At 33.9% G+C, this 57671-nt stretch carries 55 protein-coding genes (2 of these 55 running past the window's edge); 32 read left to right on the top strand and 23 right to left on the bottom strand.

Features of this window, described 5'->3' with window-relative positions:
* Positions 1-195: the 5' portion of an exodeoxyribonuclease III gene (locus V1468_RS02915; RefSeq protein WP_331808754.1), read on the bottom strand. The gene continues 567 nt to the left of window position 1, outside the view; 195 of the gene's 762 nt are visible here — the first part of the coding sequence; it begins with the start codon at positions 193-195; its stop codon lies beyond the left edge, outside the window.
* 134 nt (positions 196-329) lie between these two features.
* On the opposite strand from V1468_RS02915, the gene V1468_RS02910 reads away from it, so the two are divergent.
* On the top strand, positions 330-3758 hold the full coding sequence (locus V1468_RS02910) for a hypothetical protein (RefSeq protein ID WP_331808753.1): 3429 nt from the start codon (positions 330-332) through the stop codon (positions 3756-3758).
* Between the two features lie 60 nt (positions 3759-3818).
* Positions 3819-4853, top strand: a complete 1035-nt coding sequence (locus V1468_RS02905) for a flavin-containing monooxygenase (protein ID WP_331808752.1) — start codon at positions 3819-3821, stop codon at positions 4851-4853.
* Between the two features lie 55 nt (positions 4854-4908).
* On the opposite strand, the gene V1468_RS02900 is transcribed toward V1468_RS02905, so the two are convergent.
* Both V1468_RS02900 and V1468_RS02895 read right to left on the bottom strand, forming a co-directional pair.
* Complete coding sequence (locus V1468_RS02900; RefSeq protein ID WP_331808751.1) at positions 4909-6453, bottom strand: glycine--tRNA ligase; 1545 nt, start codon at positions 6451-6453, stop codon at positions 4909-4911.
* Between the two features lie 62 nt (positions 6454-6515).
* Positions 6516-7403: a hypothetical protein gene (locus V1468_RS02895; RefSeq protein ID WP_331808750.1), complete on the bottom strand. Its 888-nt coding sequence runs from the start codon at positions 7401-7403 to the stop codon at positions 6516-6518.
* Positions 7404-7480: 77 nt separating this feature from the next.
* Here V1468_RS02895 and V1468_RS02890 point away from each other — a divergent pair, with 77 nt between their 5' ends.
* Entirely contained in the window at positions 7481-8146 is a 666-nt protein-coding gene (locus tag V1468_RS02890; protein ID WP_331808749.1) for a ComF family protein, read from the top strand.
* Between the two features lie 56 nt (positions 8147-8202).
* Complete coding sequence (locus V1468_RS02885) at positions 8203-9819, top strand: Ig-like domain-containing protein (protein ID WP_331808748.1); 1617 nt, start codon at positions 8203-8205, stop codon at positions 9817-9819.
* Here the strand turns inward: V1468_RS02885 and V1468_RS02880 are convergent.
* The 3 genes from V1468_RS02880 to V1468_RS02870 are packed head-to-tail and all read right to left on the bottom strand — an operon-like array spanning position 9803 to position 12266.
* Positions 9803-10582 carry an amidohydrolase gene (locus V1468_RS02880; RefSeq protein WP_331808747.1) on the bottom strand — a complete coding sequence of 260 codons (780 nt, stop codon included), beginning with the start codon at positions 10580-10582 and terminating at the stop codon, positions 9803-9805. The genes V1468_RS02885 and V1468_RS02880 overlap by 17 nt on opposite strands.
* Positions 10583-11071 (bottom strand): hypothetical protein, encoded by a 489-nt coding sequence (locus tag V1468_RS02875; protein WP_331808746.1) that lies wholly within the window; start codon positions 11069-11071, stop codon positions 10583-10585.
* A 52-nt stretch (positions 11072-11123) separates the two neighbouring features.
* Positions 11124-12266 (bottom strand): methionine aminotransferase, encoded by a 1143-nt coding sequence (locus V1468_RS02870; protein ID WP_331809341.1) that lies wholly within the window; start codon positions 12264-12266, stop codon positions 11124-11126.
* An 82-nt stretch (positions 12267-12348) separates the two neighbouring features.
* Between V1468_RS02870 and V1468_RS02865 the strand changes: the two genes are divergently transcribed.
* On the top strand, positions 12349-14478 hold the full coding sequence (locus tag V1468_RS02865; RefSeq protein ID WP_331808745.1) for a S46 family peptidase: 2130 nt from the start codon (positions 12349-12351) through the stop codon (positions 14476-14478).
* A 220-nt stretch (positions 14479-14698) separates the two neighbouring features.
* Complete coding sequence (locus V1468_RS02860; protein WP_331808744.1) at positions 14699-15469, top strand: hypothetical protein; 771 nt, start codon at positions 14699-14701, stop codon at positions 15467-15469.
* 121 nt (positions 15470-15590) lie between these two features.
* Here V1468_RS02860 and ahcY read toward each other — a convergent pair whose 3' ends face one another.
* Entirely contained in the window at positions 15591-16907 is a 1317-nt protein-coding gene (gene ahcY, locus V1468_RS02855; protein ID WP_331808743.1) for an adenosylhomocysteinase, read from the bottom strand.
* A gap of 133 nt (positions 16908-17040) precedes the next feature.
* Between ahcY and V1468_RS02850 the strand changes: the two genes are divergently transcribed.
* The 9 genes from V1468_RS02850 to V1468_RS02810 all read left to right on the top strand — a co-directional run bounded on the left by V1468_RS02850 (position 17041) and on the right by V1468_RS02810 (position 25222).
* A complete protein-coding gene (locus V1468_RS02850) occupies positions 17041-17667 on the top strand; it encodes a 4'-phosphopantetheinyl transferase family protein (RefSeq protein WP_331808742.1) in 627 nt (208 codons plus the stop codon).
* A 3-nt stretch (positions 17668-17670) separates the two neighbouring features.
* Positions 17671-18393 (top strand): phosphoglycerol geranylgeranyltransferase, encoded by a 723-nt coding sequence (locus V1468_RS02845; protein WP_331808741.1) that lies wholly within the window; start codon positions 17671-17673, stop codon positions 18391-18393.
* A 2-nt stretch (positions 18394-18395) separates the two neighbouring features.
* A complete protein-coding gene (locus V1468_RS02840) occupies positions 18396-18656 on the top strand; it encodes a hypothetical protein (protein WP_299097235.1) in 261 nt (86 codons plus the stop codon).
* Between the two features lie 12 nt (positions 18657-18668).
* Positions 18669-19301, top strand: a complete 633-nt coding sequence (gene pnuC, locus V1468_RS02835) for a nicotinamide riboside transporter PnuC (RefSeq protein ID WP_331808740.1) — start codon at positions 18669-18671, stop codon at positions 19299-19301.
* Positions 19262-19831: an ATP-binding protein gene (locus V1468_RS02830; RefSeq protein ID WP_331808739.1), complete on the top strand. Its 570-nt coding sequence runs from the start codon at positions 19262-19264 to the stop codon at positions 19829-19831. Before pnuC ends, V1468_RS02830 begins: the two co-directional genes overlap by 40 nt.
* Entirely contained in the window at positions 19828-21384 is a 1557-nt protein-coding gene (locus V1468_RS02825; protein ID WP_331808738.1) for a DUF4301 family protein, read from the top strand. The genes V1468_RS02830 and V1468_RS02825 overlap by 4 nt, the downstream gene beginning before the upstream one ends.
* A gap of 2 nt (positions 21385-21386) precedes the next feature.
* On the top strand, positions 21387-21791 hold the full coding sequence (arfB, locus tag V1468_RS02820; RefSeq protein ID WP_331808737.1) for an alternative ribosome rescue aminoacyl-tRNA hydrolase ArfB: 405 nt from the start codon (positions 21387-21389) through the stop codon (positions 21789-21791).
* A 492-nt stretch (positions 21792-22283) separates the two neighbouring features.
* The gene (locus V1468_RS02815) at positions 22284-24518 is read left to right on the top strand and encodes a TonB-dependent receptor (RefSeq protein WP_331808736.1); all 2235 of its coding nucleotides are present in this window, start codon (positions 22284-22286) and stop codon (positions 24516-24518) included.
* A 173-nt stretch (positions 24519-24691) separates the two neighbouring features.
* Positions 24692-25222 (top strand): hypothetical protein, encoded by a 531-nt coding sequence (locus tag V1468_RS02810; RefSeq protein WP_331808735.1) that lies wholly within the window; start codon positions 24692-24694, stop codon positions 25220-25222.
* A 4-nt stretch (positions 25223-25226) separates the two neighbouring features.
* On the opposite strand, the gene V1468_RS02805 is transcribed toward V1468_RS02810, so the two are convergent.
* On the bottom strand, positions 25227-25664 hold the full coding sequence (locus V1468_RS02805) for a hypothetical protein (protein WP_331808734.1): 438 nt from the start codon (positions 25662-25664) through the stop codon (positions 25227-25229).
* A gap of 166 nt (positions 25665-25830) precedes the next feature.
* On the opposite strand from V1468_RS02805, the gene greA reads away from it, so the two are divergent.
* On the top strand, positions 25831-26304 hold the full coding sequence (greA, locus tag V1468_RS02800; RefSeq protein WP_331808733.1) for a transcription elongation factor GreA: 474 nt from the start codon (positions 25831-25833) through the stop codon (positions 26302-26304).
* Positions 26305-26407: 103 nt separating this feature from the next.
* A complete protein-coding gene (locus tag V1468_RS02795) occupies positions 26408-26800 on the top strand; it encodes an HIT family protein (RefSeq protein WP_331808732.1) in 393 nt (130 codons plus the stop codon).
* Here V1468_RS02795 and V1468_RS02790 read toward each other — a convergent pair.
* On the bottom strand, positions 26793-27152 hold the full coding sequence (locus V1468_RS02790; protein ID WP_331808731.1) for a hypothetical protein: 360 nt from the start codon (positions 27150-27152) through the stop codon (positions 26793-26795). The two genes, V1468_RS02795 and V1468_RS02790, sit on opposite strands and share 8 nt — an antisense overlap.
* An 81-nt stretch (positions 27153-27233) precedes the next feature.
* Entirely contained in the window at positions 27234-28394 is a 1161-nt protein-coding gene (locus V1468_RS02785; RefSeq protein WP_331808730.1) for a sensor histidine kinase, read from the bottom strand.
* A 123-nt stretch (positions 28395-28517) separates the two neighbouring features.
* Here V1468_RS02785 and V1468_RS02780 point away from each other — a divergent pair, with 123 nt between their 5' ends.
* The 3 genes from V1468_RS02780 (at position 28518) to aat (ending at position 30742) form a co-directional block, all read left to right on the top strand.
* Positions 28518-29387 (top strand): flavin reductase family protein, encoded by an 870-nt coding sequence (locus tag V1468_RS02780; protein ID WP_331808729.1) that lies wholly within the window; start codon positions 28518-28520, stop codon positions 29385-29387.
* Between the two features lie 43 nt (positions 29388-29430).
* A complete protein-coding gene (locus V1468_RS02775) occupies positions 29431-29808 on the top strand; it encodes a DUF3127 domain-containing protein (RefSeq protein ID WP_331808728.1) in 378 nt (125 codons plus the stop codon).
* Between the two features lie 310 nt (positions 29809-30118).
* Positions 30119-30742 (top strand): leucyl/phenylalanyl-tRNA--protein transferase, encoded by a 624-nt coding sequence (gene aat, locus V1468_RS02770; protein ID WP_331808727.1) that lies wholly within the window; start codon positions 30119-30121, stop codon positions 30740-30742.
* Here the strand turns inward: aat and V1468_RS02765 are convergent.
* From V1468_RS02765 to V1468_RS02755, 3 genes are read right to left on the bottom strand one after another with little or no spacing between them, the layout of a single operon-like run.
* Positions 30739-31422: a DUF2490 domain-containing protein gene (locus V1468_RS02765; protein WP_331808726.1), complete on the bottom strand. Its 684-nt coding sequence runs from the start codon at positions 31420-31422 to the stop codon at positions 30739-30741. The two genes, aat and V1468_RS02765, sit on opposite strands and share 4 nt — an antisense overlap.
* Positions 31409-31987, bottom strand: coding sequence for a hypothetical protein (locus tag V1468_RS02760; RefSeq protein ID WP_331808725.1), 579 nt, complete (start codon positions 31985-31987; stop codon positions 31409-31411). The genes V1468_RS02765 and V1468_RS02760 overlap by 14 nt, the downstream gene beginning before the upstream one ends.
* Before the next feature lies 1 nt (position 31988).
* Positions 31989-32552 (bottom strand): DNA-3-methyladenine glycosylase I, encoded by a 564-nt coding sequence (locus V1468_RS02755; RefSeq protein WP_331808724.1) that lies wholly within the window; start codon positions 32550-32552, stop codon positions 31989-31991.
* Positions 32553-32696: 144 nt separating this feature from the next.
* On the opposite strand from V1468_RS02755, the gene V1468_RS02750 reads away from it, so the two are divergent.
* Entirely contained in the window at positions 32697-33314 is a 618-nt protein-coding gene (locus tag V1468_RS02750; RefSeq protein ID WP_331808723.1) for a thioredoxin family protein, read from the top strand.
* Positions 33315-33363: 49 nt separating this feature from the next.
* Here V1468_RS02750 and V1468_RS02745 read toward each other — a convergent pair whose 3' ends face one another.
* The 4 genes from V1468_RS02745 to V1468_RS02730 form a co-directional block, all read right to left on the bottom strand.
* A complete protein-coding gene (locus V1468_RS02745) occupies positions 33364-34098 on the bottom strand; it encodes an energy transducer TonB (RefSeq protein WP_331808722.1) in 735 nt (244 codons plus the stop codon).
* 247 nt (positions 34099-34345) lie between these two features.
* Positions 34346-35056 (bottom strand): tRNA pseudouridine(55) synthase TruB, encoded by a 711-nt coding sequence (gene truB / locus V1468_RS02740; RefSeq protein WP_331808721.1) that lies wholly within the window; start codon positions 35054-35056, stop codon positions 34346-34348.
* Positions 35053-35847: an undecaprenyl-diphosphate phosphatase gene (locus tag V1468_RS02735; protein ID WP_331808720.1), complete on the bottom strand. Its 795-nt coding sequence runs from the start codon at positions 35845-35847 to the stop codon at positions 35053-35055. Before V1468_RS02735 ends, truB begins: the two co-directional genes overlap by 4 nt.
* Before the next feature lie 47 nt (positions 35848-35894).
* Entirely contained in the window at positions 35895-36920 is a 1026-nt protein-coding gene (locus V1468_RS02730; RefSeq protein ID WP_278005429.1) for a LacI family DNA-binding transcriptional regulator, read from the bottom strand.
* 120 nt (positions 36921-37040) lie between these two features.
* Between V1468_RS02730 and V1468_RS02725 the strand changes: the two genes are divergently transcribed.
* From V1468_RS02725 to V1468_RS02710, 4 genes are all read left to right on the top strand, one after another.
* Entirely contained in the window at positions 37041-39707 is a 2667-nt protein-coding gene (locus tag V1468_RS02725) for a TonB-dependent receptor (RefSeq protein WP_331808719.1), read from the top strand.
* Between the two features lie 83 nt (positions 39708-39790).
* Complete coding sequence (locus tag V1468_RS02720) at positions 39791-41101, top strand: MGH1-like glycoside hydrolase domain-containing protein (protein WP_331808718.1); 1311 nt, start codon at positions 39791-39793, stop codon at positions 41099-41101.
* A gap of 11 nt (positions 41102-41112) precedes the next feature.
* On the top strand, positions 41113-42819 hold the full coding sequence (locus tag V1468_RS02715; RefSeq protein ID WP_331808717.1) for a sodium:solute symporter family transporter: 1707 nt from the start codon (positions 41113-41115) through the stop codon (positions 42817-42819).
* Positions 42820-42822: 3 nt separating this feature from the next.
* On the top strand, positions 42823-43947 hold the full coding sequence (locus V1468_RS02710) for a glycerate kinase (protein WP_331808716.1): 1125 nt from the start codon (positions 42823-42825) through the stop codon (positions 43945-43947).
* A gap of 1 nt (position 43948) precedes the next feature.
* On the opposite strand, the gene V1468_RS02705 is transcribed toward V1468_RS02710, so the two are convergent.
* From V1468_RS02705 to V1468_RS02695, 3 genes are all read right to left on the bottom strand, one after another.
* Complete coding sequence (locus V1468_RS02705) at positions 43949-44206, bottom strand: DUF3098 domain-containing protein (RefSeq protein WP_331808715.1); 258 nt, start codon at positions 44204-44206, stop codon at positions 43949-43951.
* A 66-nt stretch (positions 44207-44272) separates the two neighbouring features.
* Positions 44273-45151 carry a cell division protein FtsX gene (locus V1468_RS02700; protein WP_331808714.1) on the bottom strand — a complete coding sequence of 293 codons (879 nt, stop codon included), beginning with the start codon at positions 45149-45151 and terminating at the stop codon, positions 44273-44275.
* A gap of 17 nt (positions 45152-45168) precedes the next feature.
* Positions 45169-45864, bottom strand: a complete 696-nt coding sequence (locus tag V1468_RS02695) for a hypothetical protein (RefSeq protein WP_331808713.1) — start codon at positions 45862-45864, stop codon at positions 45169-45171.
* Between the two features lie 167 nt (positions 45865-46031).
* Between V1468_RS02695 and V1468_RS02690 the strand changes: the two genes are divergently transcribed.
* From V1468_RS02690 to V1468_RS02670, 5 genes are all read left to right on the top strand, one after another.
* Positions 46032-49067 (top strand): leucine--tRNA ligase, encoded by a 3036-nt coding sequence (locus tag V1468_RS02690; RefSeq protein ID WP_331808712.1) that lies wholly within the window; start codon positions 46032-46034, stop codon positions 49065-49067.
* 327 nt (positions 49068-49394) lie between these two features.
* Positions 49395-49754 carry a hypothetical protein gene (locus V1468_RS02685; protein WP_331808711.1) on the top strand — a complete coding sequence of 120 codons (360 nt, stop codon included), beginning with the start codon at positions 49395-49397 and terminating at the stop codon, positions 49752-49754.
* A 426-nt stretch (positions 49755-50180) separates the two neighbouring features.
* Positions 50181-51281 carry an alanine dehydrogenase gene (ald, locus tag V1468_RS02680; RefSeq protein ID WP_331808710.1) on the top strand — a complete coding sequence of 367 codons (1101 nt, stop codon included), beginning with the start codon at positions 50181-50183 and terminating at the stop codon, positions 51279-51281.
* 98 nt (positions 51282-51379) lie between these two features.
* Complete coding sequence (locus V1468_RS02675; RefSeq protein WP_331808709.1) at positions 51380-52075, top strand: zinc metallopeptidase; 696 nt, start codon at positions 51380-51382, stop codon at positions 52073-52075.
* Between the two features lie 111 nt (positions 52076-52186).
* Complete coding sequence (locus tag V1468_RS02670; protein WP_331808708.1) at positions 52187-52903, top strand: Bax inhibitor-1/YccA family protein; 717 nt, start codon at positions 52187-52189, stop codon at positions 52901-52903.
* A 70-nt stretch (positions 52904-52973) separates the two neighbouring features.
* Here V1468_RS02670 and V1468_RS02665 read toward each other — a convergent pair whose 3' ends face one another.
* The 3 genes from V1468_RS02665 to V1468_RS02655 form a co-directional block, all read right to left on the bottom strand.
* The gene (locus V1468_RS02665; RefSeq protein ID WP_331808707.1) at positions 52974-53573 is read right to left on the bottom strand and encodes an MCP four helix bundle domain-containing protein; all 600 of its coding nucleotides are present in this window, start codon (positions 53571-53573) and stop codon (positions 52974-52976) included.
* Between the two features lie 107 nt (positions 53574-53680).
* Positions 53681-54151 (bottom strand): Lrp/AsnC ligand binding domain-containing protein, encoded by a 471-nt coding sequence (locus V1468_RS02660; protein WP_331808706.1) that lies wholly within the window; start codon positions 54149-54151, stop codon positions 53681-53683.
* A 50-nt stretch (positions 54152-54201) separates the two neighbouring features.
* Entirely contained in the window at positions 54202-55566 is a 1365-nt protein-coding gene (locus V1468_RS02655) for a saccharopine dehydrogenase family protein (protein ID WP_331808705.1), read from the bottom strand.
* A gap of 81 nt (positions 55567-55647) precedes the next feature.
* On the opposite strand from V1468_RS02655, the gene V1468_RS02650 reads away from it, so the two are divergent.
* Together V1468_RS02650 and pckA are read left to right on the top strand one after the other, a co-directional pair.
* Positions 55648-56037: a DUF423 domain-containing protein gene (locus tag V1468_RS02650; RefSeq protein WP_331808704.1), complete on the top strand. Its 390-nt coding sequence runs from the start codon at positions 55648-55650 to the stop codon at positions 56035-56037.
* 64 nt (positions 56038-56101) lie between these two features.
* On the top strand, positions 56102-57671 hold the 5' portion of the coding sequence (gene pckA, locus V1468_RS02645) for a phosphoenolpyruvate carboxykinase (ATP) (protein ID WP_331808703.1). Its footprint extends 47 nt past the window's final position; 1570 of the gene's 1617 nt are visible here — the first part of the coding sequence; it begins with the start codon at positions 56102-56104; the stop codon falls past the right edge of the window.

The following is a 57671-nucleotide window of genomic DNA, read 5'->3' as shown; positions in this document are numbered from 1 at the left end:
ACCTTTTTTTTGTGCGCTAAACCAGTAATTGTACTCATAGCCTGCATTTGTAAAAAGGTCTAAATCGAGTTGGTCTTCCATTGCCTTAATTTCCTGTAAACAAATTACATCTGGATTTGTGGCTTGCAACCAATCAATAAACCCTTTATTTATGGCAGCTCTTATGCCATTAACGTTGTACGAAGCTATTTTCATTTTGTTTTAAATTCCTGATTATTTATAAATTTCTAGCTATTCGGCTAAAATAAATAATAGAGTACTTTTACACTATAAATTTATACTGCTTTTAACGATAAAATATTTCAAACGTTAGGCAGTTATTATTTTAGATGAAAAAAGCGCTATTTCTTATTACATTATTGATGTCTTTTTGGGGTTTTTCCCAAGAAAAATCGAGTAATTATAAGAAAATACGTGTCGCTGTTGCAGATTCTATTCTCATTGATTCTGTGAGTATAAATCCTTCAAGGTTTGTTGTAAAAACCAAACAAGGTGTTGTTTTGGATTCTACACTTTATAACGTTGATTATTCAAAATCTATTTTGAAATTTAACCAACAGGTTGAAATAGATTCTGTTGATATTGAATATTTACGCTATCCAGATTTTATAACTAAGGTTTACAAACAGCTCGACGATGATATTATTGTAGACCGATCTATTCCTGGGATTGAAACCCTTTACAAACTTGAAAATTCTTCAAACCAAAATATTTTTACTCCTTTTGATGGTTTAACCACTTCGGGTAGTATTTCTAGAGGTGTAACGATAGGGAATAATCAAAATTCTGTTTTAAATAGTGAACTCGATTTGCAAATTTCTGGAAAATTGAGTGACAAGGTATCGCTTAGAGCCTCGATACAAGATGCTAATATTCCGTTGCAAGAAAGTGGATATTCGCAACGATTAGATGAGTTTGATCAAGTTTTTATAGAACTTTTTAGTGACAATTGGAATATAAGAGCAGGTGATATTGATTTGGTAAACACTAAAAGTTATTATGCTAACTTTTCTAAACGTGTGCAAGGTTTGTTGGTAAATGCTAATTTGAGTGACAAGACGTCGGTTTTTGCTTCAGGAGCACTCGTACGAGGTCAGTTTACAACAACACAATTTACGGCTCAAGAAGGCAATCAAGGACCTTACAAATTACGAGGTCCAAATAATGAGTTGTTTGTGCTTATTGTCTCTGGTAGTGAGACTGTTTATATTAATGGTGTGCCTTTAGAGCGTGGAGAAAACAATGATTATATCATTGATTATAACGCTGGCGAGATTATTTTCAACTCAACCTATCCAATCACTTCCGAAATGCGTATTACGGTAGATTACCAGTTTAGTGAGCGAAATTATTCGCGATTCACTGTGTTTGGAGGTAGTACTTTTGAAACCGAAAAATTACAATTAAACGTTTCTGTGTATTCTGAAAGTGATGCCAAAAATCAGCCACTGCAGCAAAATTTATCGACAGAGCAAACGGAAATTTTAGCTAATGCTGGTGATGATACTAGCTTAATGGTTGCGCCTTCAGCGACGGAAGAATCGTTCTCTGAAAACAGAATTCTCTACCGAAAAGAAATTGTAGATGGTGAAGAGATTTTTGTCTTCTCTCAAAATCCCGAAGACCAGTTGTTTAGAGTGTCTTTTACCTTAGTTGGTGCAAATCAAGGAAATTATATATTGAGTAACGATAATGCAGTGAGCAATATTTTTGAATACGCTGCGCCAATTGCTGGTGTTCCGCAAGGAAATTACGAACCTGTTACTCAGCTTGTAGCACCAGAACGCTTGCAAATTGCAGTGCTCAATGGTCGTTACCAGCCTACCGAAAAAACAGATGTATTTTTTGAATTGGCAGGAAGTAAAAATGATATCAACTTGTTTTCGAGTTTAGATGATGATGATAATGATGGTTTTGCTGGGAAGTTTAAAGTGAATCAAAAGCTAATAAAGCACGATAGCCTTTGGAATCTGTCCGCGCTTATTGATGCCGATTTTATTCAAGAGAATTTTAGAACTATTCAACGTTTATACAGAGCCGAATTTAATCGTGATTGGAACCTTGAAGATAATAGAGACGATCAAGGAAATTTTATTTTAGGGAACCAACTTTTGCTCACTTCAGGACTACAATTATCACATGCTAAAAAAGGATTGGCATCCTATAATTTTGAATATTTAGATTACACTAATAATTTTAATGGAAGTCGTCATAATCTTATGGCAGATCTGCGTTTGGGTAATTTCAGGATTTTTACAAATTCAAGTTTTCTTAATAGCGAAAGCACTATTAATCGTTCGACCTTTTTAAGGTCTTATAATCGTGTGGTATATGCCAAAAACAATAAATGGGTTGGTGCAAAATTTGCTACAGAAGACAATGAACAAATCGTTATAGCTACCGATTCATTGACACCATTGAGTCAGCGATTTTCAGCATACGAAACCTTTGTTGGAATTGGTGATAGTACTAAGGTCTATGCAGAAGTTGGTTATATAAAACGCTTTAATGATAGTTTACGGAATAACAATCTAGAGCGTGTAAATGCTTCAAACACCTATTATCTCAAGTCACGATTAATTCAGAATAAAAACACCAATCTTCAGCTTTTTGTGAACTATAGAAGTTTGAAGGCTGAAGACGATGCCTCTGAAGACGAACAGAGTTTAAACAGCAGATTAAACTACAATCAAAAATTGTTTAACAACCTTGTGCTTTGGAACACAAATTTTGAAACTAATTCAGGGACGTTGCCACAGCAAGATTTTACTTATGTAGAGGTCGAAGCAGGACAAGGAGCTTACACATGGATTGACTATAATGAAAATGGCATACAAGAACTCAATGAGTTTGAAATTGCACAATTTACTGATCAAGGCAATTATATACGCGTATTATTGCCAAACCAGGTTTTTGTGCGAACGCATCAAAATAGATTGAGCCAGACGTTGACCATAAATCCGATGCAATGGAGCGGTTCTGAGAATAAAACAAAAAAGTTCTTTTCGCATTTTTACAATCAAACATCTTATCTTATTGACAGGAAGATTAGAAGAGAAGGCAATAATTTTAATTTAAATCCTTTTGAAGCTGATGAAGACAACCAATTAGCGTTAAATAATAGTGTGAGAAATGTATTCTTTTACAACAGAGGAAAACAGCGCTATACCACATCCTATACGTTTTTAACCAATACAAGCAGAAGTCTGTTGTCTATAGGTTTTCAGGAAAATAAACTCACCAATCATCAGTTTAATTTTAATCACAAATTCGCCACCAATTGGTTGGCAAATGCACAGGCAAGTTTTGGAACAGATGAAAGTCTTAGTGAAAACTTTGCTAACAGAAATTACCTGATTGAAGAAGAGCGTTTTCAACCTAAATTATCCTATTTGTTTAGTGAAAATGCGCAGTTTGATGTCTTCTATCAATACACTTCAAAAGAAAATACTATTGGAAGTTTAGAAGCATTATCGCAGAACAATTATGGATTTTCTTTTACCTACAATAAAGCAGCGAAAATTGCATTAACTGGTGAATTTAATTTGTTTCAAAATGAATATGATGGCAATCCTAATACACCTGTAGCATACCAAATGTTAGAGGGTTTACAGCCAGGAAAAAACTTCACCTGGAGTTTATTGGCACAAAAGAAGCTGACTAAGTTTTTAGATTTAAACCTCAATTATTTTGGTCGTAAAACTGAAACTGCAAAAACCATCCATACAGGAACTATTCAGTTAAAGGCTTATTTCTAATTCTATTTGTGTAAAAGTATTAAAAGCAGTATACTCCTCACATAACATCAACTACAATTAATGAAGGATTTTATAATAATAGGTGCTGCACAAGCAGGATTATCTATGGCTTATCATTTAAAGAAAAACGATAAGGATTTTTTAATCATTGATAAAGAAAATGAAATCGGAGCATCTTGGCTTAATCGCTGGAATTCTTTAAAATTATTTACTCCTACCGAGTTTAATCATCTTGAAGGTATGCCTTTTCCTGCTCCAAAAGGACATTATCCAGATAAGTATGAAGTGGCCAACTATTTTAAGGCTTATGCAGCGAAATTTGAATTTCCTGTTCAGTTAAGTACATTGGCAGAAAGTATTGAAAAATCAGATGATGGCTTTGTTGTAAAAACAAGTAAAGGAGATTTAAAATGTAAAGAAGTCATTATAGCTACAGGACCTTTTCATATACCATATACACCAAAGTTTCATAATAACATATCTGAGGATATTTTTCAAATACATAGTAATTATTACAAGAATCCAGATCAACTTCAGGATGGTGAAACCTTAGTCGTTGGTGGAGGAGATAGTGGATTTCAAATTTTAGACGAAATTTCAAAAAACACAGAAAACACCACTTATTTTTCTGGCAACACAGATATAAGAACGTTACCTCAAGAAATTCTAGGTAAAACACTTTGGTGGTGGTTTACCGTAACAGGTTTTTTAAGTTTTAGTAAAGACTCTTGGATTGGTAAAAAGATTAGTAATTCTAAACAACCGATTATTGGTACAGATGTGCAAGATATTTTAAATCGAGACAATGTAAAAACCGTTGGTTATACGGTAGATGCTAATCAAAATGCTGTAAAAACGACAAAGAAGACATTAAATAATATTAAAAACATTGTTTGGGCAACAGGTTACAAACCTAACTTTAAATGGATAAATAATATTGAACTGACTAAAGATGGCTACCCAAAGCATCATAGAGGTGTTAGTACCACAAAAGGACTCTATTTTATTGGCTTGCCATGGTTGCACACGCGTGGATCTGCTACGCTAGGAGGCATTAAAAAAGATGCAAAATATTTGGCACAGAAAATAGTGTAATAAAAAAGCCCGAAACTTAATATTTCGGGCTTTTTGTACTTTTAAGATGTTGGATTTATTTCATCTTCATCAACCATTCTTTAACATCGACTTCTTTTTTGATGATATCTCTTAATTCTTCAACCTTTACACGCTTTTGTTCCATAGTATCTCTATGACGAATAGTTACCGTATTATCTTCTAAACTTTCGCCATCTACCGTAATACAAAATGGTGTGCCAGCAGCATCTTGTCTTCTGTAGCGTCTACCTACAGCATCTTTCTCATCATATACCACATTGAAATCCCATTTAAGATCGTCAACAATGTCTTTTGCCATTTTAGTTAACCCTTCATCTTTTCTTACTAGAGGCAAAATAGCAGCTTTAGTTGGTGCTAATACAGCAGGAAGTTTTAGTACTGTTCTTTCGCTTCCGTCTTCTAAGGTTTCGTCTTGTAAACTATTAGAGAAAACGGCTAAGAACATGCGATCTAAACCTATTGAAGTTTCTAATACATATGGTGTGTAGCTTTCATTATCTTCATGATCGAAGTATTGCAGCTTTTTACCTGAGTATTCTTCGTGTTGTTTTAAATCGAAATCTGTACGAGAGTGAATTCCTTCCAACTCTTTAAAACCAAATGGGAAATTAAACTCTATATCTGTAGCAGCATCTGCGTAGTGTGCTAATTTTTCATGGTCATGGAAACGGTAATTGTCGTCTCCCATTCCTAGGGATTTATGCCATTTTAAACGGGTTTCTTTCCAGTAGTCAAACCATTCTTTTTGCGTACCTGGTTTAATGAAAAATTGCATTTCCATTTGTTCAAACTCACGCATTCTAAAGATAAATTGTCTTGCAACAATTTCGTTTCTAAAGGCTTTACCTGTTTGTGCAATTCCGAAAGGAATCTTCATGCGTCCCGTTTTCTGAACGTTTAAGAAATTTACAAAAATGCCTTGAGCTGTTTCTGGTCTCAAATATAAGTCCATTGCAGTATCTGCAGAAGCTCCTAGTTTAGTGCCAAACATAAGGTTGAATTGCTTAACGTCTGTCCAGTTACGACTTCCTGTTAACGGATCTGCAATTTCTAATTCTTCAATTAAAGCTTTTACATCTGCTAAATCTTCTTTTTCTAAAGATTGACCTAAACGCTTTAGAATAGAATCGATTTTTTCCTGGTAACCAAGAACTCTACCGTTTGTAGATACAAATTCTTCTTTGTTAAAGGCATCACCAAAACGTTTTTCAGCTTTTTTAACTTCTTTATTAATTTTAGCTTCAATTTTAGCACAGTAATCTTCTACTAAAACATCTGCTCTGTAACGTTTTTTAGAATCTTTGTTATCAATTAAAGGATCATTAAAAGCATCTACGTGCCCAGAAGCTTTCCAAGTGGTTGGGTGCATAAATATTGCTGCATCTATACCAACAATATTATCGTGCATTTGTACCATGGCTTTCCACCAATAGTCTCGAATGTTTTTCTTTAATTCTGCACCGTTTTGCGCATAATCGTATACAGCGCTTAAACCATCATAGATTTCGCTGCTCTGAAATACGTAACCATACTCCTTAGCGTGAGAGATTACCTTTTTGAATTTGTCGTCGTTTGCCATGCCACAAAAATAAAAAACCGCTCAAATTAATTGAGCGGTTTTTTAAAAATAATGAGATTGATTTATTTTAATTCTATACTTGTACTTCCTAGTTTTCTGTTTTCGTGAAAAACATTAACAAAGTACGTGCCTTTTACAAGAGGTCTGTCTTCTTTATAAGTGGCTACTGTAGTACAGATGTTTAGATTTTTGTTGTCAAAGTTTACAATTTCTTTTTTGCTGTAAATTAAAGAGTTGTCTGCAAAAAATACTTCGCCTTTACCAGCTATTATATTGTTGTTAGGACTTACAATCTGAATGTATATCTCTTTGTCTCCTTTTTCGGTTAAAGGGTTTTCAGTCAATGATATGCAAACATCCATAGCATTAACGCGTTTAGCTCTAAGCGAGGATTTCTTTTTAGAGTTGTTAATTTTAAAAGCTTCAACACTAACGTTGTTGGCTCTTAAAATAGAAGCATTGTCAATGGTCTCGTTAAGAGAATCGTTGGTTTCCTCTAGAGCATTGATGGTGAGGTTGTTGTTTTTAATAGTATTCATAGCGTAGCGTTTCTCTTTTTGCAATTTTAGATTTGCAGAATTAAGAGAGTCTACAGTAGTAAGTAAAACCTTGCTTTTAGTTTTCAAAACTGAAAGCTGGTCTTTGAACTTTGTGATTATTGATAAGTCACTTTTTAATAATCTTAAAGAATCTAAAGCAATTTTAGTTTCTAGTTTTGCTTCCTGGAGCTGTGAAGACATAAGATCATAATCTTGGCTTAGTTCGTCATAACTAACTAAAATTTCTGATAGTTCTTTTTCTATCAAAACTTTTTCTTGTTTTAGGAATTCTTCGTAGGATTTAATGGATTTGTAATTAGTAAAACTATATACACCTAAAACTGTTAAAACAACTAATAAAGAACTTATAATTAATCTGTAGTTAAATAATTGAGGGTTAACTATCATCATTAATTTCTTAGATGAAACGAAATTAGAGTATATTGAAGTGCATTTTTATTTTATTCGATTAAGTGGTAAAAAATTTGTTGAATTTGTTCTTTCCTGTGGTCTGCGAAGCATGTAATAATGTTTTGGTAGATAATGAGTTAGTTGTTTGTACTAAATGCAGACATGATTTACCAGTTACAAATTTTCATTTTAATGATGCAGATAATGTTAAAAAAGTAGTTTATGGACGTGTAAAACTAGTACAAGCAACAGCCCTTTTGCATTTTTCAAAAAGAGGAGTTGTGCAACAAATGCTTCATAACTTAAAATATAGAGGACACCAAGATATTAGTGGTTTTTTAGGTAGATGGCTTGGTGCAGAACTAAAAACGATTGAAGCTTATAAACAGGTTGATGTTGTAGTACCTGTGCCACTTTATAAAACTAAGTTATGGCAACGTGGTTATAATCAGGTAGAGCAATTTGGAAAAGCAATAGCAGAAGCTCTTAGTGTAGATTATAACGACTCAGTACTTATAAAGACAAAATCAACAAAAACCAAAGTGTTTGAAGGTAGACTCTCTAGATGGAGTGATGATGGAGCTGTTTTTGCAATAAGTGATACCCAATCGTTAAGAGGTAAACATATCTTACTGGTAGATGATATTATTACCACAGGAGCAACGGTTGAGGCTTGTGCTACAGAATTGTTAAAAATTGATAATATTAAGTTAAGTCTTGCTACTATGGCAATTGCCGATTAATTTTTTCGTTTCTATAGTTTAAAAATTGTTTCTTTGTGCAAAATTATTCTCAAAAAATGAGTTCAAATCTCACACGAATTTTAGGCATTTTATTCATCGGTTTAATTATTGTTAGTTGTGCCAATCGTGGTTCTCCTTCAGGAGGAGAAAAAGATATGGATCCACCAGAAATTCTTAGAGAAAACCCACCAAATTTTTCAACAAATTTTAAAGGAGATGAAATAAGAATCACTTTTAATGAATACGTTAAGATTAAGGATTTAAGAAAGCAACTTATTATTTCGCCACCTATGGATTCAGATCCTATTATATATCCTGCAGGTGGAGCAAGTGAATACATTACGATAAAAATAAAAGATACTTTACAGCCTAATACGACTTATGCTTTTAATTTTGGTGAAAGCATTGTAGATAATAATGAAGAAAATCCATACCCTTATTATCGTTACGTATTTTCTACAGGAGATACAATAGATTCACTGTCTGTAAAAGGCTATGTTGAAGATGCGCTTCTAAAGAAACCAGAAACTTTTATATCGGTAATGCTTTATGAAGTAGACTCTACCTATTCAGATTCTATAGTTTACAAAGAAAAGCCAAGGTATATTACCAATACCCTTGATAGTGTTACCACTTTTAGTATAGATAATATAAAAGCAGGAACCTATAAATTGATTGCCTTAAAGGATAAAAACAGTAATTATACATTTGATCAAAAAAACGATAAAATAGGGTTTTACGAAGATTTTATTTCAGTACCAACTGATAAAGACTATAAGCTTACATTATTCAACGAGAAGGTCAATTTTAAAGCTATTAAACCAAAACAAGCAGGTGAAACAAAAATCATCTTCCCTTACGAAGGAAGTTATGAAAACACAAGAATAAACGTTTTGGGAGATACACCAGAAGGCTATTCAACTAGAATTACAAAAGATAAAGTTACAGATACACTTTACTATTGGTACAAGCCAAAGTTTGAAATTGATACCACCTTCTTTATTGTTTCTAATGAAAAATATGTAGATACATTTAAGCATCGTTTTAGAAGTCTTGATGCAGATACATTAAGTACCAAAATAGTTTCACCAAGAGGTTTAAACTATGATAAGCATTTTACTCTAGAAGCAACTACACCTATAGAGAAAATAGATGTTTCTAAAATAAGTTTAATAGATAAAGATTCTATTGCTGTAAGTTTTGAGACAGAATACGATTCTATTTTAAATCAATTTAAGGTGCCATTCAAAAAAGAAGAAGGACAAAAATATTCTATTAAAATATTACCAGGAACATTTACAGATTTCTATGGTAATATCAATAAGGATACTATAGTTGAATCTATTAACCCTAAAATGAAGTCTGAGTATGGAAATATTCGTGTTAAATTAATAAACGCTAAATTTCCACTAATTGTACAGATGGTAAATAATAAAGGTGAAGTTGAATATGAACGTTACACTACAGAATCACCAGTGGTAGATTTTACTAATGTTGTGCCAAAACTATATGATATTAGAGTAATTTATGACACTAATGAAAATGGTGAATACGATACAGGTAATTACTTATTAGGCATACAACCAGAACGCGTTAGTTACATGCCTTCTTCTCAGCTTGATGAGGTTAGAGCTAGTTTCGATTTTGTTTACGAGTTTACACTTTTAGACTAAAAGTATCCCTGTCCTTTAAGAAACCAAGTCTTTCTCGGTATTTGGTAATATGAGATTTTTCTAAAGTTACGACTTCTATAGTTTCTGTGCTTTCTAGTATGGAATCCATACGGTTTCCTAAAACATCATAAGCTGCCGAGTGTCCAGAATATTCGTAATTATTACCATCTAAGCCAACACGGTTTACACCAATACAGTAACTCATGTTTTCTATTGCGCGCGCTTTAAGAAGGGTATCCCAAGCCGCAATGCGCACTTTTGGCCAGTTAGCCACATAGATGAGTAAATCATAATCTTCAGAATTTCTTGCCCAAACTGGGAAGCGTAAATCGTAGCAGACTAAAGGGCAAATTTTAAACCCTTTATAATCTATGATGATTTTTTCTGTACCAGCAGTATATACCTTATGTTCGCCAGCCAAAGTAAAGGTATGTCGTTTATCGTAGGGTGTTAATGTTCCGTTTGGCTCAACAAATACTAGGCGATTATAGTAATTCTCATTTTCTTTAATGACTAAACTACCAACGATTGCAGCATTTTTAGATTTAGATAATGCTTTTAGCCAGGTAATAGTCTCACCATCCATGGTTTCTGCTACCTCAGATGCATTCATTGTAAAACCAGAGCTAAACATTTCTGGTAAAACAATAAGGTCAGCTGTAATGGAGCTGACCTTATCTTCTATATGTGTTCTGTTAGCTTTTGGGTTTTCCCATGCTAAAGTGGTTTGTGCTAATGCAACGTTTAGTGTGTCGTTTGTCATTTATAATTTTCGTTTGGCTTTGTCTACTTTTTCGGTAAGCTTTTCAATTTTATCTAACCACTTACCTTCGTCTACAGGAGACAATTTACCTTTCTTTTTTAATTTTTCGTACTTCTTTTGGGCTTTTTTAAGATTGTCTTGTGCCTTTTTATAATTTTTCTGAAGTTTTTCTTTTTTCTTTAATGCCTTCTCAGCTTTCTTTTGTGCTTTTTCTGCCTTTTTTTGGGCTTTTTCAGCTTTTTTCTTCTCCTTTTCTAGTTTTTCTGCTGCTTTTTGTGCGTTTTCGGCTTGTTTTAGTTTTTCTGAAATAATAGCAGCTTCTTTAAAAATCACCTCTTTTTCTTCTGCACTTAAAGTTTCTGTGACATCTTCGCCATTCAAGAATATTTTTTCCTTTTTTACTTCATATGTTTTTTCACCTTGCTTTACTTCCTGAGCAAAACCGGTTAAACAAAATGCTAATAATAAAAGTATGATGTAATATTTCATTTGTAATAATTTTTAGTTCACTATTGTGACACGTAACTTAACAAAAAGTAACTTAAATTCTGCATAAAATTTCTGAAGCTTTTATTAAAGTCTCGTCAGTCTTGGCAAAACAAAACCGAAGCACCTTGTCATCTTTGTTATTTTCATTAAATACAGAAAGCGGAATTGAAGCTATTTTGAATTCTTTCGTCAAACGTTTTGCAAAATCCACATCATGTTCGTCGGTTATTTCAGAATAATCCAACACCTGAAAATATGTGCCTTTTGAAGGCATAAATTTAAAACGAGATTCTGCAATTAAATTCAAGAATAAATCACGTTTTTGTTGAAAAAAATTATTCAAACCAAGATAAGTTTCAGCATCAGCCATATAATCCGCAATGCCTTTTTGAGCAGGATGATTCACAGAAAACACATTGAATTGGTGTACTTTCCTAAACTCGTTCATTAAATCTTCAGGTGCGCAGCAGTAGCCAATTTTCCAACCTGTATTATGAAATGTTTTTCCGAAGGAAGCTGTAATAAAACTTCGTGCTTTTAAATCCGGAAACTTGCAAGCACTATGATGCTGATCGCCATCAAAAACAATATGCTCATATACTTCATCACTTAAAACGATGATGTTAGTGTCTTTGGTTAATTTTTCAAGCTGAAGCATATCTTCTTCAGACCAAATAGTACCACTAGGATTATGAGGTGTATTGATGATAATCATCTTGGTTTTAGATGAAATTTTTGAAGCCACTTCGTCCCAATTCACACTATAATCTGGCGCGGATAATTGAATAGCAATCGTCTTTCCACCATTAACTTCAATAGCTGGTTGGTAGCAATCGTAAGCAGGTTTAAAAATTAGAACTTCGTCATTTGGTTTTACAAAAGCTGAAATGATAGTATAAATAGCCTGAGTTGCACCAGCGGTAACCGTGATTTCAGTATCTGGATGATAACTTGTGTTGTAAAGTTGTTGGAATTTATTCGCGATGGCCAAGCGCAAATCTAGATTACCAGCCATTGGTGCATATTGGTTGTAACCGTTGTTCATTGCATTGGCAACTAAGTCGTTTAATAGTTGTGGACTAGGATAATTTGGGAAACCTTGCGATAGGTTTAAGGCTTTGTATTCGTTGGCCAAAGCACTCATTACGGTAAAAATAGTAGTGCCTACATTGGGTAATTTAGATTGGTGTGCGATCATAATATCTCGTTAAATAGAAAGGTTTTAAAGATATAAAATGTGGTTTTTCTATCTTTACAAAATCAATAAAATATATACTATGCGATTAATAAAATTACTCTGTTTTTTCGTTGTTTTTCAGGTGTCTGCTCAACAAGGCGGTATGTGGATTCCCTCACTTTTAGAAGGAATGAATGAAGACGAAATGCAAAGCCTTGGTAGTAAGTTGACTGCCAAAGACATTTACGATGTTAACAATTCTAGTCTTAAGGACGCTATTGGTCATTTTAATGGTGGTTGTACCAGCGAAGTGATTTCAGACAAAGGTTTGGTGCTTACCAATCATCACTGTGGATTTAGCCAGATTCAGTCGCATTCGTCTTTAGAAAACGATTATATAAAAAATGGATTTTGGGCAATGACGCTCGAAGAAGAACTGCCAAATGAAGGCTTGTTTATTGAGTTTATAGTAAGTATTCACGATGTTACAGATACTGTTTTAAATGGTGTAAACGAAACTATGACCGAAAAGGAAAAGCAATCTTTAATCACTAGAAACAGCAATGCTGCAATGGCATCTTGGCCAAAAGAAAATTGGCAAGACGTTAAAACAAAGTCGTTTTACAAAGGCAATCAGTACTTCTTATTTGTAACTGAGCGTTTTGAAGACATAAGATTGGTTGGTGCACCACCAAGCAGCATTGGTAAGTTTGGTAGCGATACAGATAACTGGGTATTTCCGAGACATACAGGCGATTTTTCTATGTTCAGAATTTATGCTGATAAGAATAACAGACCAGCAAAATACAGCAAAGACAATGTGCCCTACAAGCCAAAGCATTATTTACCTGTGTCCTTAGATGGTGTTGAAGAAGGCGATTTTACAATGGTTTTTGGCTTTCCTGGTCGTACTAATGAGTATTTACCAGCTGTAGCGATTGAGCATATTACAAAAGAATACAATCCAACAAATATCGAAATTAGAGAAGCGGCTTTAAAAGTTATTGATGCCAATATGAAAGCCAGCGATGAGGTGCGTATTAAGTATGCGTCTAAACAAGCCAGAATTGCAAATGCTTGGAAAAAATGGATTGGAGAAAACTTAGGTATCGAAAAAAGTGATGCTGTAGCTAAGCGTCGTGAATTTGAAGCAACTTTTAAAAAAGCATTAAAGGAAAAGGGACTAGAAGGAAAGTATGGTCATATTTTACCTGAGTTTGATAAGCTTTATAAAGAATTTGGTCCAATAAATATTAAACGAAGAAATTTTGTTGAAGTCTTTTTGGTAACAAGTGAATTGATGCAAATGACCTTTAGAGCCTATCAGGTTGAACAAGCGCTATTGGCAAATCCTGAAAGTTTAGAACGTGCAAAAGCAAGTTTAAAAGGCCGTTTTGAAGGTATTCTGAAAAACTTTGATGCCAATGTAGATAAAGGTGTGTACTTAAATGTAATGCCATTATATGGAAAACCAGTTGATGCTTCAATCTATGATAAAACGGCATTTACGGATTTAGATTCGGCTTTAAAATTATTAGAAGGCGATGCTGAATCTGTAATTAAAAACTTAAATAATGACGCGGCTTATGCTTATGCGAAACCCATCATTGATGAATTTTTTAATAGTATAGATGCAGAATTTCAACAAAAAAATGAAACTATTTCAGCATTGCAAACTGAGTATATGACGGCTTTAATGAAAGCCTTGCCAAACGAGCGTTATTTCCCAGATGCAAATAGTACGTTGCGTGTTACTTATGGTCAGGTTAGAGGCTACTCGCCAAGAGATGCAGTGTACTATAATCCTGTAACTTATTTAGAAGGTGTAGTGGAAAAGTATGTGCCAGGCGATTATGAGTTTGATGTGCCACAGAAACTTTTAGACTTATACAACACAAAGGATTATGGTCCTTATGCCGATAAAAACGGAAAAGTGCCAGTGTGCTTTTTAGGAACAAACCACACAACTGGAGGAAACTCTGGTAGTCCTGCTATTGATGCTGAAGGGAATTTAGTAGGTTTAAACTTTGACCGTGTTTGGGAAGGTACGATGAGTGATATGAACTACGACCCAGAAATCTGCCGAAACATAATGGTAGATTTACGCTATGTGCTTTTCATAGTTGATAAGTATGCTGGTGCAAAACACTTAATTGATGAAATGACTTTGGTGCATCCGAAGAAAGCATCAGGAAAAAAGAACAAGAAAAAGAAGAAAGCAAAAAAGTAGCGATACACTTTCTTTAATTTCACGTTTATAGATGAACCTCACGAGTGTTATACTGAACTTGTTTCAGTATTTCTTTTGTGAGGTTTTTTTTGTGAAATATTTTTAGATATAAAGACGTTATTCAAATATGAAAGCCCATAATAGGCATTTGGCAAACAAAGGCTATTCACCATAAAATTATTAAATAACTAGACCATAGGTTCTTGAAAAAATTAAATAGATGAAAAAACTTCTACTTCTTTTATCTGTAATTGTATGTCTTGCTTTTTCAAAATCTGATGAAGATGCTGTAAAGACAATTCACGTGTTTGTTGCCTTATGTGATAACGACAACCAAGGGATTGTGCCAGTGCCAAGTAAATTAGGAAATGGTCAAGATCCTAAAAATAACTTGTATTGGGGCGCTTTATATGGTGTTAAAACACATTTTAAAAATAGTAAGGATTGGACTTTGGTTAAAACAATTAAATCTGATAATCCTAAAATTTTAGAACGTTTACTATTCAAACATAAAAAATCGAATATTTACTTATTGGCAGATGCTTATGACGGAAAGTACATTAAACAAACTACAATTGATTTTTTAGAAGCTACTTCAGGACGAAATGAATTCTCTGTATTGTATAGTGATAAAACACTTAGTTTTGGTGGAAAATCAGGATTGTTGGCTTATGTTGGTCACGATGGTTTAATGGAATTTAATGTTGATGGAAATTTCACGCAACTAAATACAACAAAACGAGATGCAATTATTCTAGCTTGCATTAGCAAACAATATTTTAAACCCTATTTAGAAAAAACAAAAGCAAATCCATTAGTTTGGACAACAGGTTTAATGGCACCTGAAGCTTACACGCTAAAGTCAGCAATAGATGGCTGGATTATGGATGAATCGGATTCTCAAATAGCAGAACGTGCTGCACAAGCTTATCACAAATATCAAAAATGCGGTATTAAAGGCGCAAGAAGATTATTAGTTTCTGGATATTAACTTCTCGATAAAATTTTCTCGTACCTCAAAAATCACTCAAAGTGATGAATAAAAAAATCCCAAACAGTAATGTTTGGGATTTAGTTTTTGGAAATTGAGATTTCTGCTTTCGCAGGAAGTCTTAATATCTATAATGCTCAGGTTTGAAAGGACCTTCAACCGTTACACCAATATATTCAGCTTGATCTTGCTTAAGCTCTGTAAGCTCAACACCAATTTTTTCTAGGTGTAATGCCGCTACTTTTTCATCTAAATGTTTTGGTAGCATGTACACGTCGTTGTTGTACTTATCAGAATGATTCCAAAGCTCTATTTGCGCTAACGTTTGGTTAGTAAAAGAGTTACTCATTACAAAACTTGGATGACCAGTTGCACAACCTAAGTTTACTAAACGTCCTTCTGCTAAAACGATAATATCATTACCATCAATAGTATATTTATCTACTTGAGGTTTAATCGTGTTTTTAGTATTACCGTAGTTTTCGTTTAACCAAGCCATTTGTATTTCGTTATCAAAATGACCAATGTTACATACTATGGTTTTATCTTTCATTGCTTTAAAGTGCTCTGAACGTACAATGTCTTTGTTACCAGTTGTAGTAATTACGATATCTGCATTACCAACTACAGTTTCTAATTTTTTAACTTCAAAACCGTCCATAGCAGCTTGTAACGCACAAATTGGGTCAATTTCAGTTACTGTTACGATACTTCCAGCACCTTTAAAAGAAGCAGCAGTACCTTTACCAACATCTCCGTAACCACAAACAACAACGCGCTTTCCAGCTAACATCACGTCTGTTGCACGACGTATTGCATCTACAGCACTTTCGCGACAACCGTATTTATTATCAAATTTAGATTTTGTTACAGAGTCGTTTACGTTTATAGCAGGCATTGGTAACGTTCCGTTTTTAACACGCTCGTATAAACGGTGTACACCAGTTGTAGTTTCTTCAGATAAACCTTTAATACCAGAAGCTAATTCTGGATATTTATCTAAAACCATATTGGTTAAATCACCACCATCATCAAGAATCATGTTTAATGGTTTACGATCTTCTCCAAAAAATAAGGTTTGCTCTATACACCAGTCAAACTCTTCTTCCGTCATGTCTTTCCATGCATAAACAGCTGTTCCCGCAGCAGCAATAGCAGCAGCAGCTTGATCTTGAGTAGAGAAAATGTTACAAGAACTCCAAGTTACTTCTGCACCTAATGCTTGTAAAGTTTCAATTAAAACAGCAGTTTGTATGGTCATGTGCAAACAACCTGCAATACGTGCACCTTTTAACGGTTGCTCGTTTTTATACTCTTCACGTAAGCTCATTAAACCTGGCATTTCTGCTTCGGCTAATTCAATCTCTTTTCTTCCCCAAGCCGCTAACGACATGTCCTTTACCTTGTTTGGTACGAAAGGAATTGTTTTTGTACTCATATTCTTTTTTCTCAAATTTTTAAAATGGTTCTTGCCTTTGGGTTTAACATTGAAATGGTTAAATTCGCTTACCAAAAAATGCCAAATCTGCCTTAGGCAGTGCAAAGATAATCAATAGGTTTTACAATATTAAATGCCACTGTACAAATCCATTAGTGTAAACTCACAAACTACTGTTAAAATCTGGAAGATTGAAGAGTCTTATTCCGATTTACTTCAACCTCTAGATTTAAAACCGCAAAGTCTTGAACGCGTGTCGGGTATGAAAAGCGAACTGCATCAGCGCGGTTTTTTAAGTGTAAGGCATTTGCTTCATGAGTTTGGTTATACAGATCAAGATTTGTTTTATGACGATAATGGAAAACCACATCTTAAAGACGGTAAGCATATTTCTATAACACACAGTTTTACGTTTTCAGGAGTTATTGTTAGCGATAAAGAAGTCGGTATAGATATTGAAATGCAGCGCGATAAAATTACAGTTATTGCACACAAGTTTGTGGACTACGAGTTTAATTATCTGGATAAATCTGCTGACGATTACATTAATAAACTTACTGTAATTTGGGGAATTAAGGAATCGTTGTATAAGCTTTTTGCAACTCCAGGTATGCTGTTTAAAGAGCATTTTTTAGTAATTCCATTCACGTTCGATGATGGAGAAACCATTGCTTGGATAGATTATAAGGGTAGAAAATACAGATACAATACTGCGTTTTTAGAGTTTGAAGGCTTTACTTGTGCATACGTCGTTCCTTAATCTATGACCATCTATTCTCACATAAAAAAGTCTATAGTTGAAAGCGAAAGGTTGCTTGCAGTTTTAATCGATCCAGATAAAACAGAACTTGACACGATTGAAGGCATTGTGAGAAAAATCAATCAATCTGTAGCAACTCACATTTTTGTTGGTGGAAGTGAAGTAGATGAAGGAGCTACTGAAGCTGTAGTACAGGCCATTAAGCGATATACAACACTACCAGTAATGCTGTTTCCTGGTGATGTAACACAAATTACAGATGAGGCTGACGGTATTCTGTTTTTGTCTTTAATTTCTGGTCGAAATCCAGATTATCTCATTGGTAAACATGTAGAATCGGTTTCTAAATTAGCCAAAACACAACTCGAAGTGCTTCCAACAGGATATATTCTTATTGAAAATGGGAAACAAACTGCTGTAGAGCGCGTAAGCAATACCAAACCTTTAAGCAGATCGAATAAGCAACATATTGTAGATACAGCCAAAGCAGGAGCGCTTTTAGGGATGCAACTAATCTATCTTGAAGCTGGAAGTGGAGCAACACATCCTATAGAGCCAGAAATTATTTCAGCAGTAAAAGACACCTTAAATATTCCACTTATTGTTGGTGGAGGTATTAGATCTAAAACCGAATTAGAAGCAGCCTATAAAGCAGGAGCAGATCTTGTGGTTATAGGCACAGCCTTTGAAACGAATCAACTTTTTTTTGAACAACTAAAATTATAATCATGCAAATATCAATAGACTTAACCTTATCTCCTTTACAAAACGATTACGAAGCTCATATTATAGATTTTATTAAGGCTTTGAGAGCTTCAAAATTTACGGTTTTAGAAAATCCATTAAGCACACAGATTTTTGGAGAATTTGATGAATTAATGCCATTTTTAAATGATGCCATTAAAACGTCTTTTGAAAATACAGATATTAGTGTACTCACCATGAAAGTGGTAAAAACAAACAGAAGTGAGTACGAGCCACATTTCTAAAGCTATTTATTTATGAGCCAAATTTTTGATTTTTTCTTTTCGCAATATGCTGAATATGCTACAACGGATATCATTTTAGAAATCGTTGCAGTCGTATTTGGGTTTTTGTCGGTTTGGTTTTCTAAGCAAAATAACATTATGGTCTTTCCAACCGGAATGATAAGTACCATCATATTTGTATACCTATTGCTAAAGTGGGAGCTACTAGGTGATATGATGATTAACGCATACTATTTTGCTATGAGCGTATACGGATGGTTTGTTTGGACGCGAAAGGTTGACGAAACACACGTAACACCAATTTCGAGAACCACATCAAAAGAAAAATCACTAAGCTTAGGTATCTTTTTAGCAACCTTGGTTTTTGTTTTTATAGTCTATAAAACTTTTGATAAATGGAATGGTTGGGTAGCGTACGTTGATACCATTACAACAGCCATTTTCTTTGTTGGTATGTGGTTAATGGCACGACGAAAAATTGAAAACTGGATCTTCTGGATTATCGGAGATATTATTTCTGTGCCATTATATTTTTATAAAGGGTTTACTTTCACTAGTTTTCAATATCTTGGCTTTACAATTATTGCAATATTCGGATACTTAGCATGGAAGAAGCACTTAAACAGCAACCAAGCAACTGCATAAAAGTTGTATTATTTGGTCCAGAATCTACTGGTAAAACAACACTGTCTAGGCAATTGGCCAGACATTACAATTCGGTTTGGGTGCCAGAATATGCGCGAGAGTATCTTCAAAATAAATGGAACAACGAAAGAAAAACCTGTGAGCCTCACGATTTATTGCCAATAGCCATAGGCCAAATAAAATTAGAAAATGACTTGGCTCAAAAAACAGATTCAGTACTTGTTTGCGATACAGATATACTTGAAACTAAGGTGTATAGCGAAGCGTACTATTCTGGTACATGTGACCCGATTTTAGAAGCACATGCTCTAAAAAATTCTTATGACCTCTATTTTTTAACTTATATTGACACGCCTTGGGAAGCAGATGATTTGCGAGATAAACCCAATGAAAGAGAACGAATGTTCAAAGCTTTTGAAAACGCTTTAATTAAATACAACAGACCTTATGTTCTGTTAAAAGGAAACAAACAAGAGCGCTTAAAAACAGCCGTTGAGCATATTGATAACCTACTTAAAAAAAGAAAATGAGTTTTACAAAAAACGATATTAAACAGATAGAAGCTAAAGGACTTACGGTAAATCAGGTAGAGTCTCAAATAGAGTTGTTTAAAACCGGAATTCCATTTACAAATATTGCAGCAGCAGCTACCATAGGTAATGGCATACTGGCTTTATCAGATAAAGAAAAGGAAGAAGCGACTTCGCATTTTGACACCAATAAAGAAGGCCTATCACTTCTAAAATTTGTACCAGCATCTGGTGCAGCAACTAGAATGTTTAAATTCTTATTTAAGTTTTTAAAGGACTATAATCCTCAAAAAGAATCGTTAAACTCTTTTATCAATAAGAATGATTCAAAGGATTTAGCATTCTTTCTGGTTGGTTTAGAAAAATTTCCATTTTATGAGCAGGTTTTAGAACGTTTACATAAAAAAGGAATTGATTTCAAAACCTTATCTACACAAGACAAGGCAGTCCATTTTGTTCAAATAATGCTTGGTGAAGACGAACTTAATTTTGGAAATTCCCCAAAAGGGTTACTTCCATTCCACAAGTACAAAAACGGCTATATTTCAACAGCGTTTGAAGAGCACTTGTACGAAGCAGCATTGTATGCTTCAAATGATAAGAAAGCCGAACTTCATTTTACAATTTCAGAGAATTATAGAGATAAATTCACAGAAGAGTTTAGACGTATTGAAGAATATGTTGAGGAGAACACAGGAGTATCATTCAATATTTCATTTTCTTACCAACAAGAATCTACAGATACCATAGCAGTTACTCCAAAGGATGTACCTTTTAGAAACGATGATGACACATTACTCTTTAGACCATCTGGACATGGTGCATTATTAAAAAACTTAAATGCATTAGATTCTGATGTTATATTCATAAAGAATATAGATAATGTGGTTGTAAAACAATACAAAGAAGAGGTTGCAAAGTATAAAAAGATCCTTGCTGGAATTTTACTGAAGCTTCAAACCAAGTCATTTGAGTGTCTTAGAGTGTTAGATCAAGAAAGTATTTCAGATAAAGAATTTGAAGAGGTTGAAACTTTTTTAACCAATGAAATGTGTGTTAAAATTTCTGGTGAATACAAGAAATATTTAGATAAATATAAGATTGAATACCTTAAAGAAAAACTGAATAGACCTATTCGAATTTGTGGTATGGTAAAGAATGAGGGTGAACCAGGTGGTGGACCTTTTTGGGTAAGAGATATCTATGGCAATCTGTCTTTGCAAATTGTAGAGTCTGCGCAAATAAATCTAAAGAATAAAGGTCAGAAGGAGATTCTAACCAATGCAACACACTTTAATCCGGTTGATTTGGTTTGTGGTGTAAAAAACTACAAAGGCGAAAAGTTTGATTTAGAAGATTTTGTGGATCATAACGCAGCATTTATTACAGCAAAAACCAAACTAGGAAAAGATCTGAAAGCATTAGAATTACCTGGACTTTGGAATGGTAGTATGGCACATTGGAACACTATTTTTGTTGAGGTGCCAATCATTACATTCAACCCAGTAAAAACAGTAAACGATTTATTAAAGGCACCACATCAAATCGACTAATTGTGGATGTTGAAGCCTTAAAATCTGAATTAACTTATAAAGCTGTCAGAAGCTCAGGTAGTGGTGGGCAGAACGTTAACAAAGTAGCTTCAAAAGTAGTGCTCCACTTTAATCTCGTAGCTTCAGAACAATTTACGGACGACGAAAAAGCACGCTTGGTAGATTTTTTTCAGAATAGATTGAATAAACAAGGTGTTTTAATCTTAGATTCTAGCGAAAGCCGAAGCCAGTTTAGAAACAAAGTACTAGTTACTCAAAAGTTTTTAGATCTAATTGTTGAAGGATTAAAAGAAGAAAAAGAGCGCAAACCAACCAAAGTGCCAAAAGCGGTAAAACGAAAGCGACTCGATACCAAACGCAAAAACGCTGAAAAAAAGGCAAATAGAAAACCGCCAAAAATCAATTAGTTGAAAAGCGCGTCATTTTGAGTAATTCTGGAGTATGAAGATAGTATAGAGAAGGTTTAATTATTACTATTTTTCATTTGTTAATCTTTAAAGAGGTTTTATCTTTGCGCCGTTCTCAAAAAAGGGGTGCTTTTTTTGATTGACGAATGACGATTTGAGATTGACGATTGATGAATCGTAAGATTCAAAAATCTGAAATCAAAAATCTGAGATCTAAAATCATTAGGCTGAGATCATACCCATTGAACCTAGAACAGGTAATGCTGTTTAGGAAGCGAGCGTTAAGAAAATGTCTTGTAGACATTTTTAGCGAGTGCGATTAGGTCATCAATGTTGGTTTTACTTCTAAGCATTAAATGACTTAAAAATATCCATTTAATGTTTCAGAATTTTACCAACCTAGCATCAAATCTCATTCTAAAACTGCTCAAAAATCAATTATTAACAAAAGAATAATTACCTCTTTTTATTCGATTATAAGACTATAGTCGTATGAAAAATTTATTCAACAATCTCTCAAAAACAAAACGACAGAGATTAACAATTTTCATTTTTATTTTAAGCCTTTGTTCAGCTTATGGACAAGAAAAACAGCAAGACAGTACTAAAATCGAAAAACTAGACGAAGTTTTAGTAAAAGCTGTACGTGTAAAGGAAAAAGCGCCAATTACACACTCTAACGTTACTAAAGAAGAGATTGCAAAACGTAATTTAGGGCAAGACATACCTGTATTGTTAAACTTTTTACCATCTGTAGTTACTACAACAGATGCAGGTGCTGGTGTGGGTTACACAGGTATTAGAGTTAGAGGTGTAAGTCCGCAATCTACCAATGTAACTATTAATGGTATTCCTTATAATGATGCCGAATCTTTAGGGACATTTTGGGTTAATTTAGGAGATATAGCATCTTCTGTAGAAAGTTTACAGTTACAACGTGGTGTTGGTACATCTACCAATGGTTCTGGTGCATTTGGTGCTAGTATCAACGTGCTTACAGATGCTGTTGCAAAGGATGCTTATGGCGAAATTTCAAATTCTTTTGGTAGTTATAATACCAGAAAACATACGGTAAAGTTTAGCACAGGATTGTTAAACGATCATATCGAAATTGCTGGTCGTTTGTCTAACATTGTATCAGATGGTTATATCGATCGAGCTTCAGCAGACTTAAAATCGTATTTCTTACAAGGTGCTTACGTAGATGACAATACTCTAATAAAAGCAGTTGTTTTTGGTGGTAAAGAAGTAACGTACCAATCTTGGAATGGTTTAGAAGATCTAGACTTGCTAGAGAATGATAGAACCTACAACACAGCAGGAATGTACGAGGATGCTGAAGGAAATATTCAGTTTTATGATAACGAGGTAGATAATTACAGCCAAGATCATTATCAATTGCACTGGAATCAACGTTACAACAATAACTGGTCTACAACTATTGGCTTAAACTATACCAATGGTCGTGGGTATTTTGAGCAGTATAAAGAAGATGAAGATTTTTCAGATTATGGTTTAGAAGAATTAGACTTTAATGGAGAAGTAGTTAACACTACAGACCTTATTCGTCGTCGTTGGTTAGATAATGATTTTTATGTTGTAAATGCCACCGCAAACTATAAAGATGCTAATATCGATTTAATTTTTGGTGGTTCTTTTAGCCATTATGATGGAGATCATTTTGGTGAAATCATTTGGGCAGAATATGCCAGTCAAAGCCAAATTAGAGACCGTTACTACGATGGTAACAGTTTAAAAAATGATTTATCCGTTTTCTCTAAGGCTAACTATAAGCTAAATGATAAAGTAAGCCTTTACGGAGATTTACAGGTTAGAAACGTAACCTATAAAACCTTCGGAAACACATCTGATTTAGTTGATTTTGAAGTTGATAAAGAATTTACATTCTTCAATCCAAAAGCAGGTATAACCTATGAATTAAATGCAGGTAACAGTCTTTATTTCTCTTATGCCAGAGCCAACAGAGAACCAAATCGTACCGATTTTGAAAGTAATAACGATATTGAGCCAGAGCAGCTTAACGATTTTGAGTTAGGTTGGAGACACAAAAACGGAAATTTTACGTTTAATGCGAATGCTTACTATATGTTGTATAATGAACAATTGGTGCTGTCTGGTCAGTTAGATGATGTTGGTAACCCAATACGTGCCAATAGTGGAGAGAGCTACCGTTTAGGTTTAGAGTTAGAAGCTATAATTCCGGTAACACCAAAATTAACCTTACAACCTAATGTAACGCTGAGCTCTAACAAGAACAAACAAACCATCATCGATTTTGATGGCGAATTACAAAACTTAGGCAAAACTGATATCTCGTTTTCACCAGAACTTGTAGCAGCAAATGCAATTGTATTTCAGCCAGTACAAGATTTACAAATGGCTTTATTAAGTAAATATGTCGGTGACCAATACATGAGTAATACAGAAGCTGATGCTTCTAAGTTAGATAGCTACTTTATTAACGATTTTAATGTTAGTTACAAATTAGCATTCCGAGGCACTGAAAATTCTCAACCTATTTTTGATTCTATCGTGTTCACAGGATTGGTAAACAATATATTTAATGTGAAATATATTTCTAATGGTTACTATTACACTTATGATGATACGTGGTCAGATCCTAATGTAGTAACAACTATTGAAGGAGCAGGTTTTTATCCACAAGCTACAACTAACTTCTTGGTTGGTATGACCCTGAGTTTTTAGTTCATATCTTAAAATTTACTACTAATAAAACCACATTAAAATTTTTTTTAGTGTGGTTTTATGTTTTATTAGATTTAGGTATACTATATTTATGTGAGAATTTACTTATTCTACTTTTTAATAGAACAATTTTTCAAAATGATTCTAGTTAATTTGAAAAACAAACAATAACAATGAAGAGATTATTTTTCTTTATAGTATTTAGCCTATCCTTAACCCTTAATGCACAGCTAACCAAAGGTAATTGGTTGGTGGGTGGTAGTGGTGAATATACAAGTCAAAACTTCAATAACGATAACGGAGATAGTTATAAAAGAGAGTATATAACAATAAAACCTAGCATAGGCTACTTTTTAAAAGATAAGTTTGCTTTAGGCTCTGCATTAAGATTTGAAAAATTAGACATCCATAAAGTTTATGGCATAGGATTGTTTACCAGATATTATTTTCTAAAAACAGATAAACCATTTAATCTATTTGCCCAATTGCATTATGATTATGCACATACGGTGTCTGATATTGTCAGTAATTCAGATAATTCTGAAAACTCAAGTTTATATGGTGCAAGATTTGGGCAAGTTACATTTTTTAACAGTGTTGTAGGTATAGAGTTTGCTCTAGTCTATGAGAGAGGGAATCTATCAAGTTCAGATTCAAATACCTTTAAGGCAGTATTAGGTTTTCAAATACACTTAGAAAAATAGTACTTTAATTAGAAACCAAATATTGGCCATTACCCAGATCATCAACTCTATAGGGTTGCAAGGTACAAGATTGTGTGTTTCCATTCAATCCAATACCTGTAGATAAACTATATTGGTTGGCATCATCGCAACTACAAACAACTATATCTCCAGTGCCAGAGTCTGTTAAGGTTGAGCAGGCGCCAGGTGCATGACTTGGATCTGCTGCATCCCAAGCGTATAATGTAGTAGAGTTTAGGCGATACAACCAAACACCATTATTTCCTTGGTTAGCAACATATACAGCATTACTGTTAAACTGTAGTTGATTAAACTGTGGTAAATTAGTATTTACATTGAGGTTAACACCAGCATCAAATAAGAAGTTGCAGTTGCTATTAATGTTATCGTCGCTACCGCATGATATAGCTATGAATGAGAGGATTATGATTAGTTTTTTCATCTTAATTTTTGAGGCTCAATTTACAATTATTTAAGCTTTGCACTAAATATTTTATATATTTGCAAAGTAATCTCGTTGACGCGAGATTTTTTCTTTAGTCCCGAATTTGTTTCGGGATCTTTTTTGAAATAGCACGAGAGATTACAGTATCTAAAACGAACGAATTATGAGTAAAGTATCTTATTATACAGCAGAAGGATTAAAAAAGTTAAGAGAAGAGTTAAATCATCTTAAGGATGTAGAGCGTCCAAAAGCATCACAAGCCATTGCTGAGGCAAGAGATAAAGGAGATTTGAGTGAAAATGCTGAATACGATGCAGCTAAAGAAGCGCAAGGAATGCTGGAAATGAAAATTTCTAAAATGGAAGAAACTTTAGCAAATGCTCGTGTTATTGATGAGTCTCAACTAGATACTTCTAAAGTATTGGCATTATCTAAGGTGAAGATAAAAAACCAAACCAACGGTATGGAAATGACTTATACCTTAGTTGCAGAGAGTGAAGCCGATTTGGCTACAGGAAAAATTTCTGTAAACTCACCGATAGGTAAAGGTTTGTTGGGTAAATCTGTAGGTGATGTAGCAGAAATTCAGGTGCCAAATGGTATATTGAAGTTTGATATTTTAGAGATATCCAGATAACAAATTCCTGCGAAGGCAGAAATCTCAACTTATATAACAATATTAAAGATTCCTTTATCGAGGAATCTTTTTTATATTTATAGAATAGATATAATCCCTAATAATGGCCACACTTTTTACAAAAATAATAAACGAAGAGATTCCGTCTTACAAAGTTGCAGAAACCGACGAGTTTTTTGCGTTTTTAGATATTAATCCTAATTCTAAAGGCCATACACTTTGCATACCTAAAAAAGAGGTTGATAAAATTTTTGATTTAGACGAAGTCACTTACATGGGTTTAATGCAGTTTTCAAGACGTGTGGCTTTGGCTATGGAAAAAGTGATACCTTGTCAAAGAATAGGTATGTCTGTTATAGGATTAGAAGTGCCTCATGTGCATGTACATTTAATACCACTTCATACTATGGAAAATGCACGTTTTACCCATAAAGAAAAATTGACGTCAGAAGAGTTTGAAACTATTGCCAAAAAAATAGCCGATAACTTTAACTAAAGGAAATCACACCTGTAGCATATAAGATGACAGCAGTTACAATCAGCAAATCAAAAAAGATGAATGCCCACGCTAGTGGTTTTAGCTTTATAGATTTTGGTCTGGGTTGTACAGCGCGTTGTTGATATTCTACGACGCGTTCTATATCATCCGTCCATCGTACAGGAAAAATTGTGGTATTGCAACTATAGCAATGCATCTGCAAAGTGGTTTCAGATGTTATTGCCTTATAAAAGATGTTTTCAGTCAGCTTTTGTTTAAAGGTAATTTCTAAACCATCATTAGAGTAGCACTCTGGGCAGTTGTTGCTCAGTCTAGCTTCTTTTAGCGTAAAGTATTTTGATGAACCCATACCCAAAATTAAACTATTTTTTTAAATCCTTTATTATGAATTGTTTAAGAGAAGTTTCTTGTTTAATTATCCTCTTTTAGCTTAAATTGTTTTTAAAGTAATTTGTATGGTTGTGCCTTTGCCGATTTCAGATTCAACAACTTTTATTTTTCCTTTATGATAATCTTCAACTATACGCTTGGCTAAAGATAAACCAAGTCCCCAACCTCGTTTTTTTGTGGTGTATCCAGGTTCAAATATTTTATTAAATAGTTGCTTAGGAATGCCCTTGCCAGTATCTGTGATATTTACAAATACTTGTTTTTCAACTTGAGTAATACTTAGTTTTAAATCCCCTTTACCTTTCATGGCATCAATAGCATTTTTTACTAAGTTTTCAATCGTCCAACTGTATAATTGCGCATTAAGATTCACAAGAATTTCTTTATCAGGATGTTCAATTTCAAAATTGATAAGCTTTGAAGATCTACTCTTTAAGTACTCGTAAGATGAGGTCGTAACTTCAACCAGATCTAAAGTTTCTAAAGTTGGCGCAGAACCAATTTTACTAAAACGATCTGTGATTGTTTGCAGACGGTCAATGTCTTTTTCAATTTCGGCAATATATTCCGGATTTACCTTTTCGGTTTTCAAAATTTCTGTCCAACCTACTAAAGAAGAAAGCGGAGTTCCGATTTGATGGGCTGTTTCTTTGGCCATACCAGTCCAAAGCTTGTTTTGCTCAGCGGTTTTGGTACTTCTGTAAAAGAAATAAACCACAGCGGCAAAAAGTAAAATAATTAGGAGTAAAGCTAAAGGATAGTATCCTATTTTTTTGAGTAGCGGCGAATTACCATAATAAATAGTTTGAAAAACTTCTCCTTTATACACGACTTCTATAGGCTCATTTTCACTTGAAAATTTATTTATAAGATAGTTAATATAGGTTGTGTCTTTCAGCTTTTCTTCATTAAGATTTATATGGTTATTTACATCTCCTTTTTTATCTATAATTAGCATTGGAGTACTAGTTGTTGTTTCGGTAAGTACATGCGTAGTTACAGGGTCTACATCAGCAGTTAAATCATCAATACTTCTCAAAAAGTTGTTTTGTGCAACAGACCAGGTTTTGATTTTTACGCGTTCCTCGGCCTTAAATTTTTGAAAGAAGGAATATGTATTCCAAAGAATGAGAGATACAATAATGAAAGAAGAGAAAATAATAATCCAACGAATCAGATTTCGGTTTGAGCTAAAGGTCATTAGTTATTGCAATTACTTTTTAAATATAATGTAAAACTGTTAATAATATTGTTTAGATACAACAGTAAAACATTTTTATCAGCGAAGCAATATAATTATCTTTGGTGAAAATCAGCAAGCTACATGATTTCATACAATCCCAAAGACCTTTCAACAGGTAGATTACATGGTTATTTGCTAAGTGCAGTGGCACCAAGGCCTATTGCTTTTGCGAGTACAATTGATGAAGATGGTAATCCTAATTTGTCACCCTTCAGTTTCTTTAATGTATTTAGTGCTAACCCACCAATTTTAATTTTTTCTCCAGCAAGACGTGTTAGAGATAATACAACTAAGCATACTTTAGAGAATGTTGAAGCTGTAAGTGAAGTAGTGATTAATGTGGTGAATTACGATATTGTACACCAAATGTCTTTAAGCAGCACGGAGTATCCTGAAGGTGTTAATGAGTTTGAAAAAGCAGGTTTAACGATGTTAGCTTCAGACGAAGTAAAGCCCTTTAGAGTGGCTGAATCGCCAATTCAGATGGAATGTAAAGTTAATGAGATTGTAAAGTTAGGCACTGAAGGTGGCGCAGGAAATTTGGTGATTTGTGAGGTTGTAAAACTTCATATTTCAGAAGAGGTAATGAATGAAGACCATACAGTAAATCAAGAAGCTTTAGACTTGGTTGCTAGAGCAGGAGGTAGTTATTATAGTAGAGCTAAAAGTGGATTTTTTGAAATCCCAAAACCACTACGAGCATTGGGAATCGGAGTGGATAATTTACCAGAGCATATTAGAAACAGCATGATTTTAACTGGTAACGACTTAGGAATGCTGGCTAATGTAGACATATTACCAACTGAAGATGCTGTTAAGCAGTTTGTGAATGATGTTAGTGAGCGTTACCCAGATATAAAAACTGCAACACACAGAGAAAAACATAAGCTGGCAAGAAATTATTTAAGCTACGGAGATGTAGAAAGTGCATGGAAGTTATTACTTTCGTAAATTCAATTAATATAGAAGGAAAATAAAATTAGATTAAACAAAAATGGAAGTACAAGGACGTATTAAGGTGATTGGAGAGACTCAAACTTTTGGAAGCAATGGGTTTAGAAAAAGAGAAGTTGTCGTAACAACAGAAGAGCAATATCCGCAACATATTATGATTGAGTTTGTTCAGGACAAAACAGATTTATTAAATAACTATCAAGTAGGACAACAGGTTAAAGTTAATATTAACCTTAGAGGACGTGAGTGGGTAAATCCACAAGGAGAGACTAAATATTTTAACTCAATCCAAGGATGGAGAATAGAAGCATTACAAGCTGGTGCACCAAGTGGAGATATGCCACCTGTACCACCAACAGAGGCATTTGAGCCTGTAAGTGATTTAAATGATGATGATAATGATGACTTACCTTTCTAAATAAGAAAGAATTTTAATAAAATTGAAAAGACTTGTTTTTTGTAAAGCAAGTCTTTTTTAGTATCATAACAAATTGTAGAAATTGACCCGAAATAGATTAAGTGTTGATTATCAAATAAAAAAGTCCCAATGGTTAATTGGGACTTAGTATTGTGGTTTTAGGTTTTGATCTTCACAAACAAACTTAAAAAAAAGCAATGATGAACAAAAAATTTATTTAATAAAGATCAGGTCAAATATCAATAAAATTCTTATACTATCAAAACCGAGCCCTTTATTTAACAGTAAAAATCGCTAAAAAGCTTAAGTAATGCACTTTTTAACTAGCAAAATAGAGTTTCCTGATGTGTCTGAAGCCTCTTTTGAAGGCTTGTTGGCCATTGGTGGAGACTTGTCTTCAGAACGCTTAATTTACGCCTATTCAAATGGTATCTTCCCTTGGTTTGATGACGAAGAACCTTTATTGTGGTGGTCGCCAGATCCAAGATTTGTGCTCTTTCCTGAAGAGTTAAAAATTTCAAAGAGTATGAAACAAATTTTAAAGAAGAATGAATTTAAGGTTACTGTTAACAAAGACTTTAAAACGGTTATTGAAGAATGTGCCTTAGCAAAACGCGAAGGGCAAAATGGTACATGGATCACAGAAAAAATGATTGAAGCTTATCTTAAATTACATCAATTAGGATATGCAAAATCAGTTGAGGTGTGGCAGAACCACAAACTTATAGGCGGACTTTATGGTGTCGATTTAGGTAATAATATATTTTGTGGGGAAAGTATGTTTACTAAAGTAAGTAACGCTAGCAAAGTTGGATTTATAACATTTGTACAAGAGTCTAACTATAAGTTAATAGACTGCCAAGTCTATACTAAACATCTTGAAAGCCTAGGTGCGAAAAATATTCCGAGAACTAAGTTTTTAAAGTTTCTCTAAATCTTGAGAATTGCAGAAGTTAACAAAAAGAGCTTTTGCTCAGTGTTAAGATTAAAGGCTTCAAATCGATATTCTACACCAAATTGAAGCTTTATTTTTTCTGAAACTAGCCATCCTAATTGAGTCGTTGTTCTATGGTCTAGTTCTGGTTTTTCATGTTTACTATTGCTTAATAGTGCTTCCATAGAACCCACAAAATAAGCTTCGCCAATATCTAATTTTTCACCATTAAGAGGAAAATCTAAAGCAAAACGATATCGTGATCTTAATATGGTTAAATTCTCTAAAATTCGTTGTTCAAATCGTATTCGGTGTCCAAATCGTAAAGCTTCGTTTTTTTTTGTGTAATTAAACTGTTGCGTTAAACGTAGCTCGTTACTGCCTCCATCTATAGATTCCCTTATTCGGTATTGTATACCAAAACTAACAGAATGATTATAATCTAAGTTTAATGTTGAAAAATGTACAAAATCGAGTTGTCTGTTCTCAAAACTAAAATTGTCTTCTTGGTATAAATAATAACGAGAGCGAATAGCAAAGTTAACTTTGTAATTATTGTTTATATCTGTATTTATGGCAAAACTCGTTTCACCTAAACCTTCAAAATCAGATTGAGAAAACAACAAGTTAAGGCTTGCAAAACATGCCAATAAAACTAAAAGTGTTTTAGTATAAGACATGCTCGTAAGAGGTTGGTTTTAAAATTCTGAAGTTTACAAATATGCCAGATTCATCAAAGGTAAACTCTCTAATATCACGTTTTTTGTTTGTTTTAACTTCGGCGATAATTTCAAAGTTTGGTGCTTCAGTTGAGGTATTATCTAATACATCGTTGACAAAAGTCAAAGCACCTAATTCTTCATTATAGACAAATTGTTTTTGCACTTTTATAAGTTTGTATTTATTGAAACTAGACTTAAAATAACCTTCAATTTTAGATTTTTTTTCTTCGTTTATAGTTTTGAATTTGGTAAGAACTTCTAGGTCTTCGATAACTCCATCTTTAGAAAACTCTAGGCTGTAGCGCTTTCTTTTGTGTTTGAATTTTACCTCAAAACTTTGCTTATTACCATCGGTTTCTTTGTAGAATTTTAAACGTTTACAGTTCTCTGGTAGATTATTTACAACCGCAATAGCTGCATCTGGAAATTCTGATTTAGTAATGCGTTCTTCCTTTTCATTTTTAGTTTGACTAAAAACGAATTGGCTAATAAACATTAAAACGAGGAGTGTTTTTGTTTTCATTTTAAACTTCGTTATATCTAAAGCAGGATACTTCATGGTCATTAACCATACCAGTAGCTTGCATGTGTGCATAGATTACAGTGGTACCAACAAATTTAAAACCTCTTTTTTTAAGGTCTTTGCTTATGGCATCACTCAAAGGTGTATTTGCAGGTGCTTTTTTATAATCTTTAAAACTGTTTTTTATAGGTTTACCATCTACAAAATCCCAAATATATTTTGAAAACGAACCAAATTCATCTTGTATTTTCATAAAAGCTTTTGCGTTGGTTACTGTAGCATTTACTTTTAATTTATTTCTAATGATGCCTTTGTCCTGAAGAAGAGTTTCAATTTTATCTTGTTTATAGTTTGCAATCTTTTTGTAGTCAAAATTATCAAAAGCTTTTCTGAAATTTTCACGCTTGAGTAAAACAGTAATCCAACTCAGACCAGCCTGAAAGGTTTCAAGAATTAAAAACTCAAATAACGTATCATCATCATAAACAGGAACTCCCCATTCTTGATCATGGTAGGCTTCGTAAAGCGGGTCGCCAACACACCAACCGCATCTGTGTTTTGTCATTTTGTAAGGTTTAGAGTTTTATGCTACTAAGGTAACAAGTGTCACATAATTTATGTGCTATCAGCACTATTTTTGTATACTGAAAATCAAAAAAAAATTAAAACAGTAACATCACTGAGTTATAAACCAATTAGTTTTACCACGATGGAAATTTTAGAAAACACAATGATTATAGATATCATCAAGGAAAGTTTAAATAAATCAATGAACTACCATGAATACCGAACTTTAGTTGCCGCTCTTGTTGAACAACAATCAACGACTGGTAATGATAAAACAGAAGCACTGGTAGAATATACAAAAATGAATGATAGACGCATGAAGCGTTGGGATAAGACAGTTAGGTTATCTGATGATTCTTTTGAAAAAATTACTGCATACACCAAAAATGTAACTTGGTTAGTGTTAACCGAAAGTTGGTGTGGTGATGCTGCCCATATAATGCCTGTAATTAATAAAGTTGCAGAGCAAAATGCTAACATTGATTTAAAAATTGTTCTAAGAGATGAGAATGAAGATTTAATGAATCAGTTTTTAACCAATGGAGGTAAAGCTATACCAAAATTAATTGCCATTGATAATAAAACATTAGAAGTACTAGATACTTTTGGGCCAAGACCTTCAATAGCCACAGAAATGGTTAATGTTTACAAAGCGCAATATGGAAAACTAACACCAGAATTTAAAGAAGATTTGCAGCGTTGGTACAACAAGGATAAAGGGCAATCTACAATTGAAGATTTGGTTAAACTTTTAGGTTAAAGTATAGCTGACGGAACGTAATTGAATTGGTGACTGAGCGTAGTCGAAGTCAACGTTTTCCTTTAAACAAAAATGTAATAGTTCCGATTTGTTTGGTTTTGCTAGAAGTATCAAATAGAGCTTCTTTAGCATATTCTAAAGCGCTATTTATTAAACATTGGTTGTTGGAATTTGAAGACCCATTAATAGTGGCATCGGTAACGATGCCTTTTGCATTTACAGTTATATTAACCACGATTTTACCACCTATTTCACATAAGTAACGCGGAATATCATAGTCTCGCATGGTTCTACCAACTAGAGAATAAGTAAGTGTACTTTTAGTTTTAGCGTGTTCGTCTGCTATTTTTTTATTTTCTAAACGCTTGTTTAATTCTTCCTGAAGTTTTTTATAAGATTCGGTTTCTTCAGAGTTTAATGCATAAGCATTACTGTTGGCATACGATTTGGTAATGCTGGTTTCTTCTGTAATATCATTTGTTTTGGCTTCTTCCAAAGCTTTTGTTGTGCGTTCAAAATCATTAGCACTCATAGTTTTGAAATTGCGCATCATTTCTTTGTACTCTTGGTCTTCGTTAAAGGCTTTGTTGGTAGATTTGCCGTCTATAGCATCAAATAATTCTTGGTCTTCTTTTGTGATTTCAGGCTCAGGTTCAATCTCATAAAAGTTTTCAGTTATGAGTTTACTATTTTGTTTTAGTTGAAAACTAAACATAGCTAACACCACAATTCCAGAAATAAGAAATGTGATAATACCTGCTTTATATCGTTCTATAAATTTCAAAAACTTATGATTAAATCTTGTGTTTAGATATACGAATAAAACTACGAAAAAGTTTAAATCGCACTAACTAAACCCTTATTAACTTGAATGATGTATAAGGTTAAGTCGTCACTTCTAGTGAAATTCTGAAAAGAATTTTGTGTCGAGAAGTAAAGTTACAAAAGAAATTTTCTTGTTTTCGATGTAAATCTCACTTACTTCAATCGTGAAATTCACTATAACTGACAAAAATTTATGTCTTGTTAAATCATTGATCTAGCGGAAGTGTAGCTATAAAATCCTCAGGACTTAGTGCATTTTCAATCTTAAATTCACCAATACGTGTACGTCTTAAAACCGATAGATGTGCTCCAGAGTTTAAGGCTTTTCCAAAGTCATGTGCAAGCGATCGAATGTAAGTTCCTTTACTACATACTACTCTAAAATTAAGCTCTATTGAATTTTCAAGTGCATTTATTTCAGTAATCTCAAATTCAGAAATTTCAATTTCTCTCGATTTAATTTCTACAGCTTCACCTGCTCTGGCAAATTCGTACAAGCGTTTACCATCTTTCTTTATGGCTGAAAATACAGGTGGAAATTGCTCTATTTTACCAATAAATTGTTTGGTTGTTTCGTGAATTAAGTCTTCCGAAATATGCTCTATCGGAAAGGTAGCATCAATTTCAGTTTCCAAATCATAAGAAGGAGTCGTACTACCAATAACAAAAGTACCTGTGTATTCTTTTTCTTGACCTTGAAAGGTGTTGATCTGTTTGGTCATTTTACCAGTGCAAATCACTAATAAACCAGTAGCAAGCGGATCTAAAGTACCAGCATGTCCAACCTTTATTTTCTTAATAGCGTAGGCTTTTCTAATGGCCCAACGCAGTTTGTTTACGGCTTGAAATGAAGTCCAGGTTAGCGGTTTATCAATTAATAAAACCTGACCATCTTTGTAATCTTCTAAAGTTTTCATGAGGCTAATGACCAAATTATTGCAATAAGACCGACTATGATGCAGTAGATAGAAAAGTAAGTGAGTTTACTTTGTTTTACCAAAGCAATCATCCATTTGCAAGCAAATAATCCTGCTACAAAAGCAGCTATAAAACCAATACCTAATGTTGTGAAATTTGCGCTATCATAAGTGATCTCACCTCCTAAAATATCTTTAGCAATTTTTCCAAAAATTAAAGGAACTACCATTAAAAATGAAAAACGTGCAGCCTTGGTTTTGTCATTGCCCAAAAGTACAGACGTAGAAATCGTAGCACCTGAACGAGAAATACCAGGCAACATGGCAATAGCTTGGGAAATACCAATAACAAATGCATTACTAAACGTTACATTTTTGTTGGTGTCCTTAGCTCTATCTGCCATAAATAGTAGAATTGCAGTAACAATTAGCATAACACCAACAAGTAAAATGTTGCCGTTAAAAAGGGCTTCGAGCTGTTCTTCAAAAAATAAACCAACGATTACAGCAGGTATCATAGAGATTATAATTTTGCATAGAAATTGTAGATCTTCGTTCCATTCAAATTTTAAGATACCTTTTATAATATCTAGAATATCCTTTCTAAAAATAACAATAGTACTCAGTGCAGTTGCAAAGTGTAGTACTACTGTAAATAATAGACTTTCTTTTGGTAAAGAATTGTCGCCAAGAATGGCTTTTCCTAATTCTAAATGACCACTGGAGGATACAGGTAAAAACTCTGTGAGTCCTTGTACAATCCCTAAGATAATAGCATCAATAATTTCCATACAACAAATGTATCAAAATTGATAAAGTGTATAACGATATAAAATTTTTATTTTATGCTAAGTGTAGAATCTCTGATAATAAGATTACTCCTTACTTCAATGGTTTTATTTATTAATTCTACATTAGGGTTGTCAATTTCCTGAATAAGGTATTTGACTGCTGTTGCACCAATTTTTTGTCCAGGTTGGTCAACTGTTGTAAGCTGTGGTTCAATTATAGTAGAGTTGAGAGAGTTACTAAATCCTACCACTGCGATGTCTTCAGGAATTTTTACTTTATGTTTTTTTAAAGTTTTAATAGCACCTATTGCAGCACCATCTGTTATTGCAAAAATGGCATCGGGTTTCTCTTTTAAACTCATTAAAATATTGGTCATTTGCTCACCTTGGGTAAGTGAAATATCTTCTACTGTTAATATTATTTTTTCATCAATTGGTAAATTATAGTCTTTAAGAGCTCTAAGGTAACCAGCAAAACGTTTTTCAGAATTATAAGAAAATTGCGTCTCTTTAATAATGGCAATACGCTTTTTACCTATGTTAATTAAATGTTCTACGGCATTGTAAGCAGCTTCTTCTTCATTTATAACCACTTGGGTACAAGGTATTTTGTTCGAAGCTTTGTCTAATAAAACAAGTGGTAAAGTGTGCATTACTTTTAAAATAGAATCAATATCGCGTGTCATTTTTGAGATTGACATAAGTACACCATCAACTCCAAATTGAATCATGGTGTTTAGCATTTCTGTTTGTTTTACAACATCGTTGTTAGATTCTGAAACAATTACTCTATAGCCACGCAAGGATGCTTCTTCTAATATGCCTCTTATTAGTGTGGTAGTAAAGTAATGAGTAATGTTAGGTACCACAACTCCAAGGATATTTGTTTTGTGAGCTCTAAAACCTTTAGCAAAGATATTAGGAATATAATTCACTTCAGACGCCAAGGCCTGAACCCGTTTTCTGGTCTCTGAGCTGATGTCTGGATGATTGTTAAGAGCACGGGATACAGTTGAAATGGATAATCCAAGTTGTTCTGCCATGGCTTTTAGAGTTGGAATCGATTTTTTCATTTGTTTAATAATTTATGCAATCGTTTTCGCAAACGTTTGCGTGCAAATTTCATAAATTTTATCCAATAATGTTATGAATATGTTAATAGATTTATGAAAAAATAACAAATACATAAACCAATGAAAAAATTACTACTCTCAATTTTACTCGCTTTCAGTGTTTTTAGTTTGTTTTCGCAAACAGAAGTCAAGGGTAAAGTATTAGACGAATCAGGTGTTGCTATTGCAGGTGCTAACGTATTGATAAAAGGCAGCGCTTCTGGTTCAATTTCAGATTTTGATGGTAACTTTAATTTTACCACTAATCTATCTGGTGAGCAAACCATTCAGGTTTCTTATGTAGGTTTTACAACCTTCGAAAAAGTCATTAATTGTGATGGCTCTACTATTAATTTAGATATTGTTTTAGAAGAAGGTGGCAATGCTTTAGATGCGGTAGTGCTTACAGCCTCTTCTACGTTTAGATCTCAAAAAGATACACCAATGTCTATTACTGCTATTAAGCAAGCCGAAATTGTGAAGCTTTCTGCTAACAGTCAAGCAGACATTTTAAGAAGTGTACCAGGTATTACCGCTGAAGGTGGTGGTGGTGAAACTGCAACAAATTTATTTATAAGAGGTTTACCTTCTGGAGGACAATATGTTTTTAATCCTTTAATGTATGACGGAGTACCTCTAATGAGTACGTTTGGCTTAAATTCTTCTGCGCATGATGTATATGCAAGACCAGATATTGGTTTTAAAGGCGTAGAATTTGTTAGAGGTGGTGCTTCTATACTTTATGGTCCAGGTTCTGTTTCTGGTATGATTAATTATACAAGCAAAACAGGTGATACTAATGCAGAGAATATTATTAATATGGAATACGGCAATAGAGGAAGGCTTAAAACAGATTTTTATTCTGGAGGACGTTTGGGAGGTGAAGACTCTAATACCTTTTATGCTGTAACTGGTTTCATAAGAAAAGATAGTGGTCCTATAGAAACAGGTTTAGACACACGAGGATTTCAATTAAGAGCAAATATTAAACAAAAGTTTGAAAATGGTTCTTTAACTGTTCATGGGCAGTTTATAAATGATCGTGCACAATTCTTTTTACCATTGCCTCTAGAGGGTGGATCTAGAGAGCGTATAGCAGGTAATGATGGCGATGATGTAGAGCAATTATTGTCTGGTGAATTAGCTAATACGTCTTTTTTAACACCTGGAGGTGTTTATGAAAGCCCAATAGATGACGGTGTTTATACAAAAGGTGGTTATTTATTAGCAGATTTTGATTATAACTTAAGTGATAATCTAAAGTTTAAATCAAAAATTAGATACGCAAATTACCAACACAATTTTGCGTTATATGTTGGCGGTAATGGTGATTACGGAAACCCAATTTCGTTATCGGATTACGTGTCTGAAGTTGCACCTGGTAATACAGGATATAGTGCAACTTACCAAGGTGGCTCTACAGACCAAATAAATGGCAGTGATTTAGTTGTAGAAAACTTACATATAGATAGATTACGTCCTATGACGGATTATTCAGGTGAGGCTAATTTTATTTACAATGCACCAGGTGGTAATCATACCTTTACAGGAGGTGTGTATTTAGCAAGAACAGAGGCCGAAGATGTTAACTATCAGTACCGAGTTTTATCAGAATTTAATAATAATCCACAGTTAGTAAACTTAAGTTATACAGATGCAGGTGGTGCTAATGTTGTTTATTCAGAAGGTGGGTTGTACAATAGAATTGGTATGACATCAAATAGATTTTTAACTCAGAGTAGAACAGCATTTTACATTACAGATGAAATGAAATTTGATAGATGGAGATTTGATGTTGGCTTTAGAATTGAAAATACTAAAGGTACTTTTAGAAATGGAGGTTTAACAGACACACAAGTTTACGATAACCCAGATTTAACAACAGAATTAAGCACTGTAAGATATGCTAACGGTAGTTTTACAACAGGTGAAGTTGACGCTACAGATTGGGCAGTGTCATTAGCTGGATTGTATGAGTTAACAGAATCTACAAATCTTTATGCAAACTTTTCTAAAGGATATTTTATTCCACAATTAAGAGGATTTGCACCAGTGCCAGGTATTAGAGATACTGAGTATGATATGGAGAAGATATTACAAGGAGAAATAGGTGCAAAGTTTGGAACGTCTAAATTCTCTGGGACAGCTGCATTGTTTTATGTTGGTTTAAGTGACAGAATTAAAATTACTCAGGCTATAGTTGGTGGTGAGCTTGTAGATCAGGCACGTTCTACCCAAGCAACAAGAACTTTTGGTTTAGAGGCGACAGCTAAATATAGATTTAATGATGATCTTTCTGCTTTTGCTACGTTTACATACCAAGACCACGAGATAACTGAAAATTTACAAGAAAACTTAGTAGATAACACCTCTTCAGAGGTTAATGTTGGTAACGAGCTGGCAAGACAACCAAACATGCTTGGAACATTAGGGTTAAACTATAATAATCAAAAGTTTGATGCAGTATTCTCAGTAAATCATACAGGCTCTAAGTTTACAGATGATACTAATAATGTTGAGCTAGATGCTATTTCAATATTTAGATTAGGAGCTGGTTATACATTCGAAACCCAAGGAGATAGTTCACTTAGAGTCGGTTTTTCAGTATTTAATTTGTTTGATAGTCAGGGTCTTACTGAAGGTAATCCAAGAGCCGGAATTGCAGGACAATCTGATGACGGTGAATTTTTCCTGGGAAGACCAATTCTACCACGACGATTTTTTATAACAACAACGTTTAATTTTTAAGATTGATTGATTGAGTAGCAAAGCATTGGCCTCTCGTTAGTGTCAATGCTTTCTTTTTACAATCATTTTCAACAACACAAACCATGAATAAAGAAAACTTACAAAAAAAAGCAAAACAAATTCTCGATGCTAATTTTAATGAAGATAAAGGATTTACAATACCTTGTGAAGGCTTATATCCTTTTCAATGGAATTGGGATTCAGGCTTCATAGCTATCGGATTTGCCCATTACGATAGTAACAAAGCAAAACGAGAAATAGAAGCGTTATTAAGCGCGCAATGGGAAAACGGATTTATTCCTCACATTGTATTTCATAACGATAGTGATACCTATTTTCCTGGTCCAGATTTTCACTTATCAAAACTTCATCCATTAGCATCAAAAAGTCACAGAACAACTGGTATGACACAACCGCCAGTATTAGGATTTGTGCTTAAAGAAATTTATGATATTGTAGATGATAAAGAGAATATGCTAAATTTTATTAAGCAAAACATAGACAAAGTTTTCTTTAACCATCAACATTTTTACAACCACAGAGACCCAAATCAAGAAGGGTTAGTCTTCATATACCATAATTGGGAATCTGGTACAGACAATTCACCAATTTGGGACGATATTTGGGAGACTATGGATCCGCCAAACTATAAGTTTGAAAGACGAGATACCACACACGTAGATGCAGCACAAAGACCAACAAATAGAGAGTATGACTACTATCTTCATTTAATTGAAATTGCAAAAGCGCATAATTACGATGACGCAAAAATTGCAGAACTATCACCATTCTTAGTGCAAGACCCATTATTTAATGCTATGCTTATTAAATCTAACGAAGCATTAATTGAGTTGTATGAAATGATTGGAGATTCCGAAGATAAAATAAGTACATTAAAAGCTTGGCAAGAAAAGGCAATAACAAGATTTAACGAAAAGCTTTATAACGAAAAATTAGGGGCTTACGTACACTACGATTTAAGAAATGAAAAGCAGATAGAACACCTGTCGTCTTCATCTTTTGCACCTTTATTTTCCAATATACCAACAAAAGCACATGCTGACGTAATGGTAAAAACGCTAATCAAAAAGTTTGGAGGAGAAGACCGTTATCTTTGTGCATCTTTCGATCCAGAAAGTGATAGATTTAACCCTAAAAAATATTGGCGTGGACCAATTTGGATAAACCTTAATTGGATGCTTTATAACGGACTAAATAACTATGGGTTTACAGATATTGCTAATCGTGTAAAAGAAGATTCTATAACACTAATCGAAAAATATGGTTTCTACGAATATTTCGATTCTAGAAAATCTGTAACAGAAAATGCTGGTTACGGAGGAAATAACTTTTCTTGGAGTGCAGCATTATTACTAGATTTATTAAAAGACTAAAAAGCAACTAAATGAATTGGCTAGATTACACCATTATAATTGTTTATCTCATAGGTTTTGTGGCTATGGGCTATTTCTTCAAAGAAAATAAAGATTCTAAAGATTATTTTTTAGGAGGAAAAAGCTTAGGTTGGTTTCCGCTAAGTTTATCAACTATGGCAACCCAATTATCTGCCATTAGCTTTATTTCAGCACCAGCTTTTGTTGGTTTAAAAGCTAACGGAGGATTAAAATGGTTAACCTTTGAGTTTGGTGTTCCTCTAGCTATGATTGGTATAATGTTTTTCATAATCCCGCCTTTATACAAATCTGGTATTGTTAGTATTTATGAATATTTAGAACGTCGCTTTTCTAAATCCACTCGAAAATTAATTAGTGTTGTTTTTCAAATTAGTAGAGCTTTAGGAACAGGTGTAATGGTGTTTACTATGGCGTTAATTATACAAGCTGTAGTAGGTATAAGTTTTCATTGGACGTTAATTATTATAAGTATTGTAACACTTATTTATTCGTATCAAGGTGGTATGAAAGCTGTTGTTTGGGGCGACGCAATACAAATGATAATTCTGTTTTCAGGATTAATAATTTGCCTTATTGTTGGTTATTCCTTAATGAAAGATACTGGAACATTTACAGGTTTTAATACCGAAAGATTACAGGTGATAGACCTGTCTAATTTAGGAATTTTCCAAGGTGAAGAATATGGTTTTTGGCCAATGCTTTTAGGTGGTTTGTTTTTGTATTTATCGTACTACGGTACAGACCAAACCCAAGCACAACGTTTGTTATCTGCAAAAGATGAAGGTACAATTAGAAAACTTTTAATGGCTAACGGTTTGCTAAGATTTCCTGTAGTATTGGTATACTGTATTATGGGATTAATTATTGGCTATTTAGTTAGTAATATTCCAGAGTTTTACCAAAGCATACAAGAAACAACGCGTGTGCATTATCCTGCAGAATATGCAGCTTCTGGTATAAAACCAGATTTAATGATGCCTGTATTTATTACCAAATATTTGCCAAACGGACTAATCGGTATTTTAATGGTTGGTATCTTATCCGCAGCAATGTCTTCGTTAAGTTCTACCATTAATTCGTTAAGTGCTGTAACTATCGAAGATTTTTTTAATAGCGGAAAAAACAAGCTGTCCGAAAAACGCTATATGGTGTTGTCTAAAGGACTTGTTGTTTTTTGGGGTGTAGTTTGTATACTTGCAGCATATCTTTTTGGTAATAGCCAAAGCACAGTTATCGAGCTTATTAATGCTATTACATCCTTGTTTTATGGGCCAATATTAGCCGCTTTTGTTATTGCAATATTCTTAAAAAAAGTTAATCATATTGGTATGAATGCTGCTATTATAACATCGGTAGCAGTAAACCTTATTTTTAAATATTTACCAGAGTTAGTCTACTTTTTTACACAAGGTCAGTTTTATTCGGGTCAAGATTCTATTCATTTAGTATTAGCAGATTTAGGATATAATAATGTGCCAGATATTTTTTGGATTTGGTACAATCTTACAGGATTTATAATAGCAATTTTAGTTGCCATTTTAGTGAGTAAATTAACCCATAAAGTACCTGCAAAACAAATAGAGATGGACTATAAAGTTAGCTTTAAAGACCTATTTAAAAAGGAAAGTATTATACTAATTTCATTCTTTGTTTTTATACTTATAATAAGTTCATTTTTACCTAACATTTTAAGCTAAAAAATGAAAATTGTATTAGCACCAGACAAGTATAAAGGCTCATTAACAGGCTTAGAGTTTTGTAACATCGTAGCACCAATTTTAAAGCAAACCGTCAATGCAGAAGTCATTAACGTACCATTAGCAGATGGAGGTGATGGTACTATTGAAGTTGTTAATTATTACCTTAACGGATACACAATACAAGTTGAAGTTAATAATCCGTTATTTAATAAGATAAAGGCAACCTATCTATATGCCGAAGAGTCTAAAACAGCTTTTATAGAAATGGCTGAAGCATCAGGTTTAAAGCTTTTAAAACAAGAAGAGCAAAATTGTATGAATACCACAACCTTTGGTACCGGACAATTAATTCTAGATGCGATTAATAAAGGCGCAAAACACATCATTTTAGGAATTGGCGGAAGTGCTACTAACGATTGCGGAATTGGTATGGCAACCGCTTTAGGATATCGTTTTTTAGATGAAACTAATAACCAAGTGAAGCCAATTGGTAGTGAGCTAATTAATATTAAATCTATTGATGATACAATTGTAGATTCACAATTAAAATCAGTTAGCATACAAATAGCATGCGATGTCACTAATCCGCTTTTCGGTACAAATGGTGCAGCGCATGTATATGCAAAACAAAAAGGTGCTTCAAAAAGTGAAATAGAATATTTAGATCAAGGCCTTCAAAGTTTTTCAAAAGTTTTAGACGCTCATTTCAATACAAATGTTCAAGGCATTGAAGGAGCAGGAGCAGCTGGCGGAATGGGTGCAGGTTGCGTTACTTTTTTAAATGGAACACTATCACCAGGAATAGAATTAGTAAAACAAATAGCCGATTTTGATAATAAAATAAAAAACGCAGATTGGATCATTACAGGTGAAGGGAAGCTAGATAGCCAAACACTTTCTGGTAAAGCAATAGATGGTATTTTAAAATCTGCAAAGCCAAAAGGGGTTAAAGTAGCAACATTTTGTGGTAGTGTAGATTTAAGTCAAGAGGCACTTCAAAATATAGGTATACAGTATAGTGCATCCATCATGGATAAAGCAAAAAACTTTGAAGATGCTCTAATAAATACAGAAGACTATCTTAAGAAGATAACCCAGCAATTCGTTGTAGAAATTAATGGATGACCTATTTCTTTTTATCAGGATTCAATAGGATAGCATACACCTGAAACCCAAAACCAATAAGTACTAAAGTAGGTGCTAAGCGAATACGTCTCCAGCTAAAAACATCAGGACTCCAAACATTGGGATCATCACTCCCACCACCAGACATAAGGATAAAACCAATAACAATACATGCCAAACCTATAAGCATAAACTTATAGTTCTTTTTTCCGAAGATAAACTCTGCTTTAGATTGCTGTTTACGTTTTTGTTCGCCCATGTGAATTGGATTATTGTTGCAAAGTAATAGTTTTATTTAAAACTTTTGCGTTAAGAGAATCTAAATTTAATAATACAGCTGATCTGTTTTTAAATTCAAGAAACGTTGTGTGGCAATAAAGGTGCTAATCCAAGTGATGATTACACCCAACACAAAAACACCAACAAAAAGACCTGCAATCATAACAGTATTTCTAAGCAATTCTAACTCTGGGAAATATTGGTCTAAATAATACAGTACAACTGCCATACCAGCTAAAGCTACAATAGCACCAATAATACCAAGCTGAACACTTTTCCAAACAAACGGTTTGCGAATAAAACTCTTCGTTGCACCAACCATTTGCATGGTTTTAATGATAAATCGCTTTGAGTACACTGCTAATCTGATAGAACTATTAATTAATAATACAGCAATTAATGTAAATAATCCACTAATGATAAGTACCCAAAAACTAATTTTCTTCACGTTATCATTCATTAGTTCTACAAGGTCGTTGTCATATTTTATTTCTTCAATAAACGATTTGGTTGAAAGACTTTCAGAAATTTCACTTAGCTTTTCAGTTGTTACAAAATCAGCTTTTAAGTATACGTCAATCGAATTTTTTAACGGATTATAACCCACAAAATCCATAAAATCTTCACCTGTTTCTGCTTTCATCATTTCAGCAGCTTCTTCCTTAGAGACATAAGTGGCTTCTTTAGAATAGTCTGCCATAGCCAAACTTTTCTTCAACTGATTAACTTCAACTTCTTTCGCTGTGTCATTCAAATAAATTGTCATTACCACTTGTTCCTTAAAGTGATCAGCCACTTTTTTAGAGTTAATAACCAAAAGACCAAGGCAGCCTAACAGGAATAAAACCAATGCAATACTGATAACTACAGAGATGTAAGATGATATTAATTTTCGTTTTTGATACTTGTCAAAAGATGATGCCATATAGTGTGGGTTAATTATTAATTAGCAAATCTAGCTATTAGTCTGATTAAAGCAATAATTACGATAATAACAGTAACAATTACATATTTATTTGAAGAAGATTGAGATTTTTTCAAAAATGAATTGTATCTGAGTTGTTGAGTTTCATTCATTTTTATGCTTCTCAATCGATCTAAAATACCATTAAACATAGAAAATTCAATCTCACTAGAGGCTTTATATCTTTTCAATTCATCACAAACTGCAAGACAATTGTCTACAATTTCATTTTTCTTTTCTTGAATTTTTGGATGGTCTTTCTCAAAAATTGCTTTATTCACATAAGTGAGCACATTGTTTACTAAAGAGTCACTAACTTTTAAAATAACTTCTAAATCTTTGTTGCCATCAATTTTCTTCGCTAACTCTTGAGACAGTACTTTCGTGGCTTCTAGTCTTGGAAGTAAAAATTCAACAATGTTCTCGGTAGTTTCAGGATTGCAAAACCAAGTTGAGTTTATTAGCTTAACAACTTTAGCTTCCTTTTTAGTGCCTAAATGTGTATTGTAAATTTCTAAAAACGCCTCCTGGTATTTTGGGCTTAACCAATCTATAAATTCACTACTGAAGTTGTCTTTAGAAGGGAACTTAGTAAACGTATTAAGGTCTTTTTCTTTTATAAGTTTGTTTAAGGTTTCGTGTTCTTGGAGAATTGACTCAAAGTTTTCGCTCATATATTTTCTATGAATTTATGTTGTACAAATTTAGTGAAATAAATATCCCATAGGTTGCGTTGATGCTCAATTTTTAATATCCATATCTTCATAGATTTTTATGTTTCAGACTTTAATTCTCAGTCAATAAGTTTAAATTTGCACCTCAATTCAAGGAAAACAGGAAGATGAAATACAACTTCAACGACATAGAGAAAAAGTGGCAAGACTACTGGGCAAAAAACGAAACCTTTAAAGCTTCTAATAACAGCGATAAACCAAAATACTACGTATTAGATATGTTCCCTTACCCAAGTGGAGCTGGTTTGCACGTTGGGCATCCGCTTGGTTATATAGCAAGTGATATTTATGCACGTTACAAGCGTCATAAAGGGTTTAATGTATTGCATCCACAAGGCTACGATTCGTTTGGTTTACCTGCGGAACAGTATGCGATACAAACAGGTCAGCATCCTGCAGTAACAACTGAGGCTAACATAACAACCTATCGTCGTCAGTTAGACCAAATCGGGTTTTCATTCGATTGGAGTAGAGAAGTACGTACAAGTAATCCGGAATATTACAAATGGACACAATGGATTTTTATTCAGTTGTTTGAATCGTGGTACAACTACGATAGCAACAAAGCAGAACATGTTGATACCTTAATCAAAATGTTTGAAGCAGAAGGAAATGCCAATGTAAATGCAGCTTGCGATGATGATATTAATCCGTTTACTGCTGAAGAATGGAACGCTTTTTCAGAAACTGAAAAACAAGATATTCTTTTAAAATACAGATTGACCTATTTAGCAGAAACCGAAGTGAATTGGTGCCCTGCTTTAGGAACCGTTTTAGCCAATGACGAAATTGTAAATGGCGTTTCAGAACGTGGAGGTCATCCTGTAATTCGTAAAAAAATGACGCAATGGAGTATGCGTATTTCGGCTTATGCAGAACGTTTACTTCAAGGTTTAGATACCATTGATTGGACAGATGCGCTTAAAGACATTCAAAAAAACTGGATAGGTAAATCTGTAGGTGCTTCTGTGACTTTCAATGTTATTCCAAATGATGCTGTCACTTCGAGCGCAGTCGAGAAGTCTCAAATCGAAGTCTTCACAACTCGTCCCGACACCATTTTCGGTGTGTCGTTTATGACCTTGGCACCAGAGCACGAGCTTGTGTCGCAAATCACAACAGCAGAACAAAAAGCTGAGGTTGAAGCCTACATAAAAGCCACTGCAAAACGTAGCGAACGTGACCGTATGGCAGATGTAAAAACCATTTCTGGTGTGTTTACAGGTGCGTATGCCGAGCATCCATTTACAAAAGAACCTATTCCGATTTGGATAGGAGATTACGTATTGGCAAGTTACGGCACAGGAGCCGTTATGGCTGTGCCTTGTGGAGACCAAAGAGATTATGATTTTGCAAAACATTTCAATATTCCGATACCAAATATTTTTGAAGGAGTAGATATTTCTGAAGAAGCTTTTGCATCTAAGGACAACGTTAAGATTGCCAATAGCGATTTCCTTGATGGAATGAACTACAAAAAAGCTACTAAACGTGCTATTTTCGAATTAGAACAAATCGGTCAAGGCGAAGGAAAAACCAATTACCGTTTGCGTGATGCTGTGTTTAGTCGTCAGCGTTATTGGGGCGAACCATTCCCAGTGTATTACAAGGATGGTATGCCGCAAATGATAGACGAAAAACATTTACCATTAACCTTACCAGAAGTTGAAAAATACTTACCAACCGAAGAAGGCGAGCCACCATTAGGTCGTGCAGACGTTTGGGCTTGGGACACTAATACCAACACAGTTTGTCATTCTGAACTTGTTTCAGAATCTAAAGGCATCTACCCACTAGAATTAAATACAATGCCAGGTTGGGCAGGAAGCTCTTGGTATTTCTTCCGTTATATGGAAGAACAAGCAAAAAGAGGTGAAGCCTTTGCTACTGAAGATGCGCTTAAGTACTGGGAGAATGTTGATTTATACATTGGTGGTAGCGAGCACGCTACAGGTCACTTATTGTACTCACGTTTTTGGGTAAAGTTTTTACAAGATAGAGGTTTTGTTGGTGTTGATGAACCATTTAAAAAGCTGATTAACCAAGGTATGATACTTGGTACAAGTGCATTTTTAAATAAGCTGAGTATTCAAATTTCATATAATGGAAAAGGACCATCTGGATATATGTATGAGAAAATCAAAAGAATTGAAGTTCCTAATTTCTTTATTTCTGCAAGTTGGTTTAAGACACCTATGTCTAAAATGGCATTGAACCTAAGAATGCGTAAAGATTATTATGAGAAAATTTTAAATAAAGAGGATTTAAAATATTTAGATGAAGATGAATATCTAATTGGTTGTAGAGATGATAGGCAGATTCACATCGATGTAAATTTAGTTAATTCATCAGATGAATTAATCATAGAAGATTTCAAAAATCATCCTTTGTACTCTGAATATAGTGAGTATGAGTTTATCTATGATAATTTCGACAAGTTTACTTTAGCTAGAGACGTCGAAAAAATGTCAAAATCAAAATACAATGTTGTTAATCCAGATGATATTGTAGAAGATTATGGTGCAGACAGTTTACGTCTTTATGAAATGTTCCTTGGGCCATTAGAGCAATACAAACCTTGGAATACAGCAGGTATTACAGGTGTGCACGGTTTCCTTAAAAAACTTTGGAAGTTGTATAACGACGACAATGGTTTTAAAGTTACAAACGCTGAGCCAACAAAAGATAACTTAAAAACCCTTCATAAAACCATAAAAAAGGTTGAGGAAGATATCGAGAATTTCTCGTTCAATACCTCTGTATCTACGTTTATGATTGCGGTAAACGAGTTAACAGCGCAAAAATGTACAAGTAAAGAAATCTTAGAACCGTTATTGGTTTTAATTTCACCTTACGCACCACATATTGCAGAAGAGTTATGGGAGCAATTAGGACATAACGAGTCTATTTCAACAGCGCCTTTTCCAAAATTTGAAGAAAAACATTTGGTAGAGAGTTCTAAAAATTATCCGATTTCATTTAATGGAAAAATGCGTTTCACGTTAGAATTACCATTAGATATGAGCAAAGATGAGATTGAAAAAACAGTGCTAGCGCACGAAAAAACACAAGAACAGTTACAAGGTCGCACACCTAAAAAGGTAATTGTAGTACCAGGTAAGATTGTGAATATTGTTGGGTAACCAATTCCTGCATTGGTCACTGAGCGAAGTCGAAGTGAAGCAGGAATCTCATAATTAGTTGTAACTAAAAACGTTTTCAAAATAAACGTCAGTTAGAGTGAAATCGCTTTTGGCGATTTCGTATCGAGAGCTATTTGAGGATGTAGTTTTTTAAACATCTCGATACATTTTGTTCGTTCCTCACAAAATACTCGATGTGACGTGTAAGGGTTTATTGTTTTCATCAGTTCGAGCCTGCCTATTCGGCAGACAGGTGCTCCGACAAATAGCGTCAGAATGTGTTAAAAACAATACTGAAAATAGAATACCAAGTTTAATAACATTACTATGAAATTAAGGCTAGATAGAAAAAACACCATTGGTTTGATTTTCTTTTTAGCCTTTGTTATAAGTATGTCTCTTATTTTTCAATTTGAAGAACGTTTTACAACTGAGAACTGGAAGTCTAATTATACAACACGCTACAAAATGGTGGATGATCTTATTGAGTCTCAGTTCTTAATAGGTAAACCTAAAAGCGAAGTTTTCGAAATTTTAGGTCAACCAGATTCGCAATCCAACTCATCAAAAGACACTTTTATTTATAACATCGGAGACCCACCAAGTTTCTTTTCATCTCAGAAGGAATATCTGCTTATTATCTTCAAAAATGAACATGTTGAAAAAGTAACTTTAGCTGTTGATTAAGTTTCGTCAGTTCGAGTGAAATCGCCAAAAGCGATTCTGTATCGAGAACTATCAGAGATTACATCTAAACACCTTTCTTCGTACCTCAGAAACACTCGATGTGACGTTCTGTTGTTTTTCTGTTTTCGTCAGTTCGAGTGAAATTGCCATAAAGCAATTTTGTATCGAGAACTCTTAATTGTTTGTACTTTTTCTTTGTGCCTCGAAAATATTCTATGTGACATTGTTGATTCCCTTTAATCGGAAAAATAATAATTTTGTCTATTGAGTTATTGTTCTGAAAAACAGCGGTTTATTTGGAATAATTCAAAAAAATATCTTAAAAATCACAATTCCGTAAAAATGACTCTCAAATCACCCTATTATTTGGATAGGTGGATTTTTTGAATGTATTTCATAGTGCTATTAACCGCAATACAACATCATATGAAAATCGGAGTCCCAAAGGAAATTAAGAACAATGAGAACCGTGTTGGTATGACACCAGCTGGCGTTTATGAACTTATTAAAAATGGTCACACTGTTTATGTCCAAAAAAATGCTGGTTTAGGCAGCGGCTTTTTTGATGAAGATTACAAAGAGGTTGGAGCTACTATTTTAGATACTATAGATGAAGTTTACGCTTCTGCTGAAATGATTGTAAAAGTAAAAGAACCTATTGCCGTTGAATATGATTTTATTAAACCACATCATGTGGTATTCACTTATTTTCATTTTGCGTCTAGCGAACCTTTAACTAAGGCGATGTTAAAAAGCAAGGCTGTTTGTATTGCTTATGAAACAGTTGAATACGAAGATGGCTCATTACCATTGCTCACACCAATGTCTGAAGTGGCAGGTCGTATGGCGATTCAACAAGGTGCAAAATATCTTGAAAAACCTATTAAAGGACGTGGAGTCTTATTAGGTGGAGTACCTGGAGTACCACCAGGACGAGTATTAGTACTTGGTGCTGGTACTGTAGGTATACAAGCCGCTAAAATGGCTGCAGGTTTAGGTGCCCATGTAACGATTATGGATATTAATATGAAGCAATTACGTTATGTTAATGATGTAATGCCAAACCATGTAGTAACGGAGTTTTCTAGCGAATTCAACATTAGAAAGCGTATTAAGGATCACGATTTAATAGTTGGTGGCGTATTATTAAAAGGGGCAAAAGCACCAAACTTAATCACCAGAGATATGCTTAAGGAAATGCGACCAGGAACTGTAATAGTGGACGTTGCAGTAGATCAAGGAGGTTGCGTGGAGACTTCAAAACCAACCACTCATGAAGATCCTACTTATATTATTGATGACGTTGTGCATTACTGTGTAGCAAATATGCCTGGCGCAGTGCCATATACGTCGACTTTAGCACTAACTAACGTTACTTTGCCATATGTGCTTAGATTAGCTAATCAAGGTTGGGAAGTTGCTTGTGCAAAGGATCAATCCCTGAGAAAGGGAATTAACATAGCCAATGGCAAAATTATTTACGAAGAGATTGCTGAAGCTTTTAATTGGTCTGTTGACGCAATGTAACACCTTTTACTGACAAAATTTCTTAACTCAAGTTTGGCTTATTTTTTGCGTTCCATTTAGTACATTTACATAAATTAAAATTTAAAACTATGAATGGAATGATGGGATATTACGTACTAATTGGTGCCATTGCTTTGGTGAGCTGGTTAGTTAGTAATCAACTTAAACGTAAATTTGCTAAGTATTCTAAAGTTCAGTTGAGAAATGGTATGTCTGGAAGAGAGATTGCTGAAAAGATGTTAGCAGATAATGGGATTTATGATGTTGAGGTAATTTCTACACCAGGACAATTAACAGACCACTATAATCCAAAAAATAAAACAGTAAATCTTAGTGAGGCAGTATACAATCAGCGTAATGCTGCAGCGGCCGCTGTAGCAGCGCACGAGGTTGGGCATGCTGTTCAACATGCACAAGCTTATAGTGCGTTAGATATGCGTTCTGCATTGGTGCCAATAGTTAGTGTTACTTCTGGTATGTCTCAATGGTTGGTAATAGGAGGTTTAATCTTAGGTGCAGCTGCAGGTGTTGGATTAGGCTATTGGATAGCTGTTGCAGGTTTGGTGTTTATGGGCTTTGCAACACTATTTAGCTTTATAACATTACCTGTAGAATATGATGCTAGTAACAGAGCGTTGGCTTGGTTAAAAGCTAAAAACATGGTAACTCCAGATGAGTACAAAGGCTCTGAAGATGCTCTTAAATGGGCGGCAAGAACCTATTTGGTAGCTGCTATTGGTGCATTAGCTTCATTATTATATTGGGCATTGCAAGTGTTTGGTGGTAGAGATTAAAAAATAAATCATGTAAATTTAAAATAACGGAAAGCTCTGAGAAATCAGGGCTTTTTTACTTCGGATTAGTAAATAAATACTTACATTGCAGTAAATAAATACCAATCAATTATGGAAAACCAAATACCAAATCAATTACCAGAACGTGTAATGGTAAGTAGCCTGTCTGAAGTAGAACGTGGAGCTTTTTATAAAAAGACTTATACTCATGTTGCAGGAGGAGTTTTAGCTTTCGTTCTTTTTGAATACTTATTGCTACAGAGTGACACAGTTGTTGAATTTATGATGTCTATGACACAAGGTTATAAGTGGTTATTGCTTTTAGGCGGATTTATGCTAGCAACTAATTATGCTGAAGGTATGGCGCTTAAAACTACAGATAGAAATATGCAATATTTGGCTTATGGTATCTACATCTTTTTTGAAGCTGTAATCTTTGTGCCAATGATATATATAGCAGCTTACTACATGGATTCTGGTTCGGAGATTCTTAACCAGGCAGCTATAGTTACATTAGCATTGTTTACAGGTCTTTCTGCTGCGGTTTTGCTTACAAAAACGGATTTTTCATTCTTAAAAACAGGATTAACCATTGGCTTTTTTATAGCTATAGGTTTAATAATAGCAGGAACAATTTTTGGTTTTAACCTTGGGTTATGGTTCTCTGTAGGAATGTGTTTATTAGCAGGAGGCTCTATTTTATATCAAACATCAAATATGGTTAACAAGTATTCTGTAGATCAATACGTGCCAGCAGCATTAGGTTTATTTGCGTCATTAATGTTGTTGTTCTGGTATATCTTAAGAATTTTTATGTCTAGAGATTAAATAGACCCATTATAGAAAGAAAAGAAAGCCCTGAGAAATCAGGGCTTTTTTGATTAAGAATATTTTTGTGTTATTGTTTTTCTTTTGGATTATATATTATAATAATTTGAATAGCTATAGCAAGAAACACTAACAAGTAAATCTCTATTTGTGTAAAAAGCTCTACGGTATCAATAGCTTTTTTGCTTATTGCCAACTGCTTACTTCCTTCACTAATTTGAATTTTTGATAATTTATCTAAATTGTCCTTTATATTAGAAATTAAACCTGTAGCGGTTAAGTTGTTTTCTGAATTTGAGGCATATCCATTTTTTTCAGAGTTAAATAAAGCTTTAAAGTTTGATTTTAGCTCTTCAAATATTTTACTCTCTTCTGGTGTAAGTTTAGTTTTTTCAAACCGTGATAAAATGCCCTCTATTTGTGTATTAAGTGTTTGATTTTTTTTATTAAAAAAACTGGAATCTTTTGCAATAAGAGCAATTTCCTTGGCATTAACCGATTTAGACATTTCATAGATTAATTCTTTAGCGATTAATCGGTCTTCATAAATTGTTACAACAGAGTCTCGTACTCTTACAAAATTATTTCTATCAATAAGGTTAGTGGTAGCAATTAAAACAAAGACCAAAAGTATACCAAGAATCCATTTTATTTTATTTAAAAAAGTCATCAGTTAGTTAATTTAGAAATTGACAATTATTTTAAAAATAAATAATGAATTTAAAACGCATGAAACAATTAGCGTCTATTTAACAGTTTAGCTAACATGTAGAGCCACTATACTTTAATCTGTCGGTTTATTTGTTGTTGTAAAGAAATAAATGTCTCGGTTCTGGAGACGCCTTTAATACCTTGAATTTCGGTATTAAGTAAATGCATTAAATGTTCATTGTCTTTAGATAAAATTTTAATGAAAATACTCCATTCTCCAGTAGTGTAATGGCACTCTATAACTTCTGGTACGCGCTGAAGTTGTTTTACAGCCTCAGGATTACTTACGGCTTTATCTAAATACACACCAACAAAAGCCATTGTAGTATAACCCAAAACTTTTGGATTAATAATAAATTTAGAACCTGCCAAGAGTCCAGATTTTTCAAGTTTTTTAAGTCGCTGATGTATGGCAGCGCCAGAGATACCTACATTTCTAGCAATTTCTAATATTGGAGTTCTGGCATCTTCCATTAGGGCCCTTAGAATCTTTTTATCAATACCGTCTATGTAAATACCTTTATCATTAACTTTCATGATGTCGACTTTTAAATTGAAAGTTAAAAATAAGAAAAGGATTATAAATTTTAAAGATTAAGAGGGTTGTAGCCTAAATATGGTACTTTTTTTTCTTTAAATGATACACCATAAGCTTTTAGCTCTTCTAAAATAGGTGTGTAAACCTCTTTAGAAATAGGAATTTGTACACCAGGTGTCTTTATCTTACCGTTTAAAATGTCTAACGTAGCCATAGCCACTGGTAGACCAACTGTTTTAGACATGGCTGTGTAAGTTTGGTCTTCGCCGACCACAACCATTGTAGAATCAATTTGACGCTTTTCTCCATTAATTTCGTATCCAAACTTGTGATACATTACAATCATGTCTTTATCTTCAGGGTCTAGCGTCCAGCTATCCATTAAAATCTTTTGCAAAATTTGGGCAGGAGTTGCCTTGTCTAATTCTACCATTTTATCAGCACTAAAAAGATCGAGTTCTAAAAACTTATCCCACACAATATCATCTTGATCAATTTTAAGTGCGTGTCTAAACTTAAGTTCAACCGAGTCTGTTGGGCTGTATGGTAAAAACGCATTAACAAAGTCTCTGTAGCTCATGTTTTTACTATCATCTATAGTGTAGCTATCATCGGTCATTCCTAATTGCACAAAGACATTCCATGCTCTACTAAAACCAACACGTCTCATAGTGCCTCGATATAAAGTACGTACATGGTCTAAACCATAAACATGTTGATATTTTAAAGAATCTCTGTTAGCATAAGCTTCAAAGCGACCATAGCCATCAATATCTAAGAACTCTGTACGTCTAAATAATCTACCGTAAGGAATATATTTAAACTGTTTTTCCTGTAAAAATTTAGCGGCTCCGCCTTGTCCTGCAACAACAACATTTCTTGGGTTCCATGTAAACTTATAGTTCCAAAGGTTGTCATCACTTTCAGGAGCAACCAGACCACCAGTAAAAGATTCAAACAAAATCATTTTGCCGCCATTATCTCTAATACGGTCAATAACTTGCATGGCGCTCATATGGTCTATACCAGGATCCACACCTATTTCATTCATAAAAACGAGATTGTTAGCTTTTGCATCATCATCTAAAGCTTCCATTTCTTTACTCACATAAGACGCAGTTACCATATGCTTTTTATAAGTAATACAATCTTTCGCTACTTCAATATGAAAACGAGCAGGCAGCATAGAAATAACAATGTCAGCATTTTTAACCGCTTCAGTTCTTGAGTTTGAATCAAAAACATCTAAGTGGATGATGTTTACATCAGTATGGTAGCTGACTAGCTTTTTGGCATTTTCAACATTAAGATCTCCAATGGTAATCTGAAGATTTTCAGACTGAGATTTGTCTAATAAATATTTTATAAGGTATGATGAAGATTTTCCTGCACCAATGATTAAAATCTTTCGCATAGTGGGTTTATATGACTAATTTTGTATTGCACGAAAGTAATAAATACACTAAGCAAAAGAAACCAAAAACACACTTTACTTATGAACAAAAGCATATTAGTAGCAGGAACAATTTTAGGAATCTTAGGAATAGTTTTAGGTGCTTTTGGCGCGCATGGCTTAGAAAAATTGGTTGATGCTGATGCTGTAAATACGTTTGAAACAGGTGTACGCTATCAAATATATCATGCCTTTTTTCTTTTGATTGTTGGAGGCACTTCTTTTGTGGATTTAAAGACAAAGAAAATCATTTTTTATCTCGTTATTATTGGTGTTTTGTTCTTTTCTGGCTCTATATACGGCTTAGCAACTAATGAGCTCTCAAGTTTTGATTTTAAGACTATTGCTATGATTACACCAGTGGGAGGTTTGTTGTTAATTTTATCTTGGATAATGGTATTAATCGGTATTATAAAAAATAAGGTCGATTAATGCAGTTTAGCCGTGTCTTTTTAAAATAAAGTTATAATTTTGCAGCCTAAACAACACAAAAATTATGGTAAACCATACTCCTTCAACGAAAACGATTTCGTTAGAAAACTACGGCATTAAAGGTGCCAACATTCACTATCAAATGACTCCAGATCAACTTCATAAAGAGACCATTGACAAAGGTCAAGGGGTTGAAGCATCTTCAGGCGCACTTGCTGTTAATACAGGTGAGTTTACAGGACGATCTCCTATGGATCGTTTTATCGTTAAAGATAATATTACTGAAGATAAGATTTGGTGGGGAAATATCAACATTCCTTTTGATAGTGATAAGTTCGATAAGCTTTACAACAAAATCACAAATTACCTTTCTAACAAAGAAATTTATGCTAGAGACTGTTATGCTTGTGCAGATCCTAATTACAGAACAAATATTCGAGTAATTAACGAATATCCATGGAGTAATTTATTTGCATATAATATGTTTTTACGTCCTACAGAAGAAGAATTAAAAGACTTTTCACCTGAGTGGACTGTAATTAATGCTCCGGGTTTTATGGCAGACGCAGAGATAGATGGTACACGTCAGCATAACTTTGCTATATTAAATTTCACAAAAAAGACTGCTATAGTTGGTGGAACAGGTTATACAGGTGAAATTAAAAAAGGTATTTTTTCTGCCTTAAATTTTGAATTACCTGTTTTTAAAAATACATTACCAATGCACTGTAGTGCTAATGTTGGTAAAGATGGCGATACTGCTATTTTCTTTGGGCTGTCGGGTACAGGTAAGACAACATTGTCTACAGATGCAAACCGTAGCTTAATTGGTGATGATGAGCATGGTTGGACTAGTGAAAACACTGTTTTCAATTTTGAAGGTGGTTGTTATGCTAAGGTTATTAACCTTTCAGAAGAGCAAGAACCAGAAATTTTTGGTGCTATTAAGAAAGGAGCGATTTTAGAGAATGTAATTATGGATGATAAAGGCAATGTAGATTTTGCCGATACATCTATAACTCAAAATACAAGAGTAAGCTATCCTATTTATCATATTGAAAACATTAAGACACCTTCAATTGGTGAAAATCCAAAAAATATTTTCTTTTTAACAGCAGATGCTTTTGGTGTTTTACCTCCAATTTCAAAGCTAACTCCTGCACAGGCAGCGTACCATTTCATCTCTGGTTATACGGCAAAGGTAGCAGGTACTGAAGCTGGTGTAGTAGAACCACAGCCATCGTTTTCTGCTTGTTTTGGCGCGCCATTTATGCCATTACATCCAACAGAATATGCTGATATGTTAAGCAAAAAGATGAAAGAGGCTGGTGTTAATGTTTGGTTAGTAAATACTGGTTGGACAGGAGGTCCTTATGGTGTAGGTACACGTATGAAATTAAAGTACACACGTGCTATGATTAATGCTGCATTAAATGGGGATTTAGGTCTTTATGACTATGATCATTACCATATTCATTCTGTATTTGGCGTAGCTCAACCAAGAAAATGTCCTGGAGTACCAACAGAGGTGCTGAGTCCTCGAACTACTTGGAATGATGATGAAGCTTATTATAAAATGGCATTTAAATTAGCTAATGCATTTAGAGATAACTTTAAGAAGTTTGAGTCTTATG

Source organism: Winogradskyella poriferorum (assembly GCF_036553625.1).
Lineage (GTDB): Bacteria > Bacteroidota > Bacteroidia > Flavobacteriales > Flavobacteriaceae > Winogradskyella > Winogradskyella poriferorum.
The sequence above is the reverse complement of the archived record's forward strand: the minus strand, read 5'-3'. Positions and strand labels throughout refer to the sequence as shown.

What these genes read in the sequence shown, in the direction of transcription:
- V1468_RS02715 (WP_331808717.1), top strand. Translation starts at nt 41,113, where the DNA reads ATGAATTGGCTAGATTACACCATTATAATTGTTTATCTCATAGGTTTT.
- V1468_RS02690 (WP_331808712.1), top strand. Translation starts at nt 46,032, where the DNA reads ATGAAATACAACTTCAACGACATAGAGAAAAAGTGGCAAGACTACTGG.
- pnuC (WP_331808740.1), top strand. Translation starts at nt 18,669, where the DNA reads ATGAGCCAAATTTTTGATTTTTTCTTTTCGCAATATGCTGAATATGCT.
- V1468_RS02815 (WP_331808736.1), top strand. Translation starts at nt 22,284, where the DNA reads ATGAAAAATTTATTCAACAATCTCTCAAAAACAAAACGACAGAGATTA.
- V1468_RS02735 (WP_331808720.1), bottom strand. Translation starts at nt 35,847, where the DNA reads ATGGAAATTATTGATGCTATTATCTTAGGGATTGTACAAGGACTCACA.
- V1468_RS02845 (WP_331808741.1), top strand. Translation starts at nt 17,671, where the DNA reads ATGACCATCTATTCTCACATAAAAAAGTCTATAGTTGAAAGCGAAAGG.
- V1468_RS02775 (WP_331808728.1), top strand. Translation starts at nt 29,431, where the DNA reads ATGGAAGTACAAGGACGTATTAAGGTGATTGGAGAGACTCAAACTTTT.
- V1468_RS02790 (WP_331808731.1), bottom strand. Translation starts at nt 27,152, where the DNA reads ATGGGTTCATCAAAATACTTTACGCTAAAAGAAGCTAGACTGAGCAAC.
- V1468_RS02895 (WP_331808750.1), bottom strand. Translation starts at nt 7,403, where the DNA reads ATGATGATAGTTAACCCTCAATTATTTAACTACAGATTAATTATAAGT.
- V1468_RS02850 (WP_331808742.1), top strand. Translation starts at nt 17,041, where the DNA reads ATGCCACTGTACAAATCCATTAGTGTAAACTCACAAACTACTGTTAAA.
- V1468_RS02865 (WP_331808745.1), top strand. Translation starts at nt 12,349, where the DNA reads ATGCGATTAATAAAATTACTCTGTTTTTTCGTTGTTTTTCAGGTGTCT.
- V1468_RS02880 (WP_331808747.1), bottom strand. Translation starts at nt 10,582, where the DNA reads ATGACAAACGACACACTAAACGTTGCATTAGCACAAACCACTTTAGCA.
- greA (WP_331808733.1), top strand. Translation starts at nt 25,831, where the DNA reads ATGAGTAAAGTATCTTATTATACAGCAGAAGGATTAAAAAAGTTAAGA.
- aat (WP_331808727.1), top strand. Translation starts at nt 30,119, where the DNA reads ATGCACTTTTTAACTAGCAAAATAGAGTTTCCTGATGTGTCTGAAGCC.
- V1468_RS02725 (WP_331808719.1), top strand. Translation starts at nt 37,041, where the DNA reads ATGAAAAAATTACTACTCTCAATTTTACTCGCTTTCAGTGTTTTTAGT.
- V1468_RS02755 (WP_331808724.1), bottom strand. Translation starts at nt 32,552, where the DNA reads ATGACAAAACACAGATGCGGTTGGTGTGTTGGCGACCCGCTTTACGAA.
- V1468_RS02685 (WP_331808711.1), top strand. Translation starts at nt 49,395, where the DNA reads ATGAAATTAAGGCTAGATAGAAAAAACACCATTGGTTTGATTTTCTTT.
- V1468_RS02650 (WP_331808704.1), top strand. Translation starts at nt 55,648, where the DNA reads ATGAACAAAAGCATATTAGTAGCAGGAACAATTTTAGGAATCTTAGGA.
- V1468_RS02695 (WP_331808713.1), bottom strand. Translation starts at nt 45,864, where the DNA reads ATGAGCGAAAACTTTGAGTCAATTCTCCAAGAACACGAAACCTTAAAC.
- ald (WP_331808710.1), top strand. Translation starts at nt 50,181, where the DNA reads ATGAAAATCGGAGTCCCAAAGGAAATTAAGAACAATGAGAACCGTGTT.
- V1468_RS02660 (WP_331808706.1), bottom strand. Translation starts at nt 54,151, where the DNA reads ATGAAAGTTAATGATAAAGGTATTTACATAGACGGTATTGATAAAAAG.
- V1468_RS02910 (WP_331808753.1), top strand. Translation starts at nt 330, where the DNA reads ATGAAAAAAGCGCTATTTCTTATTACATTATTGATGTCTTTTTGGGGT.
- V1468_RS02780 (WP_331808729.1), top strand. Translation starts at nt 28,518, where the DNA reads ATGATTTCATACAATCCCAAAGACCTTTCAACAGGTAGATTACATGGT.
- V1468_RS02825 (WP_331808738.1), top strand. Translation starts at nt 19,828, where the DNA reads ATGAGTTTTACAAAAAACGATATTAAACAGATAGAAGCTAAAGGACTT.
- V1468_RS02750 (WP_331808723.1), top strand. Translation starts at nt 32,697, where the DNA reads ATGGAAATTTTAGAAAACACAATGATTATAGATATCATCAAGGAAAGT.
- V1468_RS02670 (WP_331808708.1), top strand. Translation starts at nt 52,187, where the DNA reads ATGGAAAACCAAATACCAAATCAATTACCAGAACGTGTAATGGTAAGT.
- V1468_RS02830 (WP_331808739.1), top strand. Translation starts at nt 19,262, where the DNA reads ATGGAAGAAGCACTTAAACAGCAACCAAGCAACTGCATAAAAGTTGTA.
- V1468_RS02700 (WP_331808714.1), bottom strand. Translation starts at nt 45,151, where the DNA reads ATGGCATCATCTTTTGACAAGTATCAAAAACGAAAATTAATATCATCT.
- V1468_RS02810 (WP_331808735.1), top strand. Translation starts at nt 24,692, where the DNA reads ATGAAGAGATTATTTTTCTTTATAGTATTTAGCCTATCCTTAACCCTT.
- V1468_RS02805 (WP_331808734.1), bottom strand. Translation starts at nt 25,664, where the DNA reads ATGAAAAAACTAATCATAATCCTCTCATTCATAGCTATATCATGCGGT.
- V1468_RS02655 (WP_331808705.1), bottom strand. Translation starts at nt 55,566, where the DNA reads ATGCGAAAGATTTTAATCATTGGTGCAGGAAAATCTTCATCATACCTT.
- ahcY (WP_331808743.1), bottom strand. Translation starts at nt 16,907, where the DNA reads ATGAGTACAAAAACAATTCCTTTCGTACCAAACAAGGTAAAGGACATG.
- V1468_RS02840 (WP_299097235.1), top strand. Translation starts at nt 18,396, where the DNA reads ATGCAAATATCAATAGACTTAACCTTATCTCCTTTACAAAACGATTAC.
- V1468_RS02710 (WP_331808716.1), top strand. Translation starts at nt 42,823, where the DNA reads ATGAAAATTGTATTAGCACCAGACAAGTATAAAGGCTCATTAACAGGC.
- V1468_RS02875 (WP_331808746.1), bottom strand. Translation starts at nt 11,071, where the DNA reads ATGAAATATTACATCATACTTTTATTATTAGCATTTTGTTTAACCGGT.
- V1468_RS02785 (WP_331808730.1), bottom strand. Translation starts at nt 28,394, where the DNA reads ATGACCTTTAGCTCAAACCGAAATCTGATTCGTTGGATTATTATTTTC.
- V1468_RS02730 (WP_278005429.1), bottom strand. Translation starts at nt 36,920, where the DNA reads ATGAAAAAATCGATTCCAACTCTAAAAGCCATGGCAGAACAACTTGGA.
- V1468_RS02665 (WP_331808707.1), bottom strand. Translation starts at nt 53,573, where the DNA reads ATGACTTTTTTAAATAAAATAAAATGGATTCTTGGTATACTTTTGGTC.
- V1468_RS02760 (WP_331808725.1), bottom strand. Translation starts at nt 31,987, where the DNA reads ATGAAAACAAAAACACTCCTCGTTTTAATGTTTATTAGCCAATTCGTT.
- V1468_RS02885 (WP_331808748.1), top strand. Translation starts at nt 8,203, where the DNA reads ATGAGTTCAAATCTCACACGAATTTTAGGCATTTTATTCATCGGTTTA.
- V1468_RS02705 (WP_331808715.1), bottom strand. Translation starts at nt 44,206, where the DNA reads ATGGGCGAACAAAAACGTAAACAGCAATCTAAAGCAGAGTTTATCTTC.
- V1468_RS02675 (WP_331808709.1), top strand. Translation starts at nt 51,380, where the DNA reads ATGATGGGATATTACGTACTAATTGGTGCCATTGCTTTGGTGAGCTGG.
- truB (WP_331808721.1), bottom strand. Translation starts at nt 35,056, where the DNA reads ATGAAAACTTTAGAAGATTACAAAGATGGTCAGGTTTTATTAATTGAT.
- V1468_RS02905 (WP_331808752.1), top strand. Translation starts at nt 3,819, where the DNA reads ATGAAGGATTTTATAATAATAGGTGCTGCACAAGCAGGATTATCTATG.
- V1468_RS02765 (WP_331808726.1), bottom strand. Translation starts at nt 31,422, where the DNA reads ATGTCTTATACTAAAACACTTTTAGTTTTATTGGCATGTTTTGCAAGC.
- V1468_RS02860 (WP_331808744.1), top strand. Translation starts at nt 14,699, where the DNA reads ATGAAAAAACTTCTACTTCTTTTATCTGTAATTGTATGTCTTGCTTTT.
- V1468_RS02795 (WP_331808732.1), top strand. Translation starts at nt 26,408, where the DNA reads ATGGCCACACTTTTTACAAAAATAATAAACGAAGAGATTCCGTCTTAC.
- V1468_RS02900 (WP_331808751.1), bottom strand. Translation starts at nt 6,453, where the DNA reads ATGGCAAACGACGACAAATTCAAAAAGGTAATCTCTCACGCTAAGGAG.
- V1468_RS02720 (WP_331808718.1), top strand. Translation starts at nt 39,791, where the DNA reads ATGAATAAAGAAAACTTACAAAAAAAAGCAAAACAAATTCTCGATGCT.